This window comes from Dyella sp. ASV21 (assembly GCF_016428975.1).
Lineage (GTDB): Bacteria > Pseudomonadota > Gammaproteobacteria > Xanthomonadales > Rhodanobacteraceae > Dyella.
On the sequence record NZ_JAELTT010000003.1, the window covers coordinates 1 to 57671 of the forward strand.

Consider the following 57671-nt stretch of genomic DNA (forward strand, 5'->3'; position numbering starts at 1 on the left):
TTGGGTCGCACCGCGCCGGGCAGGCGAATGTCGCTGCCGCTACGCCGCCGCTTGGGCCGACGTCGCGGAATGTTCAAGCCAAGCGAACGCCACAGCCGCCGTACGCGCGCCTCACCCACATTCAACCATGCCGCCATGCGCCGGTAGCCGAAGCGAGGCACCTGGGGCGAACTGGCCATCAGTCGCGCTGCTAGCGCTTGATCCTTGCCTGACTGCGTGGGTGTGTAATGCGCCACGCGTCGACTCAAGGCAAGGTACAAACACGCCTTGCGCCGCGATATTCCCCGGCCAACCAGTACGCCCAATGCATTGCGCCGTGCCGCCGGGGTGGTCATTTTTTTCGGACGATTTCCTTCATCCCGTCGATGACCAGCAACTGCTCGGCCACCATCCGCTTGAGCTTGGCGTTCTCTGCTTCCAGGTCTTTCAGCCGCCGTGCGTCGGGCACATCCATGCCACCAAACTTGTTGCGCCAGCGGAAGAATGTCTGCTCGCTGATGTTATGACGCTTGCACAGTGCCTTGACCGGCACGGCGCCGCGCTCTGCCTCCCGCAGGATCGTGATGATCTGCTCTTCGGTGTGTCGCTTCTTCATGGGTTCTCCTTGCCTGTTTAGGGTAGAGAACTCACCTTCAAAGTGGCTACACGTTTCGTCTCAGGTCAGTGACGCAGAGGGACTTCCAACAGTGCTTGTGGAGGCGCAGTCCTGCGGCGTACCTGTCATTACGTCCGCTAGAGGCGCATGCGGGGAGGCCATGATTGAGGGCACCACAGGCTGGGCCTTCAAGGAACGCGATGTCGCAACACTAGCCGAGCTTCTCGCTATATCACTCTCAGATGATACCCACATAGACGAAATCGGGTACGCGGCACGGTCGTTTGCAAAAAAGCGATTTTCCATATCGGAATGCACTCGCGCTCTTGAGCAGCATTACGACCATATAGTTGCTCACGCAACGAGCGCATGCCTGAGGAATACGACGAAGCATCGCTAGGACTGACATCCCCAGCGCGCTCGGAACGAGGGCGCGCTTGGAGAAGCGGTTGCCGCTTGGTAGGACTAAGTAGCAAGAAATACTGCACGGACGCCTTGCCAGTTGCCCACCAGGCCCGGCCGACTTATCTATAGAAAGGCATTCTGCAATCTACCCCGCCATCCCGCTGCGACCTACTAAAGGAACATACAACGTAGCTCGCCGTGCCCTGGAAGAGTCAGGTTCAAATTTTCTCATCACCGCCCGCTAGCACTGACACATAAAGTCATGTACCCAGAGAATCTCCTTGCGCACAATTGGCTTGCCAAAAAGCTGATCAACCGTTTCGTAGCGGGCCGGCTTCCCTCTCTTCGCGGCATCGTAATTGACTTAGGCTGCGGTACCCGCCCCTTTGAGCGAGATATCCTGCGATATGCAGACCACTACATGGGGGTTGACTGGGCCAACTCCATGCACGGTTTGAAGGCGGACGTTTTGGCAAATCTCAACATGCCACTCCCACTCGCGGATGATGTAGCCGATCACGTTATATCTCTCGAAGTCATGGAGCATCTTTCCGAGCCCGACGTAATGCTCGCAGAGGCGTTTCGTGTCTTGCGCAGAGGCGGCGAACTAACTATCTCCACACCGTTCCAGTGGTGGATTCATGAGGCACCCTGGGACTTTCAGCGATTTACCCGATTCGGTCTTGAACATCACCTCACGAAGGCGGGCTTCACAGATATTATTGTTCGCCCCACATCCGGCTTTTGGGCTATGTGGGTGCTCAAGTTCAACTATCAACTCCATCGATTGGTTCGTGGCCCCCGATTGATGCGGACGGTTGTTCGCGCCATCCTGAGCCCGTTCTGGCTCACAAATCAGATTATTGCCCTGAATTTAGATCATGTCTGGCCAGAAGATCGCGAGACGGTTGGTTATTTCACAATCGCGCGCAAGCCCTAAGCTAGCCATCACCTCCGCTCCTCCAACGACTAACGAAATACGACTATGTGCGGTATCGCTGGCTATTCCTTGTCCCAACCCGAGGCTCGCCCCGCATCTGAGCTCGTCGCCATGTGCCGAATCATGGCTCATAGAGGTCCAGACGACGAAGGCTTGAGTTTTTTCAATAGTAACGCGCCGCTCCACGGGAAGGCCGACGCAAGCAACCCACAGGCGGACCATGTCGAATCAGTCGTCCACGACACGGCCCTTGGCCACCGTCGCTTTTCGATCATTGACCCTACTAAGGGGGCGCATCAGCCATTCTGGTCCACCGATAACGCCGTCTGCGTCGTATTCAACGGAGAGATCTATAACTACCTTGAACTACGACCCGCACTGGAGAAACTGGGCCATAGTTTCAGAACAACATCCGATACGGAGGTTCTGGTAGCAGCGTATCAGGCATGGGGCACAAACATGTTCTCACGCCTGCGGGGCTTTTGGGCCATCGCGCTGTATGACCTGCAAAAGGGGGCTGTATTGCTAGCACGCGACCCTTTGGGAAAAGCACCGCTATATATCGCGCCCACACGCAGCGGCATAGCTTGGGCATCGGAGATCAAAGCGCTTCGCCTAGTGGCGAGCAGTGCAGCTAGCACTCCTCGCGCACAAGCCATTCGCGATTTCGTTGATCATGGATGGCGCGATATAAACAACCTTACCTGCTATGAAGGCATAACGACGTTCCCTGCTGCATCTTTTGCCTGGGTTAGGCAAGGTCAAGCACAAGAGCCTCAACGCTACTGGCAACTCCGTTCCACCCGCTTAACCGAACGCGAGCTTTCTCCGCGTCAAGCTGTTGATGGGTTCCGCGAAATATTCTACCGGTCAGTTACGCGTCGACTTCACGCTGACGTTCCATGGGGCGCGGAACTTTCCGGAGGCATGGACTCATCGAGTATCGTTGCCGTTGCAGCAAGCCTTGGGCATCGTATTTCGACGTTCACCGTGAAGTTTGACGAAGCACATTCAGATGAGGAGCCCATCGCCCGCACCCTTGCGGAAAGATTCGGCAACAACATTGATTATCGAGTTCTACGTGCGCCAAAGGACGATTTTTGGCGTTCCGCAGATGACTATGTCGCACTCATGGATGAACCGTTTCACGCACCCAATATGCTTACCCATTTCACCCTGTGGCGGCTGATGGCCGCACAAGGGTTACGGGTGAGCCTCAACGGTGCGGGTGGAGATGAACTACTTGCGGGCTACTCCTCCGATTACATAGGGCCGTTTCTTCTCGATCTAGTCAGGAAAGGTCACCCACTCCAAGCACTACGAGAGGTCGCGAGATACAAGGAACTTCCATACGGCCGCGTGGTGTTGCGCGAACTCAAACGCGCCTTATGGAGAGCCTCCTACACTCCAGAATTCGACCTGGTGCGCACCAACGGCGTATCTCATAGCGCCAAAGGACCCCGGAGAAATATTGATGAGCTGCTAGTTGACCTCATGGGAAACTGGCGCATGAACTATTGGTTGCGCTCCAGCCACCAATCCTGGATGGGTGTGCCAATGGAAGTTCGCGCACCATTTCTGGATGTTGACCTAGTGGAATTCGCGTTTCAGCTCCCCACCACCTACCTGATACGCGACGGCTGGCATAAATGGATCCTCCGACAGGCCATGCAAGACGTACTGCCAAAAGCCATCGTTGCACGAAAGAGGAAAATGGGGTTTCCGTTCCCTATCAAGGAATGGCTTCGCGGCTCCAAAAATACCTATTTCGCCTTCACGTCAGGCCTAGACTGCCCGTACATTGACATGGGCGCCCTGCACAAAGGGTACGACGTACTGTCGGATCGAAACCCATACTACTTATGGCGCGCCATGTCGGTGACGCTTTGGTGGAAGCGCTGTGTGCTAGGCCAGGCCCTGACATGAGCCCGGCTCCTCCCTCCGACTTGGCCAGCAGTGCACGAAGTGGTGCTCGACACGCATCACTTGCCAGTGCGACAACTGCCGTGCTGCAAGTACTGCAGATCGCCCTGCTCGCCCGTATCCTCACGCCTACGGATTTTGCCGTGGCGGCAGTCGCGTCAGTGGCGGCGAGTTTGCTTGCCTTCTACGCTGACTTTGGCCTGTCCGGTGCCATTGTTCATTACCATCAGGCTAGCGCCTCTCAACTATCGACCCTGTACTGGCTTAATCTTGGCGTGGGTTTTGCCCTAGCAATAGGGCTCTTCGCGGCGGCCCCACTGGCAGCACACTTCTATGGCAATGCAGAGCTGGAAGGCACCCTAAAGCTACTTTCCCTGTCAATTGTAATGGCTGCATTCGCGGGCCAGTATCGGGCCATTCTGCAAAAACGATTCGCGTTTGGAGTGCTTGCATTGGCCAACGCGTCCAGTGCTGTTATCACCTGTACCGTATCAGTTGTTGCTGCACTACTGGGACTCGGTGTCTATTCGATTGCTTTGGGCGTAGTCGCTGGAGGAGTCACATCGGCCGCCATCGTGGTCGTCGCAGGAAGCCGGGTCTATCGTCCCGAGCGCTACTTCCGACTTGCCGAAGTGGGACCATTTCTTCGCTTTGGTCTCTATCAGGTGGCTGAGCGCACGCTCGATTTTCTCAATACGCAAATCGATTCGCTCATCCTAGGCAAACTGGTTGGCATGACCGATCTCGGTCGCTACGCCCCTATCAAGGCGCTTTGCACCAAACCGGTCGCCCTCATCAACCCTGTTCTTACTGGTGTAGCCTTTCCTATAATGAGCGCCACGCAACAAGACAGGGTGCGAGTAGCACGCATCTACTTGCTGCAGGTCCGAGCCGTGGCCAGCCTAACGGCGCCGATCTACTTCTTCGGCATATTGCAGGCGCCGGCTATCATTGGCCTATTGCTAGGCAATCAATGGTCATCCAGCGCAGACGTATTTCGCTTATTGGCGCTATATGGACTGCTGGTGTCGATCGGAAATCCGGTGGGCTCACTCCTACTAGCGACCGGCCGCGCAAAACGCAGCTTCTATTGGAACCTCGCCTCCGCACTTCTGGTGCCACTGGCCACCATTTGCGTCGCCCCTTTTGGCATCGCCCACATCGCGGCAACGATGACTGCCCTGCAGCTCGTCCTTCTGATCCCCGGATGGCGCTACTTGATTTGGCCATCTTGCGGAGCATCCTTGAAGAGCTATTTATGGTCATTCACTCGACCGGTGAGCATTGCCGCAGTCGCCACACTGCTGGCATGGCCTGTCACAATGGCCATGAGCTCACCGTGGGGAAGCCTGCTTGTCACGGGGGTCCTCGGGCTTGCGCTCTACGTCACGCTTTCCTGGATATTCAATCGAACCATTGTCACGCTGATTTACCATACCGTAGCGCGCCGCCCCTTCGCCTTGTACGACTCGCCCCATGCCGACACCGCTGATTAGCGCGATCATTCCAACCTATGGGCGCCCTCGCTTTTTACAGCGAGCGATCGGTAGCGCTCTCGAAGGCTGGACTGACGAGATAGAGGTGATTGTCGTCCCCAACGGCCCGGACAACTCCTGGCGAAACACCCTGGCGCCATTTGCCCAAGATTCACGGGTACGCGTATCCATCGTATCGCCGGCCAATGCGAACTTGGCGCGCAACCATGGCGCCAGCCTTGCCCGCGGCAAGTACATACGGTTTCTCGATGACGACGATTTCATCTATGCAGAAGCGGTTCGAGAGCAACTGACAATGCTTGAGCAGACCGGCGCGGATGTCTGCTCTGGCTCGATGGATGTCTTATATGAAGGCATCGATACCAAGCAATGCGTTACGCAGCCCGATACAGAAGACTTTACGACAGCAATTTTGATGCCCGAGAGGCTCACCAATCCGCCAGCGCACATCTTTCGACGCGACATCCTGCCCGATACTCCATGGACCAGCACTACCCCTGCGCGACAAGATATCGAGTTTATGATCCGTCTTGTGGGCACGCGCGAATTGTCGTGGTGCCGATTGTCCCGCTCGGTAGGCGCGTGGGTACAGCACGCATCTCCTCGTGTGTCTCAACCTTTTACTCGAAACAGTGACCATGTCCGCATGTACGGCTGGCTTATGGAGGCTCACCAAGCGCTAAGCGTCCAAGGTCGTCTCACATTCGATCGCCAGCTAGCGATTGCGAACGCATTGGCCGATTCCGCACACAAAGCATTTCCATTCGCACCATTCCATTGGAGCCGCGTTCTGGCAGAGTCCAAAGCCATGAATGCCTCCGCCAGACCTCGCGCGCGCATTCTTGATGTCGACATTTTTTCAGGCGGTAACATCATTGCGACTGAATGGGCGTTATGCATCCCTCGCTGGTTGGCCATAAGCTTTCGCCGCACCAAAGCGCGACTGGGCTACGCCTCGTGGAAGCGGAGTATTTGATATGACTCCCCTCGTCTCCTTCATACTTCCTTGCTACAACGCATCTCAATGGCTGGAACAGGCACTGGATAGTCTCTTCCGTCAAACCTATGCGAATGTCGAAGTCATCGCGGTAGATGATGGCTCCACCGACGACACCGCATACCTTCTAGAGACTTATCGTCAAAAGGAACACCGTCTTTTCGTTGAGAGAAACCAGCGCAATGAAGGTATCGTAGTTTCACTCAACCGCGGGCTGGATCTCGCCAACGGAGCCTATATTGGTCGGATGGACGCGGACGATATCTCTCATCCGGAACGCACGGCGCGCCAGTTAGCTTATCTAACGGAACGCAAGATCGACTTTTGTGGAAGCTGGTTCAGGGAGGTCGGGCAAGGCATTTCTCGTACCTGTAGATGGCCTTCAAGTGAAGCTGCCTTGCGGGCAGCCATGATCTTCCAGAACACCATATGCCACCCAACTTTGATGGCTCGAAGAGAAGTTTTTGAAAGGTTCCAATATCGCCAATCCCATCGCCTGGCAGAGGACTATGACCTATACGTCCGGGCCAGCACGCATTTTCGAATGGCGAACGTGCCTGAAGTACTTCTTGACTATCGGCGTCACCCACAGCAATCCACCCAGGCGCAACGAGCCGCCATGGAACGCGTCACCGAAGGCATTCGTGAGAACTCACTTAAGCAGCAAGGTTTTCTTCCTACGAAAGATGAACTCCGGGTTCACAATCTCATAAGAGCGCCGCAATCGATTCACTCGATAGAGGATCTACAGGCCATCGAGGCTTGGCTCAATAAGATTCTCGCGGCTTATTCGGATGATGAGGCTCGAAAGGTCGTCGCCTCACAGTGGATTCGTGCATGCGTAAGAGCAGCCCCTTTGGGCAGAGCAATGTGGCAGGCCCTGCGCCGCTCTCCTCTCGCCAAGATCAGCGGCATCAACAGCTTGACTCAGCTAGACTTAAAAGTGCTGTCAGTACTCAAGCTCGACTATCACTCATCGCCATTTCAAGCACTTAGACGGCTCGGCCTTAGCGCCTGACGATACATGACTAACAATAAACTACTGGTCGTTGGAGCAGGTTTTGCGGGAGCCGTCGTGGCACGAGAGCTGGCTGAATCCGGGCGACCCGTCTACATCATCGATCGACGCCGGCATATCGCCGGCAATGCCTATGACGAACTAGATGCGCATGGTGTACTTATCCATCGCTATGGCCCTCATATATTCCATACGAATGGCGAGCGGATCTTCGAGTATCTGTCGCAGTTCACAGAATGGCTCCCCTACGAGCACCGCGTGCGTGGGGTGGTTGATGGTGAGGATTACCCGTTCCCCATCAATCGGGATACGCTTAATCAACTCTACGGGCTAGATCTGGATGAATCCGGAGCACAAGCGTTCTTCGAGAGCGTGCGCGAACCGCGAGAGCCCGTACTGACCAGCGAAGATGTCGTACTCAATAGTGTCGGGCGCGACTTGTACGAAAAGTTCTTTCTCAACTACACCCGCAAGCAATGGGGGCTTGATCCTTCGGAACTTAAAGCGGGCGTAGCTGCACGTATTCCCGTGCGCACGAACAGTGATGATCGCTATTTCACGGACACGTTCCAGGCCATGCCCAAGCACGGCTATACAAAGATGTTTGAGAAGATGCTGGATCATCCAAACATCACCGTGGAACTCGGCGTCGACTTTGCCGACGTGCGGTCTTCACTGGACGCGGACCATGTCGTCTACACCGGCCCCATCGACGCCTACTTCGATTATTGCTACGGGCGCCTTCCCTATCGCTCGCTGCGCTTCGAGCACGAGCATCTCGCGGGCTTAGCGCGTTACCAGTCCACCGGTACAGTGAATTACCCCAACGACCACGCCTATACCCGTATTACGGAGTTCAAGCACCTGACGGGTCAGGAGCATTCGGGCACATCGATCGTCCGCGAGTATCCGCAGGCAGATGGGGATCCTTACTACCCCATTCCCAGGGCTGAGAACGAGGCGCTATTCAAGCGCTACGAAGAGCTGGCAAAGAGCGAAACTGACGTTACCTTCGTCGGCAGGCTCGCGCAGTACCGCTACTACAACATGGACCAGGTGGTTGGCGCTGCGCTCGCCGCGGCCAAGCGCTTGATCGGCTGACTATGCGTATCGCATTTCTTTGCAAGCGCCGCTACATGGGCAAGGACGTGATTCTTGACCGCTACGCGCGGCTCTACGAAATCCCCTATCAGCTCGCCTGTCTCGGCCACGACGTGCAAGGGTACTGCCTCAGTTACCAGAACCAGGACGAAGGATCGTGGATGCACGACGCCGCTCCTGGACGGCTGACGTGGACGTCGGTCTCTGCAGGTGCGCCGTTTTTTGGCAAGTTGGCGAGCTACCCATTGCACCTGCTCGGCGAGCTTAGAAAATTCTCGCCCGACGTTATTGTCGGCGCTTCAGATATCCCTCACGTAGCTCTTGCCGGATGGTTGGCGCGTCGACTGCGCATTCCTTATGCCGCAGACCTCTACGACAACTTTGAGGGCTTCGGCCAGGCAAAAATCCCAGGTTTTGTTTCCGCGCTTCGCCGCTCGGTTCGCAAGGCTGACTTGGTCACTACCACCAGCGAGCCCCTGCGCAAGCTTGTGCTCGATGAGTACGGCGCTGGCGGGACCGTGCTCGCCATGCCGAGCACCGTGGACAAGGCTATCTTTAGGCCTGATGACAAAATCTCGGCTCGACTAGAGCTTGGCCTCCCAGCAACTGCCTTGTTGATTGGCACCGCAGGTGGCCTCTATAGAGATAAAGGGGTGACCACCCTTTATGACGCCTGGCCAAGCATTGCTGAGGCCCATCCTGATGCGCACCTTGTCATCGCGGGCCCCTATGATCAGCCGCCGCCCGAAGGGCCCAAGGTCCACTACCTCGGCCAACTGCCACATGCGCAGACGGCCAAGCTTTTCAATGCGCTGAATCTGGGCGTGATCTATCTGCGCGACACTCCGTTTGGCCGTTACTGCTTCCCGCAGAAGGCTTATGAAATGATGGCTTGCGGCCTTCCTTTGGTCGCAGCACGCATCGGGGTGATGCCAGACTTACTCGCAGGCTCGCCTGAGGGACTCTATTGCGCTGACGATCCGGCCAGCCTTGCTCGAGCCGTTGATGCGCAACTGCGCAACTCCTCGTCGCATCTGGCGCAGATCGAGGATTGGGCGCAGATCATTGCTCGCATGAATGAGCATCTCCTGACCATTGCAGGTCAGGGTTGAGCTATCCGCTTGGTACCGATCGCCACGTAGCCATCGCCGAGATCAAAGCGATAGAACCAACGCTGCATGATGATGAACGGCAACATCCATTGGTCACCGAACAGCGCCAGCACCTTGCTGATGGATTTGGGCTTTGCCTGAGCGCTGCGGATGCTGCGTTGCTCAGGCGATAGTTCCTCATAACTGCGATCCCCCCGGATCAGCCAGTTCGAAAGCCTTCGCGTGAGTTCCGTGATGGGGAATCCGTAGTTGACAATGCGTATACCCTCAACGCCCGCAGCATCAAGTAACTGGCGAAGTTGTGCCTTTTCATAGCGACGAACGTGACCGACGATCTCATCGGAGCGACCGTACTTCCGCGCATGAGCCGGCACCGAAACGAGAATACGGCCACCGGGTTTCACGTACGCCATCCATTGGCGCAGCACCTCGAGGTCAGCCTCAATGTGCTCAAGCACCTCGAACGCCAAAAGGTATTCAAAGCTCTCCGGGGCCAGTTCGGATAACTGATCGGGCACACGAATTCGATCGGCGGCGTCAGCCAAATTCGCGCGAATCATCTGCCGACTGTCGTCGCCCAAGTCATGGCAAGCGCCCTCGAATCCGCGATCCAGGAACAGCCGGGTCATATATCCCGTACCTGCACCCATTTCCACGAATGATCCGGCAGTCCAATCACGGCTCAAGTCATGAACGCAGCTCTCGCGTAACCAGAGCTTAGGTTGCTTCTTCATCGCGGACAGTCCTTCTCACCGATGAGCAATGGGCACGTCATCCTTGTAACTCCTGCGCGAGCAAATCGCCGTAGGCTTTGGCAATGTGATCCCATCCAATCCTCTCCTCTGCATCGGCGCGAATCGCCAGAGCACGCACCGCAGCGGCAGGGACATCTGAAAGCGCATGGAGAATTGCCATGGCCAGCGCATCCACATTCCGGGAGTCAACCGTAAGTTGCTCCGCGTAGCGGCCCAGCAGATCTTCAATACCAGCGACATTGCCCACGACGACAGGACAGCCGCAGCCGATGGCTTCCATCAGCGCAACCGGTAACCCCTCCTGGTTGCCGCTATCGTCTCTCACAAAGGGCGCAATCAGAACGCTGGCGCGGCGATAGAGATCGGGTAGCCGATCCTGGGGAAGCGCCCCCAGAAACATCACGTGCTCTTCGATGTTAAGTGCTTTCGCCTGCTTGCGAAGTGCCGCATCGTCGGGTCCGAAACCGGCTATCTTGAGGACGACGCCGGGCCGCTGATCAATGATCCGCGGCATGGCGTCAAGCAGGTATCTCAGCCCTTTCTTTGGCACCAGGCGACCAACGAATAACAGCTCATCCTGATGTCTGGTTACGGCGGAATCCGGCACGAAGCGAGTCGTCAGGTCCACCCCCATCGGAAGCACGGAAAGCTTGCGCGGCTGAAGTCCGAGACGTTGACATTCAGTGACCATGGCGCTGCTCACCACGCTCATTGCACTCGAAGCCGCCGCCACCTTTTGCTTCCAAAAGTTCAGCGCTGGGCTTCTCAGCCCAAACAGGTCGCCGCCGTGCGAGGTCACCACAAAGGGAATGCGGTTCTTTCCAGCGATCCGTGCGGCAATGATGCCTTGCGGAATCAGCCAATGTGCGTGAATGAGATCCACACGCTGCGACCGAACTAGCGCTCGGGTGCGCAGGTATTGCGCCAGCAGGAACCCGGGAACCAGCAGGTACTTCCAGGGGGAACGCTGCAGATTGGATGCGATGCCACCGCCGTAGACCATGGTCTCCAGAAAGGCTGGTGCATAGCGATAACGGACAACACGCACCCCATCCATGGTTTCTTCTGCGGCAGCTCCGCGGGCGTGGGATGTGAGCACGATGACATCGAAGCGCTGGACCAGCCGTCGACATAGCTCATGAACAAAGCCGGGCTCGTGATCGCCCTGCCAACGCGGATAAGTCGAAGCCAGTACCAGCAGGGTTCGGCGTACGTTTTTCACAACCGGTCTCATATCAAGCATAAATACACGCCGACAGTCGGCAGCGCCCCGACAGATACCGATGTTTACTCGCTCTTGCGATACGTCAACGCGGTGATCTGCTCGGATACCAAGCCGATGAGGAAAACGATCACCGCGGCACTCCACAATAGCGTGCTCATGTTGGTCAGGCGGCCCTCGTGAATGAAGGTCATCGCATAGTTCAGGCAGCCCAACACGAAGAACAGCACGCTCGCCGGCACAAACAGCTTCAACGGCGAATAAAGCGTGGCGATCTTGAAGATGATCAGCAGGAAGCGGATGCCGTCCTTGAGTGGCTTGATATGGCTCTTACCTACGCGCTGCGCGGCCTTGATGGGCACATAGGCCACCGGGTAGGCGCTGCGGAAAAAGGCCATGGTGCTGGTGGTCGGATAGGAAAACCCATTCGGCAGCAGGTGCAGGAACTCGCGGAATTTATCCGCCCGCACCGCACGAAAGCCCGATGTGAGATCGGCCACGACATGCCCGGTCATACGGGTGGCCAGCCAGTTGTAGATGGTGTTGGCCACACCGCGTCCCACGCCGGCCTGGCTGCCCCAATCGCGGGCTCCCACCACCATGTCGTAGCCCTGCGCCAGCTTATCCAGCAGGCGGGCGATGTCGGCCGGATCATGCTGGCCATCACCGTCCATGAACACCAGGAGGTCGCCGGAGGCTGCACGAGCACCGCGCTTGATGGCCGCGCCGTTACCCATGGAATAAGGCGAAGACAGGCACTGCACGCCACTGTCGGCACAGATCGCACGCGTGTCGTCCGTGGAACCATCGTCCACCACGATAATCTCCGCCTCCGGCTGGGCGGCACGCAGGCGCGGCAACAGATTCTTCAGTGCCGGCCCTTCGTTTTTGGCGGGCAGGACGATGCTAAGGCGGTTCAAGAGAGCTCCCCCGGTCGTGACGGGGCATCATACCTTGCGGGCGGTGCACCGGCTGTGGCGAACTCGGCGTTTATCGATTCGCCCAAATGGAGGTTAACCGCCAAGCAAGCCACGAACCGTGTTGATCACCCGCCCCGCGTCCTCATCGGACATGGCCGGGGACAGCGGCAGGCTCACGGTCTGGCGCCCCAGGCGCATGGCATGCGGCCATTGCTCCGGTCGCCAGCCAAAGCGCTCCTGGTAATACGGATGCTCGGGAACCGACAGATAGTGCACGCCGGTGCCGATGCGCGCGGCATTCATGGCCTCCAGAAACTCGTCGCGATGCATGCCGCTGCGCGCCGGATCGACCAGGAGCGTGTACAGGTGATAGCCGTGGCGCGTATCGGCCTCGGGCACCGACGGCAGGGTCACCGGCAAGCCGGCCAAACCCTCGTCGTAACGCTGCCAAAGCTCACGACGTCGCTGCCAGTTCTGTTCCACGCGGGCTAGTTGATGGATGCCAAGCGCGGCCTGCAGATCCATCATGTTGTACTTAAAGCCACACTCCACCACCTGATAGTGACGGTACCCCTGGTCACTGAAGCGATGCCAGGCGTCCTTGCTCATGCCGTGCAGGGCCAGGATGCGCGCCCGTGCGATGTGTTCCTCATCGCGCCCCAGGATCATGCCGCCCTCGCCCGTCACCACGTTCTTGGTGACGTAGAAACTGAAGCAGCCGAAGTCGCCGAACGTGCCTGCCGGGCGGCCGCGGTATTCGGTCTCGATGGCATGGGCGCAGTCCTCGATCACTACCAGTCCGTACCGCTCGGCGATATCCATGATGCGATCCATGGCACAAGGGCGACCGGCGAAATGCACAGGCAGGATCGCCCGGGTGCGCGGCGTGATCGCCGCCTCGATAGCATCCGGGTCGATGTTCTGGCTGTGTGGGTCCACGTCCGCCAGCACCGGGGTCAGACCTGCGTGCAAAATGGCGTTCACAGTGGCGCAAAACGTCAGTGGCGTGGTGATAACCTCGCTGCCCGGCTCCAGTCCCGCGGCGACCATGCTGACGTGCAAGGCGGCCGTGCAGGAATTCACCGCGGCCACCTGGGATAGCTGAACGCCGCGCCAGGCGGCAAAGTCGCGCTCAAATTGCGCCACCCGCGGACCGGTACCCAACCAGCCGGAACGCAGGCAGGCTTCCACTTCGGCGATCTCAGGCTCCTCGATACGAGGGGCACCGAAAACGAGAAAGGGCGGCAGATCGGGCTCGGACACGGCAGGTACTTCTGGACGAAAGCGGTATTTCTACCCTACCCCACGGGTGACGTCCACGCTGCAAGGCATGCCTGTTGCATGTCTTTTTGGCGACCGGCGGTCGTCGATCTGTGCATCGCATCACCCCGGCAGCCATCCGCCGCACCACAGCGGGTGACCTACCCGCCCAACTGGGGTAAATTCCCAGTCAATCAGGGGGCTGAGCCAGTATCGCTATGTCAACGCTAATGCAACCCTCGCTGGCCGGCCTGTCGGGCATGGCTCGCAGGTTGGTATCGGAAGATGTGCTGCCCGAGGCCGACGTGCGTAAAGCCGTGGCTGACTCGCTGCAGCACAAGGTCACGCTCACCGCCTGGCTGCTCGAACACAATCTGGTCGACAGCGCCCGCCTCACCCGTATCGCCTCCGACGAGTTCGGCATGCCGATGATGGATGTGGGCTCGCTGCTGCCCGCCATGATGCCCACTAACCTGATCAGCGAAGCGCTGATCAACAAGCATCACGCCCTGCCGCTGTTCAAGCGGGGCAAGCGCCTGTTCGTGGGCATCTACGACCCCATGCAGTCGCATGCGCTGGATGAGATCAAATTCCACTCCAATTGCATGGTGGAGCCGATCCTGGTGGAGCGCAGTCAGTTGCTGCGCTTTATCGAAACAGCCCTCAATGCCCTCAGCAACACCGTCCCCGACCTGGGTGGCGGCGACCTGGATGATTTGGTGCTGGAAGGCGGTGACGAAGAAGCCGAGAGCACCGGCATCGACGCCAACGCCAACGACGACGCACCGGTGGTCAAGTTCGTCAATAAGATCCTGGTGGACGCCATCAAGCGCGGCGCCTCGGATATCCATTTCGAACCTTTCGAAACGCAGTATCGCGTGCGCCTGCGCATGGACGGCATGTTGCGCGCCGTGGCCAGTCCACCGATGAAACTGGCCTCGCGCATCTCTTCGCGCCTGAAGGTGATGTCAGGCCTGGATATCGCCGAGCGCCGCGTGCCGCAGGACGGGCGAATCAAGCTCAACCTGTCCAAGAGCCGCGCCGTCGACTTCCGTGTCAGCACGCTGCCAACGCTGTTCGGCGAGAAGATCGTGCTGCGTATTCTCGACGGCTCGGCGGCCAAGCTGGGCATCGATGCGCTGGGCTACGAGGATGTACAGAAGCAGCTGTATCTGGACGCCATCCACAAGCCCTACGGCATGGTGCTGGTCACCGGCCCCACCGGTTCGGGTAAGACGGTGTCGCTGTATACCGCGCTCAATATCCTCAACACCGCCGAACGCAACATCTCCACCGTCGAAGACCCGGTGGAAATCCGCGTGGAAGGTATCAACCAGGTCCAGCAGAACACCAAGCGCGGCATGACCTTCGCGGCCGCCCTGCGTTCGTTCCTGCGACAGGATCCGGACGTGATCATGGTGGGCGAAATCCGCGACCTGGAAACCGCCGAGATCGCCATCAAGGCGGCGCAGACAGGCCACATGGTGCTGTCCACCCTGCACACCAACGACGCGCCGCAAACCATTTCCCGTCTGATGAACATGGGCATTGCGCCCTACAACATCACCTCCTCGGTCACCCTGGTTATCGCCCAGCGCCTGGCGCGCCGCCTGCACGACTGCAAGCGCCCCATGGAGCTGCCGCCACAGACCCTGCTGGCAGCCGGCTTCACACAGGAAGATATCGATGCCGGGCTCACCCTCTATGAAGCCGTCGGCTGCGACAGCTGCAACGAGGGTTACAAGGGGCGCGTGGGCATCTATCAGGTCATGCCCATGCTGGAAGATATCCAGAAGATCGTCCTCCAAGGCGGCAACGCGCTGCAGATTGCCGAAGTAGCCCGCAAGGCCGGGGTAAACGATCTGCGCGCATCGGCGCTGCTCAAGGCCAAGAAGGGCGTCACCAGTCTGGCCGAGATCGATCGCGTCACCAAGGACTGAGGGCACCGGCCAGTGGCCGGTATCCGCCCACAGGGCAGCCCGTCACACCGAAGTTGCGCTAGGTGCCACGGATTGGCGGCCTGAAATCGCTTAAGCTGCAAAGATATAAGGACGGTCGCCCTCCTGAGGCGGCCCGACCGGACCAGCAGGGGGAATCGCAATGGCCACGGCCACCGCTACCGCTAAAAATGCCAGCCGACTCGCCAGTCAGCGATCGGAGGTCAGCAAGCTGACCATGTACGACTGGGTCGCGCTCGACAAACGCGGCAAGCGCATGAAGGGCGAAATGCCCGCCAAGAACGCCTCGCTGGTCAAGGCCGAGCTACGTCGCCAGGGCATGAACCCGCAGACCGTGCGCGAGCGCTCCAAGCCACTTTTCGGCGCCAGCGGCAGCACGGTCAAGCCGCGTGATGTGGCCATTTTCAGTCGCCAGATCGCCACCATGATGGCCTCCGGCGTACCCATGGTGCAGTCCTTCGAAATCATCGCGGACGGCCAGAAGAATGTCCGCTTCAAGAACATCCTCACCGATGTGAAGCAGAGCATCGAGGGCGGCTCGACGCTGCACGAGGCCCTGGGCAAGTACCCGGTTCAATTTGACGAGCTCTACTGCAATCTGGTGCAGGCCGGCGAATCAGCCGGTGTACTCGACACGGTGCTCGACACCGTGGCGACCTACAAGGAGCGCATGGAAGGCATCAAGAGCAAGATCAAGAAGGCGCTGTTCTATCCGGTAATGGTGCTCGCCGTCGCCATCCTGGTCAGCATGATCTTGCTGTTGTTCGTGGTGCCGGTGTTCGCCCAGACCTTCAAGGACGCCGGCGCGGAGTTGCCGGCGCCGACGCAGTTCGTTATCAACGCCTCGGACTTCATGAAGTCCTATTGGTGGGTGGTCCTTGGCGGCATCGTGGGCAGCATCGTAGCCATCGTCATGGCCAAGAAGCGCTCGACCAAGTTCGCCCATTTCCTGGATCGCGTGATGCTGCGCCTGCCGGTGATGGGTGCCATCCTGCGTGAGTCGGCCATTGCGCGCTTCGCACGTACGCTGGGCGTTACCTTCAAGGCCGGTGTGCCGCTGGTCGAGGCGATGGAGGCCGTGGCTGGCGCCACGGGCAGCATCGTCTACGGTGAAGCGGTCATGCAGATGCGCGACGACGTCGCTGTCGGTCACCAGCTTCAGCTGTCCATGCGCCAAACCGGACTGTTTCCCAACATGGTGGTGCAGATGACCGCCATCGGCGAAGAATCCGGCGCACTGGACCACATGCTGTTCAAGGTCGCCGAGTTCTACGAGGAAGAGGTGAACAACAAGGTCGACACCCTCTCCACCCTGCTCGAACCGTTGATCATGGTGATCCTCGGCGTGCTGGTCGGCGGCATGGTGATCTCCCTGTATCTGCCCATCTTCAAGCTCGCCGGCACGGTGTAAGCTCGGAGAATCCAGGCCCCTCTCCCGGCGGGAGGGGGGCCTTTTTTATCGCTTCGGAACCGACATGCTCGAACTCCCGCTCTGGGCCTGGGTACTGGCCGCCGGTGTGCTTGGCCTTTTGGTAGGCAGTTTTCTCAATGTGGTGATCCTGCGCCTGCCCGAACGCATGAAGGCCGCCTGGCGGCTGGATGCGCTCGACACCTTGGGCATGGAATCGGACAACCAGCCACTGCCACCCGGCATCGTGCGCGAACCGTCGCACTGCCCGCATTGCCGCCATCCGCTGGCGGCACACGACAACATCCCCTTGCTTGGCTGGTTGCTGCTGGGTGGCCGCTGCCGTTACTGCAAAGCGCCCATTTCCATCCAATATCCGCTGGTGGAACTGCTCGGCGGCCTGTTGAGCGCGGCCGTGGTATGGAAGCTTGGCCCGACCTGGCCCGCGCTCGCTGGCCTGGTCTTTACCTGGATGCTGATCGCACTGGCCGGTATCGACTTCCGTACACAGTACCTGCCGGACCAGCTCAACTACCCGCTGCTGTGGATGGGCCTGCTGCTTGCGCTACTCCCGATGTTTGTCACGCCTGCCGCCGCCATCGTTGGCGCGGCCATCGGTTACCTCAGCCTATGGAGCGTCTATTGGCTCTTCAAGCTGCTGACCGGCAAGGAAGGCATGGGCTATGGTGACTTCAAGCTGCTGGCTGCGTTGGGTGCATGGATGGGGCCTGCCGCGCTGCTGCCGGTGATCCTGCTGTCCTCGCTGATCGGCGCACTGCTGGGTGGTGCGATGATCATGCTGCGCAAGCACGAGCGCGATATTCCCATGCCGTTTGGTCCGTTCATCGCCGCCGCCGGCTGGGTCTGGTTCATGGCCGGCGATTGGCTGCTGCTGCACTACATGCAGCTCACCGGCATGCGATGAGCTGCTCTCCACGCAGCTATGTCGTGGCCCTCACTGGCGGGATTGCCGCCGGCAAGAGTGCCGTATCGCGTCGCTTCGAAGCGCTGGGCATCCATGTCTACGATGCCGATGTCGCCGCACGCGATGTCATCGCGCCCGGCAGCGATGGATTGCGGGAGGTAGTGGCGCATTTCGGCAGCGACGTACTCGACGATCAAGGCGCCCTCGATCGTGCCGCCATGCGTAAACGCGTGTTCGGTAATGATCCGGAGCGACGCGCACTTGAGGCCATCATTCATCCACGGGTGCGCGCCTGGTTGCACGACCGCGCGTTAACGGACAGCGGGCCGTATTGCCTGCTCGCCATCCCCCTGCTGGCGGAAAACCTGGCGCACTACGGCTGGGTGGATCGCATTCTGGTGGTGGATGCATCGGAAGCCGTGCAGCTTGACCGGCTCGTACGGCGGGACGGCATTGATGAAACGCTAGCGCGGCAGATGATTGCCCGCCAGGCCACGCGCACGGATCGACTGGCGCTGGCTCACGACATCATCGAGAACAGTGGCGATGAAACGCGACTGGACCATGCCGTGTCGAGCTTGCATGCACGCTACCTCACGCTGGCTCAAGCCGCGCGCTGAAGCGCTCACCAAAAGCCGCGGATACCTGCAACGCCCTGCCCGCCAGCCTGGCGCGCCGCTTCCTTGTCGGCCGGTGACATGCCGCCCAAGGCATACACGGGTAACGATGCCTGCGCCACCAGCGACTGAAAGCGCGGCCACCCCAGCGGCGTCGCCCCGGGATGGGTGGCCGTGGGCGCGACCGGCGACAACGTGGCGAAGTCCGCCAGTTGGTGCGCATGAGCCAACTCCGTCGCGTCATGGCAACTGGCACCTACCCACTGGGTGAATGGCAACGGCCGTTCGCACAGCGGCATCAATTGCTGCGCCTTGAGCTGTACACCCACGCCCTCGCCAAGCTCGCGGGCTCCGTCCACATCGCCACTCAACAACAATTGGGCGCCGTACTTGCGCGCCATCGGCTGCAAGGCCGCCGCCAATTCACGCACACGTTCGGCGGGCCATAAAGGAAAGCGCAACAGGAGCAAACGTTCCCCTGCCACCATCGCCTGCATCAGTCGTTCGCGCCACGCAGCAAAGGATTCCGGAGGCACATCTGCCGGTGTGATCGAACAACATGGCGGCAACTGCAGCGCACGCAGGATCGGGCGATCGGCCGGTGCGAGCTGGGTCAGGTCCACCTGCACGGGCATGCACCATTGCAACGCCTGCCCCTCCAGTGAGGCGGGCTGGCCCTGCCAATGGCGAACCATCCAGGCATCCAAGCGCAGATCGCGATCACCGTAGCGCCAGCGCACCTGGATCAGCGGATCGGCCACGCTGGCCTCGATGCCAAGCTCTTCGTGCAACTCACGCATGAGGCCGTCGAGAGGCGCTTCAGCGGCCTCCAGCTTGCCGCCCGGGAACTCCCAAAGTCCGGCCAGATGCTTACCGGGAGGCCGCTGCGCCAGCAGCACGCGGCCCTGCTCGTCCACCAGCACGCCCGCCATGACATGCATGGCCTCAGTCAGCTTGGAAGACAACGCGACCGCCCTGCTCAGTCGTTGCGAATGTACTCGACCATGTCGAAGTCGTAAGCATGCTCGGCGTCCTTCTTGTGATGAACGCGCGAGACTTCGGTCCAGTCGCTGAAATGCACCCCGGGGAAGAACGTGTCGGCGCCATCCACGGCGGCGTTGACCCAGGTGAGGTACAGGCGCTTTGCCTGCGGCAGCGCCTCGGCATACACCTCACCGCCACCGATCACCATCAGGCCGGTACCACCCGCCCGTGCCAAGCCATCGGGCAACGAACGCACGGTCACCTGACCCGGGAACGGCGCCTCGTGCTTGCGGCTGAGTACCAGATTGGTCCGTTCGGGCAAGGCACGGCCCACGGCCACGGCGGTCTTGTAGCCCATCAGCACGTACTTGCCGAGGGTGAGCTGCTTGAACCAGCGCAGGTCGTCGGGCAAGTGCCAGGGAAGCTGTCCCTTGCGACCGATGGCGAAGTTCTCGTCCAGCGCGGCAATCAGCGAAATAGCCATGGGAATCCTTGGGTCATCGACAGTGTGGACAGCTCGCGCCGCTGGCCGCTGGCGCCGCGCGGGCCGATCTTAGCAGGATGCGACAGCGCATCCATGGGTAACAAGCCATCGCCCCAGCGGCTATACCGCCACCGGCGCCTTGATAGCCGGGTGCGGTGCGTAATCGGTGATCGCGATGTCCTCATAGCGGAAATCGAAGATCGAGTGCACGTCCGGATTCAGCACCAGCTTGGGCAGCGCACGCGGCTCGCGGCTGAGCTGTAGCCGCGCCTGCTCCAGGTGATTGCTGTACAAGTGCGCGTCGCCCAGGGTATGCACGAAATCGCCCACGCCCAGGCCGCATACCTGCGCGATCATATGGGTGAGCAGCGCGTAGCTGGCGATGTTGAACGGCACGCCCAGGAAAATATCGCCCGAACGCTGATACAGCTGGCAGCTGAGCTTGCCATCCGCCACGTAGAACTGGAACAGCGCGTGGCAGGGCATCAATGCCATTTTCGGCAGTTCGCCGACGTTCCACGCACTGACCACCAAACGGCGCGAATCAGGGTTGCGCTTGATCTCGTCCACCACCCAGCGAATCTGGTCCACCGTGCCGCCATCAGCCGTAGGCCATGCACGCCACTGCTGGCCGTACACGGGACCCAGCTCGCCATTGGCGTCAGCCCACTCGTCCCAGATGCTGACGCCGTGCTCCTTGAGATACGCGGTATTCGTATCGCCCTGCAGGAACCAGATCAGCTCGTGGATGATCGACTTCAGGTGCAGTTTCTTGGTGGTGACCAGCGGAAAGCCTTCCGCCAGATTGAAGCGCATCTGCCAGCCAAACACGCTGCGCGTGCCCGTGCCGGTGCGATCGGCCTTGACGGTGCCGTGGTCGAGTACGTGCTGCAGCAAATCCAGATAGGCGCGCATGGCATCAATCCTTGGCCGGCAACGCGGCCGGATCGGGGCGCAGGGTGGGCGCCTTGCGCGAAAGGATCAGTAGTACCACGCCAATCACCACCAGCGGCAGCGACTGGATCTGCCCCATGGTGAGCCAGCCCCAGGCCAGGTAGCCAAGCTGCGGGTCGGGCACACGCACAAACTCCACGGCAAAGCGGAAGCAACCGTACATCAGCGCGAACAGGCCCGACACGAGGTAGCGTGGGCGCGGCTTGATGGAGACCAGGAACAACACGGTGAACATCACCACGCCCTCCAGCAGCATTTCATACAGCTGCGAGGGATGACGCGGCAGGCGATCGGGGGCATTGGGAAAGATCATGGCCCAGGGCACGTCCGAGGGCTTGCCCCACAGCTCGCCGTTGATGAAATTGCCCAACCGGCCCAGGCCCAGGCCAATCGGCACCAGCGGTGCCACGAAGTCCACGGTATCGAAGAAATGCATGCCGTGCCGACGCGACCACCACCAGCCGGCGGTGAGCACGCCCAGCAAACCGCCGTGGAAGCTCATGCCGCCGTCCCATACGCGCAGCAGCGCCAACGGATCGGTCCATATCCAGTGGATATCCGCGTAGAACAGCATGTACCAGACGCGCCCGCCCACGATCACGCCCATCATCACGTAGAACGCCAGGTCGCCCAGGGCATCGTGCGACACCGGCAGCCGCCCGAGGCGACGGCGGTACTCGGCCACCAACCAGGCGCCCAGAAAGCCGCACAGGTACATCAGGCCATACCAGTGAATCTGTAGCGGCCCGAGATGGAAGGCGACGGGATCGAAAGCGACGATAAAAGGCTGCGTCATGGGACCAGGAGCGGGCGGCAAAAGCCAAGTTTAGCTGGCTTGCGCCCTGGCGCGGGCATCCCCTCCCCCGCGCCTTCCCGGCCATCGCCGCCGCCCGCTACACTCGGGACGCTGCACGGGCCCGTAAAGGGACGCGCGGCGGCCATGCGCGCCTAGAGGGGGGCGATGGATGGCCACATGCCAAAGGACTGGCCCGGCTCGCTCCGGACGGGCCGTTCTGCTTGGAGCCGGAGCGCTCAGGGGGAACATCGATGCTTCACCGACTGGCACGGACCGCGCTGTCCGTCAGCTTGCTATTGCCTGCCGCCACCCTGGCGGCCGACCTCATCCCAACCGAAGACTTTGCGCGGCATGCGCCCATCTCGCATCCGCAGCTCTCGCCGGACGGCAAATACGTCGCCGTCCGCATGGACGACAACGAGGGCAACATGCATGCCCTGATGATCTACGCGGTCACCGACATGCAAAAGCCGGTGTCCATGCTGCGCATGCCCAAGTACGACATGCCGCTGGGCATTACCTGGGTCAGCCCCACTCGCCTGGTGATCGCCAAGGGCCGCCAGCAAGGCTCGCTGGACAAACCGTCCTACTACGGCGAACTGCTGGCCACCGACTACGACGGCAAGCACCAGGATTACATCTTCGGCTTCGACGTGGCCGGCAGCCGCGCCGGCACGCGAGCCACCGACAAAGGCTGGGGCTACGTGGTGGGCACGCCGGAGCAAGCGAACGGCCACTTCTACATGGCGGCCGAATCCTGGGACAGCCGCGGCAAGTACTCGCTCTATGACGTCGACGCGGTAAAGAACACGCGCCGCCTGATCGGCCAGATCAGCGAGACCGGCATGAGCTTCATGATCGGCGCGGATGGACAGGCCCACTACGCCTACGGCAGCAACGAGGACGACGACTACGTCGTATATCACCGCGAGGACAACGGCTGGGCCAAGCTGCCTGCCACGCAAATCGGTGCCACCTTCGCCCCTATCACCTACACGCCGGACAAGCAGCGCATCTACGCCTACTACAACGCAGGCAACGGTCCGTCGATGCTGGTGGAGCAGGATGAAAACGGTGGCAACCGCAAGGTGCTGGCCAAGAACAGCTTCGACAGCGTAGGCGACATCCAGTGGACGCCAGCGCCCAGCCAGCCGTTTGCGGTCGTGCCAGCCACCGGACTGCCCAAGCCCACTTATCTGGACGCCAACCTGCCCACCGCCAAGTTGCACATGGCGATCTCGCAGAAGTTTCCCGGCAGCTACGTCAACTTCGTCAATTTCAGCGAGGACGGCAGCACCTTGATGTTCCAGGTGTCCAGCGACCGCGATCCGGGCACGTATTACCTGATCGACACGCACAACTACAAAGTGCACAAGCTCTTCAACGTGCACCCGTGGATGGACCCGGCCAAACTGTCCGAACGCCGCCCCCTGCACTTCACCGCCAGTGACGGCACCGAACTGGAAGCCATCCTCACCGTGCCGCGCGACCGCGGCGAAAACATGCTGCCGATGGTGCTGCTACCGCACGGCGGTCCTCACGGCGTGAGCGACGACTGGTTCTATGACCAGGATGCGCAATTTCTTGCTAGCCGCGGCTACCTCGTGCTGCAGGTGAATTACCGCGGATCGAGTGGCCGGGGCCGCGACTTCAAGGAGGCGGGCTACCTCAAATGGGGCACAGCCATCCAGCAGGACCTGATTGACGGCGTGAAATGGGCCATCAAGGAGCAGTACGCCGACCCGCAACGCATCTGCGTCTACGGAGCCAGCTTTGGCGGCTACTCAGCCATGATGACTACGGTTCGCGCACCCGGCCTGTTCAAGTGCGCAGTGGGTTACGCCGGCATCTACGACCTCGCCATGATGTACAAGAAAGGCGATATCAAGGAGGAAAAGTCCGGGCGCAGTTACTTGCGCAACGTGATTGGCAAGGACGATGCCGCCCTCGCCGCCAACTCGCCCACGCATCTGGCCGACCAGATCAGCGTGCCGGTGCTGCTAGTGCATGGCGAAGACGACCAGCGCGCACCGTTCGCCCAGGCCAAGGCCATGCGCGCTGCCCTGGACGCCGCTCACAAACCCTATGAGTGGCTGAGCAAACCAGGCGAAGGCCACGGCTTCTATAGCGAAAAAAACACCGTCGAGTTTTACAACACGCTTGCCGGATTTCTCGATCGTTACATCGGCGCGGGAGCGCCCGTCTCACCGGCGGTTGCGCCGTGAGAGTTCAAGGAGGGCGCTTCGGCGCCCTCTTTTTTGCACTGCGCCAATAATCTCAGCGGTAAACGATATACGTGACAGCTAGGTTGCACCTTGCCGTCACTTTGTTTTAACTTCGGGATTACATCGCCTGTCCCCCAAGCCTGGCGATGCCGTGGCGCGTAGGCCCCTTCCCCAGGGCGTGACGTGCCTTCCCCAATACCCAGAGGCCCAGCCGCTAGCGCGCTGGCTGATGGCTATTTTTTGTTCGGAGTTCCAACAATGAAGCAAAAGACACTGCTGGCTACTGCCATCGCCGCAGCGCTCGTGCTGCAGACGTGGTCGGTGGCCGCACAGGATGCTGCCCCCGCTCAGGCTGACCAGGGCGCGGCCAAGAGCCTCGAAACCGTTACCGTCACGGGCTCGCGCATCCGCAGCGTAGACGTTGAAACCTCGCAGCCGATCTTTACCATGGATCGCGCCGCCATCCAGGCCACCGGCCTGACCAACGTCAACGACATCATCGCCCGCATGCCGTCGGCCGGTACTCCGGACATCACCCCCCAGGACACGCTGTCCTCGGGCGCCGATGTGGGTGGCCGTTACGTCAACATCCGCAATCTCGGTTCCAACCGCACCCTGGTGCTGGTCAATGGCCGTCGCTGGAGCACCAGCCTGTCGGGCCTGACCGACCTGTCGACCATTCCGGTGTCGATGATCGACCGCATTGACATCCTCAAGGATGGCGCCTCCTCGATCTATGGCTCCGACGCCATCGGCGGCGTGGTCAACATCATCACCAAGGAAAAGTTCGACGGCGCGGAAGCCAACGTCTACTTCGGCCAGAACGGCAAGGGCGACGGCACCACCACGAACTACGACTTCACCTGGGGCCACAGCACCGAGAAGAACTCGCTGATCGTCGGCGCGTCGTACCAGAACACCGACCCGATGTGGAACAGCGAGCGTAGCGAAACCGACTACGCCAATGGTCCGCGCCATCCGGAAGACGGCTGGAGCGCGACCGCTCCCTACGGTCGCATCATCGACCCGCGCGCCGCTGGCACCGCAGGCGCCGGCTCGTACAACGCCAATGGCAAGTGGGTACCGAACCAGTACGTGATCAATCACGGCTCGACCGGCACCAACGACCTCGCCAACTACCACCTGTACGACGGCACCAGCAACGCCGACAAGTACAACACGCAGAACGACATGACGTTCCGCGCCGGCTCCAAGCTGAAGAACCTGTTCCTGCAGGAACGCTACAAGCTCACCGACAACATCACGCTGCACGGCATGGCCAGCTACAGCACGCGCGATACGTCGAGCCAGCTGTCGGGCTACCCGTTCTCCAGCGGCGGCACCGGCGTGGTGCTCAGCGGTGCGAACGCCTATAACCCGTTCCCGGGTCAGGACGTCAACTTCTACCGCCGCACGACCGAGCTGCCGCGCGTCACCTGGGGCAACTCCAAGCTGGCGCACATCGACATCGGTGCGGAAGGCTACTTCCAGTTCCTGGGCCATGATTGGAGCTGGGACGCGAACTACACCTACTCGCAGAACAAGATCCGCCAGATCGGTTCGGGCAACCTGAACCTCGCCAACGCGCAGAACGCGCTTGGCCCGACGGAAATGCTCAATGGCCAGCTGGTCTGCGCCAGCGCCACCGCGCGTGCCGCAGGTTGCGTGCCGTGGAACATCCTGGCTGGTCCGGGTGCCACGCCGCAGTCGGTGCTCAATTACATCAACTACATCGAGACCAACCGCCAGAAGAGCACGACCGACGACTGGACCGCCAACGTGTCCGGCGGCCTGTTCGATCTGCCGGCCGGTACGGTGAACCTGGCCGTGGGCGTCGAGCACCGTGGCGAAAAGGGCAGCTTCAACCCGGATGCGAACGTCGCCGCCGGCTTGACCACCGACCTGGCGGCTGCGCCGACCAGCGGTGCGTACAACACCAACGAAGCGTACGCCGAGCTGGACGTGCCGCTGTTGCGTGACCTGCCGGGCGCCCAGGAACTGGGTGTCAACATTGCCAGCCGCTACTCGCACTACAGCAACTTCGGCAGCACCACCAACAACAAGTACAGCTTCCGCTACCGTCCGTTCGCCGACCTGCTGTTCCGCGGCACGTTCGCGCACGGCTTCCGCGCGCCGACGATCGACAACCTGTACGCCGGCGATGCGCAGAGCTTCGAGACCTTCCTCGACCCGTGCGACTCGGTGTACGGCGCCGCCGCCACCAGCAGCACCGTGGCTGCCCGTTGCGCCAGCATCGGCCATGGTGTGCCGGCCGGTTACCAGCAGGTGAACAACACCTCGGGCAAGCCGATCACCAACAACAACGGCAGCCAGACCCCGGTGCCGTTTATCTCCGGCTCGAACGTGAACCTGAAGCCGGAGCAGTCGATCACCCGTACCCTGGGTCTGGTCTACAGCCCGCATCAGGTCGAAGGCCTGGACTTCACGATCGACTACTACAACGTCTACGTGAAGAACATCATCACTGCGGTTGACGCGCAGGACACGCTGAACTACTGCTACATCCAGAACGACCCGTCGTTCTGCGGCAACTTCCAGCGCGCCACGGTCGCCAACGCTGCCACCGGCGTAGCCGTGGGCACCGTCGACCAGCTGAACGAGAGCCTTTACAACCTCGGCACGCTGAAGACCGAAGGCTACGACGTCGGTATCCACTACCGTCTGCCGGACACCGCGATCGGCCGCTTCCGCATCGCTTCGGACAGCACCTACCTCAGCAAGTACGAGATGGTGAGCGGCCCGGGCGCCACCGCCAAGACCCCGGTCGGCTTCATGTCCGGCGAAAGCGGTATGTACCGTGTGCGTTCGAACCTGCAGGTGGATTGGGATTACCGTGAGTTCGGTGCAAGCTGGACGGTCCGTTACTACTCGGGCCTGAAGGACATCTGCTACGACAACACCCCAGGTTCGGAAGTCGAGTGCAGCTCGCCGAACTACACCAACCCCTGGTGGGGCACCTATGGCATGAGCCAGAAGGGTTCGGTGGCGTTCAACGACGCACAGTTCCGCTACACGGCACCGTGGAAGGGCGTGTTCACCGTGGGCGTGAACAACATCTTCAACAAGAAGGGTCCGTTCTACTACTCGGTGACCACCTCGGGTACCGGCAGCTCGCCGTACAACCCGTCGTTCGACATCGACCGTTACTTCTACGTGTCGTACAACCAGAAGTTCTAAGCTCGCAAGAGTCGATGACTTCGGAAAAGGCGGGCCTCCGGGCCCGCCTTTTTTTATGCGCCATCTATCTCGAAGATAGCGAGGCGCCAGCCCGCAACGGTGCGGTTAACTACAGCAACACCGGTCGGTCGGGCAGTTCGTCCGGCTTCGCCTTGTCGTTGCCTGGGAAATGGCGCTTGAGCAGCCCGTGCGCTTCGGCAATGCCTTCCATGCAGCCTTGGCGCCACTCGCCACGCGAGAAATGCGCCAGCATGTGGTCGCGCACTGCATCCCACTCGGCCTGCGTCACCGCCTTGGCAATGCCGCGATCAGCGATGATCACCACACGGTGCTCCGCCATCAGCAGGTAGAACAGCACACCGCTGTTGTGCTCGGTGTCCCACACGTGCAGCTGCGCAAACACCTGGCGTGCGCGGTGATGCGCATCCATACCCCGCCATACCGCATCGAGCGACAATCGCGATTCCAGGGCGAAACAAATCTCGCCGCGATGCTCGCGCTCCCCTTGGGCAATGGCGTGAGTCATGTCGTCCAGCAACGCCTTGGGAAAGCGGCGGTGCATCTGGAACCAGCCATCGAATAGATTCATCAGCAGACGTTGCATGCGCGCCATGTCACCAGCTCCCCGAGGAACCACCGCCACCGAAGCTGCCACCACCGCCGCTGAAGCCACCGCCGCCACCGAAGCCACCACCGCTACCGCCGCCCCAGCCGCCAAAGCCGCCACCGCCGAAGCCGCCCCATCCACCGCCACCGATCGAGCGCCCCGCCCCACCGGGCAACAACATCAACACACCACCGATAACGGCGCCAAAGATGCCAGCGCCCAGCGACGTCGCGAGCAACCAGACCAGACCGCCGGTGATCGCCGCTCCCACTGGCGTACGCAGCCACACCGTGGTGCTGCCGAACAGGCTACGCAGGAAGAAGCCGACGAACACCGCAATCAGCAGCACGTGGCCGACATTGGAACCCGAACGTTCACGATGGCCGCTTTCCACCGGTGGTGGCAACGCTTCACCGTTCACCAGCAGGGTGAGCGCGCCGACCGCATCGGAGACGCCGCCGAAATAGTCGTTGGTACGGAATTTGGGCGCGATGTATTCGCGAATGATGCGGGCGGTGGCAGCGTCGGGAATGGCGCCCTCCAGTCCGTAGCCGACTTCGATGCGTACGCGTCGATCGTTCTTCGCCACCAGCAGCAACAGACCGTCGTCTGTGCCTTTGCGGCCAATCTTGTTGGCTTCGGCCACCGCCAGCGAATACTCGGCGATGTCCTGCGGCTGCGTGGTCGGCACCATCAACACGACAAGCTGGGCGCCCTTGGTCTTCTCCAGCGACACCAGTTGCGCGTCAAGCTGGTCGACCTGCTGTGGCGTAAACGTGCCGGTAAGGTCGGTCACGTGGCGTGCCAGCGTGGGCACGGCGGGCGTGTCGTCCGCCGCATGCAGCCATGCTGGCGATAGCAAGGCTATCGCCAGCACCAGCCACAGGCGCAGCAAGCGCCGGGTCATATCAGTGCGCCGAGGCAGGTGCGGCAGGCGCGCCGCCGAAATCCACCGTCGGCGCCGTGGAGATGGCCTTTTCATTCTCTACCGTGAAGTTGGGCTTGACCTGGTAGCCGAAGATCTTCGCGGTGAGGTTGTTCGGGAAGGTGCGGATCATCGAGTTGTATTCCTGCACCGACTGCACGTAACGGTTGCGCGCCACGGTGATACGGTTCTCGGTGCCTTCCAGCTGTGCCTGCAGATTCTGAAATAGGCCATCGGCCTTGAGCTGCGGGTAGTTTTCACTCACCACCATCAGGCGCGACAGCGCACTGGACAGCTGGCCCTGCGCCTGCTGAAACTCCTGCAGCTTCTGCGGATCGTTCAACGCATCCGGCGACAACTGCATGGTGCCGACCTTGGCGCGGGCATTGGTCACTTCCGTCAGCACTTTTTCCTCGTGCTGCGCATAACCCTTCACCGTGTTGACCAGATTGGGCACCAGGTCGGCACGACGCTGGTACTGATTGATCACCTCGGACCAGGCCGCCTTGACCGCCTCGTCCTGGCGCTGAATGGCGTTGTAGCCACAACCGGAGAGGGCCGCGACAACCAGCAGCAATGCGAGGGTACGAAGAAGTTTCATGGTGGTGCTCCGATCCAGTGGAGGCACCATTGCAGCATCCCGCCGCTACCGGCGCAATCTTGCTGATCCTGGGACGCTTAGAACCAGCGTGGCCACAGAATCAGGCCCCAGCTCAGGGCGGTGAGCACGAGCAGCAGGAAAACCGCCGCCGACCCCATATCCTTGGCGCGCCCCGCCAGCTCATGGAACTCGGGACTGACCTTGTCCACCACCGCCTCCACGGCGGAATTGAGCAACTCCGCCGAGAGCACCAGCACCGGCGGCAGCAGCAGCGCAATTTTTTCCAGTGGGCCGTTGCCCAGCCAAAGCCCCAGAGGCACCAACACCACGGCGAGGCAAACCTCCAGCCGGAACGAGGCCTCATGGCGCCAGCCCGCATGCAGTCCTTTCATGGACCACTTGAAGGCATTCCAGATCTGTCGGGGTCCACGGAAACCGGTGGCGGCCATGTGTCGTCGTCCTCGTGAGCATGCGGCATGGCCGCGGCCCGCAAGGCGCGGGCACAAGCCCGTGATGATGCCACAGGCCATGTAGGCGCAGGATCCTGCGTGCGGCACCGCAACGTCACCTGAATGACGGATAGGTTACGCTTGCCCCCTTTGTGACCCCGTTCCGGGTTACGCAAGCCGGCCGCCGCGCGGCCACTGTTTGAACTGCAGTACGGACTATCGAATGGCAATCCAGAATCCACCGGTCTCCCAGACCCGCTCGTTCAGCACCGTGTTCCTGATCGAGATGTGGGAGCGCTTCGGCTTCTACGGCATGCAGGTGCTCATGGTCACCTACATGATGAAGAAGCTCGGCTTCGTCGACAGCAAAGCCAACCTGGTATGGGGCGCGGCCGCCGCCCTGATCTATGCCACGCCAGCCATCGGCGGCTGGGTCGGCGACAAGCTCATCGGCACCCGCCGCACCATGCTCACTGGCGCCGTGGTGCTGGCGCTGGGCTATGTGATGCTTTGGATTCCCTCGAACAATCCGACCCTGCTTTACACCGCACTGGGCGTCATCATCGTCGGCAACGGTTTCTTCAAGCCCAACGCCGGCAATCTGGTGCGCAAGATCTATGAGGGCGACGACACCCGCATCGATAGCGCGTTCACCATCTACTACATGGCGGTGAATATCGGCTCGATGGTCTCGATGATCGCCACGCCGGCCATTCGTGACTACGTGGGTAACCACTACGGCGACGCCATGGGCTGGCATACCGCCTTCGGAGCCTGCGCGGTCGGACTGTTCCTGGGCTTGTTCAATTACTCGCTGATGAGCCGCACGCTTGCCCATATCGGCTCGCCCGCGGATACCCAGCCAGTGCAAGCCAAGCGCGTAGCGGGCCTGCTGGTCGCCTCGTTGGTGCTCGTAGCCATCGCGGCCTTCATTCTGCAAAGCCTGCTGGCGGCGAAGATCTGCGTGTACCTGGCTGGCGTGGTGATCCTGGGCATTTTCGTGCACCTGATCCGCAGCGCGCAGAAAAGTGAGCGCGCCGGACTCATCGCCGCACTGGTGCTCACCGTACAGACCATCTTCTTTTTCATCTTCTACGCGCAGATGGCAACCTCGCTCAACCTGTTCGCGCAGAAGAACGTGGACTTGTCCTGGAACCTGCTGGGCCTGCACCTCTATACCTGGATTCCCGAGCAGTACCAGAGCCTCAACGCCATCTGGATCGTGATCCTCAGCCCCGTGCTGGTGCTCATCTACAACACGCTCGGACGCGCGGGCAAAGATCCATCGGTGGCAGTGAAGTTCGCGCTGGGCTTCGCCGCCGTAGCACTGGGCTTCTTCATGTACGGCTTCGGCGCACTGGGTGCCACCGACGGCCAAGTCTCGTCCTGGACCATGATCTGGGGCTACGGCCTGTACTCGCTTGGCGAACTGCTGGTGAGCGGCCTGGGCCTGGCTATGATCGCCCGCTATGTGCCGGCCCGCATGGGCGGCTTCATGATGGGCGCCTACTACGTGGCCGTGGGTATTTCGCAGTACCTGGGCAGCGTGGTGGCCAACTTCGCCGCCATGCCCGAGCACATCAGCAACCCGGTGGAATCGCTCAACATCTATGTCGGCCTGTTCAACAAGCTCGGCTTCGTGGGCATTGCCTGCACAGTGGTTGCCGTGGTGATGCTGCCGGTGATGAACCGCCTGTCGCGCAGCCATGCCGAGTCGCATACACCGCTGCCGGCCGTGCGTAGCGAAGAAGCCTGATCGATCACCCCTTCCCCGCCCATCCGGGCGGGGAAACCGCGGGCCGGGCCATGCTTCAGAATGCCCGGCCCGCTTCGTTTCGGCCGCGCGGTGCAAATCCGCTAGCATCGCGTCCATGAAGCATTCGACCAGCCGCCAGCGCATCGGCCCGCGCACCCTCTTCCGCAGCCTCGCCTGGCTGCGCATTTGCGCCATCGCCGGGCAAAGCACCGCCGTACTGGTCTGTGCGCTATGGATGCAGCTCAATATTCCGCTGCTACCGTTGTTGGTTGGCATTGGCCTGCTGGCCGTGTTCGCGGTGTTTGCCGCATGGCGCCTCACCCAGCCCTGGCCGATCAAGCAATGGGAAACCATCCTGCACGTCGGTGTGGATACGTTGGTACTGGGCTATCTGCTGCACTTCACTGGCGGCGCCAGCAATCCATTCATTACCTTGCTGCTCATTCCCATCGCACTGAGCGCGGCGGCCTTGTCGGTAGGCGCGGTACTCGCTGTGGCCGCGTTGGTGGGCCTGGCCTATCTCGTGCTGTTGTTCTGGTATGTGCCACTGCCAGTGACCCCCGCGCCCGAGGCTGTCACCGGCGGCTTCTCGCTGCATGTACTGGGCATGGGCGTGAACTTCGTGATCATGGCCGTGCTGCTGGGCTTCTTCATCAACCGCCTCGCCCGTGCCGTGCGGCTGCAGCAGTTGGAAGTGCAGCGCGTGCGCGAACGCGCCCTGCGCGATGAGGGCATTCTGGCCATCGCCACCCAGGCGGCCGGCGCCGCGCACGAGCTCAATACCCCCTTGGCAACCATGCGCACCCTGTTGCCGGAGCTGCGCCGCGAACATGCCAGTGACGCGCCGTTGGCCGAGGATCTGGCCCTGCTCGAAGACCAGGTAGATCGCTGCCGCACCATCCTGCGCGAGATGGTCGCCTTCGGCAAAGCGCAACTGTCGCAGGTGCCTGAGCAGATCACCCTTGCCAGCTTTATCCACGGCTGCCTGGAGCGCTTTCAGCTGCTGCGCCCGGAGGCCGACCTGGAACTGATCATGTCCGAAGCCGACGCACGCACTCAGCTGCGTACGCCTCGCGGGCTGCGCCATGCGTTGATCAATCTGCTCAACAATGCGGTGGATGCGTCCGCCCTCAACGGCTCGCAGGCGGTATCGCTCACCGCGCGCTGCGATCAAGGCTGGCTGGAACTGATCGTGCGTGATTTCGGCCCGGGCTTTACGCCCACCGGTGAACTCGCCGTGCTAGGTCAATCGCAAAAGCAGACCGGCCTGGGCATTGGCCTGGCGCTGGCCGAGGCCACCGCCGAGCGACTGGAGGGTGAACTCACCACCGACAATACCGACAACGGTGCCCTGATGGCACTGCGCCTGCCATTAGCCGTGGTTGCCGCATCGTAGACCGCCTGCGGCAGATAGCCACAGTGGCACAAGGCCACATGTGCATGCTTTGTCGCACCAAGCGACAATAGTGGCATTCGGCCTCGCGCCGTTGGAGAACCCCATGAGCGACCAGCAACTCCTGATCATCGACGACGACGCCACCTTTGCGCGCGTCCTCGCCCGAGCCATGAGCTCACGCGGCTTTGAGGTGATCACCGCCAGCAATGCCGACGAGGCCCGTGCGCTCACCCGCCGCCACCAGCCGCGCTACTGCGTGCTCGATCTCAAGCTCGGCGAAGAGAACGGTCTGCGCCTGATCCCGGAACTCCAGGCCTTGGTGCCGGAGATCCGCGTACTCCTACTCACCGGCTACGCCTCCATCGCCACCGCCGTGGAAGCGATCAAGCGCGGCGCCCACGATTATCTGGCCAAGCCGGTCGATGCCGATGCGGTGGTTCGCGCCCTGCTAGACGGCGACACCCACGCCGGTGAGGACGACGTGGTCGACGCGCCGGAAGCGCCGCTTGCACTGCGTCGCCTGGAATGGGAGCACATTCAGCGCGTGCTGACCGAGTGCGACGGCAACATTTCCGAAACGGCCCGCCGACTGGGCATGCATCGCCGTACGCTGCAGCGCAAGCTGAGCAAGCATCCGGTGCGCGAGCGCCCGGACGGGGACGACTGACCCCCGCTCACCGGGTCGGCCACGCCGGCCCGGTACACCCTGTTACGGCTGCGCGGTGCTATCGGCCGCGGCCGGCAAAGGCTCACCCGCACCGTCGTTCTCATCGCCGTAGATCGCCACGTGCGGCACACCGTCGGCGCCGATCCAGCCCCGGTACATGCCGTCGGTATTGAATGGCATGGTCACGTTACCATCGCTGTCCAGCGCAATGGCGCCGCCATTGCCGCCCATCGACGGGATTTCCTGATTGATCACCTCGGCCGCCGCGCGGCGCAGCGGCACGCGCATCTGCGTCACGCGCATGCAGATCTCATGCGCGGCAACGGTGCGCATATAGAACTCGCCCCAGCCCGTGCCGGATACGGCACAGCCCGAATTGGCGTAGGTGCCCGCACCAATGATCGGCGAGTCACCCACGCGGCCCCAGCGCTTGTCGTTCATGCCACCGGTGGACGTACCGGCAGCCAGATGACCTTGTGCATCCAACGCCACCGCACCGACCGTGCCAAAGTGTTTGGCCGTCTCCACATCCGAATGCCTGGCGTGCTCGGCATCTTCCTTGAGCGCCTTCTGTAGCTGCTGCCAGCGTTCTTCGGTGCGGAAATAAGCCGGATCGACCAGTTCGATACCCACCGACTTGGCGAACTCCTCCGCGCCCTCGCCCACCAACATGACATGCGAGGATTTCTCCATCACCGCACGCGCCAGCAGGATCGGGTTCTTCACTCGGTGCACGCCGGCCACGGAGCCAGCCTCGAGCGTCGAACCATCCATGATGGCCGCATCCAGCTCGTTCTTTCCGTCGTGCGTAAATACCGAGCCCTTGCCCGCGTTGAAGTTGGGATCGTCCTCCAGCACCGTGATCGCCGCCGCCACCGCATCCACCGCGGTCTTGCCGGCCTTGAGCTGGGCATAGCCGTCCTTCAACGCCTGGGTCAACGCGGCACGCACGGCCTTTTCCCTGGCCGGGCTCATCTCGCGCTTGATGACCCCGGCACCGCCATGGATCACCAGCACAGGCGAAGCCGCATGACTCATCGACACGATCCCCAGCGCCGCCACGGCGGCGACAAGACGGCAATACTTCACGGACAGGCTTCCCTCGGCGCAGTGAGGGCAGTATATCCGGGCCACTTGGGCAAGAAGCGCAGCTGGTTGCCCAAGTGGTGCAGCCTCACGCCCACGACATGGGCAACCTGACGCAGGGCCTCGCCGGCCCCAGAGCCCGCTCGAAACTCAGGCTGACGAAACCATTCCCGCGCGTATTGGGATCGACGAGGGTCAAGCCGGCCTTGCTGGCCATGCGCTGCGCCATATCGCGAGCCGGTTTACCTTCCGCATGCTCGTCGATTGCAGCGCTAACCCTAAGGCGCAGCCCGGCTGGCGGATTCCCTGGCCGGGCAGCCCATGCGCGGGGTGAGATCAAGCACGTAATTATCCTGTGCACCGCTGGTAGTCCCAGTGACACGCATGGACTTACCCAGCGCGCCAATGACCCTCGGCTGCGCCAGCGGGGCACCGTCCTGCCGTAGCGACAACTGCACCTGCAATTGGCCTGCCGCGACCGGGGTCGGCGTGGCCACGATGGACCATGTACCGACGCGTACCACCCCCTGTTCACCCTCCATCGTGCAGATTGCCAGCGCGGAGCGCTCGGCGTGACGATGACCCGATGCAGCAGGCGCGGTCTCGAACACCATGTCCAATTGGTATTCGTGCCCGTTGGGTGATGCAGACTTGCCGAGCTCCAATGGTGTCGTGGCGGCGTATGCCCAACCGGCACCGGCAACCAATGTGGCAAAAACCACGCCTGCACCGATTCGGCGCGTCAGCGAGCTTGGGGTAGGCGATTTCAACATGGTGATTCGCTCCATCAGTGGATGTCGGGACGACCAACAGCAACCCGCCGGCAGCGCGAACGGCGCCGGCTGTGACTTGAGCAGTGCCTGTGCATACAGGCGAGGCGAGGGAGCCTGCTGCCTTAGTACTGCGGCGTCGCAGGCTAGCTCAAGGTCTCTTCGAAGCATGCTCAGCGCCCACCACGCCAACGGGTGGAACCAAAACGTAAGCGTGATGATGCGTGCAAGCAGCAGCCACAACCCGTCACGCCGCTCGGCATGCATGCTCTCGTGCGCGAGCACGATGGCCTGCTCCGCGTAGGCAAAGCGCTGCTCGAAGTCACTGGGCAACAGAACAACCTTGCGCCAGACACCAACCACCGCCGGCCCCGCATCGGGACGCTGGGCGAGGCGCACGTGCACGGGAACCATGGGCGCCTCGTAGGACTGAGCGTTGCGCACCATGGCCGTATAGCGTCGCTGCGCCGTGACGTCGCGCAACACCAGCACGAACAGCAGCGCACTCCAAACAAGGAGAATTGTGAAAGCCCAGGGCACGCCACCCTCGTCGCTTGCCGCGCGGGACAAACCCGCTGTCACCGATCGGATGACCATAAAGGTGGGAAGCCGCGCGTGCCCGTCCAGCAGCAATGCGGGATGCGGCAGCACACTCGCCACCAATCCAACGGCCGGAAGCCACCATAACCATGCGGCACGTTCGGCGCCAAACCAGCGACGCATCGCCGGTCGTGCCAGCAGGACCCATCCCAGCATCACGGTGAGTGCAAGGGCGCCCTGGCCCAACAGCATCAGCCACGCGCGACACACCCCCTCAAGGCTGCTCATCATCGAGCTCCTGCAGCAGCTTCTTGAGCTCGGCAATATCCCGCTTACTGAGCTTGCGTTGCTCGGAGAAATGCGCCACCAACGGCGCTACGCGCCCGCCGAACAGGCGATCCAGCAGACCTTTGCTTTCCTGCGACACATACTGTTCACGCAGCAAGCGCGGCGAGTACAGGTAACGACGGCCGTCGCGCTCGACCTTCACCGCTTTCTTCTTCAACAAGCGGTTCAGAAGCGACTTGACCGTGCCCTCCTGCCAACGCTGCTGGGGCCCGACTTCGGTGAGGATGTCCTCGGCGCTACGCGGCGACGTACGCCACAGCACCTCCATGATTACGGCCTCTGCATCACTGATCATTGCGCTCAACGTTTACACTTGTAATTGAATTTAATGATTACGCACGTAATCGAAAGATGTCAAGCCCGATTCAGGGCCCTGCCTTTGCATGGGCGGCGGCGGGCGATTGCGATCAGACCGCGCTTCGGGCCCATTGCGACCTTCGTACAGCATGAGCGGTCACCAATCCGTCGTATGCTTGGCAGCTGGCTCTCCCTGCAAGAAGGCATCGCAATGGACAAGGTTTATGCAAGCGCGGCGCAGGCCCTGGACGGGTTGCTGTTCGACGACATGACCATCGCCGCCGGCGGCTTCGGCCTGTGCGGCATTCCCGAGAACCTGATCGCCGCGCTGCTGGCGGCCGGCACCAAGGGGCTTACCATCGTCGGCAACAATGCCGGTGTGGATGACTTTGGCATGGGCCCGCTGCTCAAGACCCGCCAGGTAAAGCGCGTATACGCCTCCTACGTGGGAGAGAACAAGGAATTCGAGCGCCAGGTGCTGGCCGGTGAACTGGAGCTGCATCTGGTGCCGCAGGGCACCCTGGCCGAGCGGCTGCGCGCCGGCGGCGCGGGTATTCCCGGCTTCTACACCCGCACGGCGTTTGGCACCAAGTTGGCCGAGGGCAAGGAAACCAAGGTGTTCGACGGCAAGGAATACGTGCTGGAAGAGGCCATCCACGCTGACGTCTCCATCGTCAAGGCATGGAAGGGCGATCGCCTCGGCAACCTCGTGTTCCGCGAAACCGCGCGCAACTTCAACCCGATGATCGCCACCTGCGGCAAGGTCTGCGTGGCGGAGGTGGAAGAACTGGTCGAAGTCGGCACGCTCGATCCGAACAACATCCACGTGCCCGGCATCTACGTGGACCGTATCATCCAGGGCCCCTCGTACGAGAAGCGCATCGAGTTCCGTACCGTCGCCGGTGCCAACACCGGCAAGGAAAGCCCCATCCGCACCGCGATGGCGCAGCGTGCCGCCAAGGAGTTGCAGGACGGCTTCTACGTGAACCTTGGCATTGGCATCCCCACCCTGGTCGCCAATTACATTCCGCCGGGCATGGACGTGACGCTTCAGTCGGAGAATGGTCTGCTCGGCATTGGCCCGTTCCCGGATGATGCGCATGTGGACCCGGACCTGATCAACGCCGGCAAGCAGACCATCACCACCCTCCCCGGCTCCAGCTTCTTCTCCAGCGCCGAATCGTTCGCGATGATTCGCGGCGGCCATATCGACTTGTCGATCCTTGGCGGCCTGGAAGTGTCCTGCACCGGTGACCTCGCCAACTGGATGGTGCCGGGCAAAATGGTGAAGGGTCCTGGCGGCGCGATGGACCTGGTCAGCGGCGTCCAGCGCGTGGTGGTGCTGATGGAGCACACCGCGAAGGATGGCTCGCCCAAGATCAAGAACACCTGCGATCTGCCCATCACCGGCAAGGAATGCGTGGATCTGATCATCACCGACCTGTGCGTGTTCGCGGTCGAAAAGGGCAAGGGCCTCACGCTTATCGAGCTGCACGACGGCGTGACACTGGACGAAGTGAAGAGCAAGACCGGCTGTGCCTTCAGCGTGAGCGATACGCTGAAGGCATAAGTAGAGAGCTCCAACAAGCCGCCATTCCCGCCAAGCGGGGATGGCGGTCTCATCCGATCGCCCGTCCGTCCACGCTTGCCAGCCAACCGCCCCGGCTTTCGCGGGGCAGTAACGCACATTCGTGCTCAGACCGAGACGAGGTGTGATTCGGGAAACCGAATGCGTGCGATATGTCGATCGCCATCGCGCGTCTGCAGCTCCAGCGGCCACTGAAAGCGCTCGCTAATACGCTGTGCAATCGCCAGCTCAAAGCCATGTCGATTGGCCGCGCCCGACGCTGGCGCTTCGGCACGGTGGGTCACCGTAACCATGCCCGGCATGACCGTCACCACCACCGTACCGTTCTCCGCCTGCTGACAGGCGTTGCGAATCAACTGCCAGCACAGCACCGCGAACACACGCGGGGAGCCATGCAGCGTAAACCGGGCAGGCTCCTCCAGCGTCAGGGTGATGGGGCGCCCTTCGAGCATATCCAGCACGTCGGGCAACTCGTGCCGCAGTACGTCGTTAACGACGAAATCTTCCTCGGTAAGGCCGTTGTCGGACTCGCGCGCGAGGATCAGTAGCGCCTCGACCAAGGCCTCCATCTCACGCGTGGAGCGCTTGATGCGCTGGACGGAGCGCTGCCCGAATTCGCTCAGCGACGCGTCATCGACCAACATGTCGGCCGACATCTTGATGACGGTGAGCGGGCTGCGCAGCTCGTGGCTGGCGTCGCGCGTGAAGTTGCGTTCGCGCAGGTTGTAGCCGGCAATACGATTGGCAAAGCCGTAGAGGCTGCTGGCGAGCATGGCGACGTCGGCATCGGTGCGGCGCGACAACTGCTCCGGCCGCCAGCCCTGCAGATCGGTCGATTGTTCATCCCAATCGCTGACCGCGCGCGCCAGCCGGCTCACCGGTGCCCATTGCTGGCGCGCCGCCAGCCATGCCAGTGCACTGATGATGACGATCAACAGCAGCACGGCGCCCACGGGCGCGATGTCATACAAACCCATCAGGCACACAACCACCATGGCCGTCAGTTGCAGGCCAAATATGATTGCCAAGCGACGATGAAACAGCCCGCGCCGAAACACCTGCGCGGACTGCGCACTACCCCTGCTAGACATATTCAACTCATCACGTACGCCATTACGCCGGTTGCGAGGCCGAAGCCACCTCCGATTCGAGATCGGCAAGACGATAACCAGCGGAATGAATGGTATGGAGCAACGGACGATCGAAGGGTTTATCGATCACCCGGCGCAAGTTGTACAGATGCGAACGCAGCGTGTCCGAGTCGGGCAGCGTGTCGCCCCAGATTTCGCGCTCGATGTCGCGGCGGCTTACCACTCGCGGCGACTCGCGCATGAGGATCGCCAGCAGCTTCAGGCCGATCGGCGAAACGGTAAGCTCGTGACCACCACGCACCAGTCGCAGCGTGGCCGTGTCGAGGGTCATGTCGCCCACGGTGAGCACTTCGGTGGAGACCTGACGGCGATCACGCCGGATCAGCGCTCGCAGGCGCGCTTCCAGCTCGCGCACTTCGAAGGGCTTCACCAGGTAATCGTCCGCGCCGGCTTCCAGACCCACCAGCTTGTCTTCCAGCGTGTCGCGGGCGGTCAGCATGAGTACCGGGGTGGATTTCTTGGCGTCGCGTCGCAACTTGCGGCAGACATCCAGGCCATCCATGCCTGGCAGCATGAGATCCAGCACCACCACGTCGTAGCTGTTGGAAACGGCCAGGTGCAGCCCACTCACCCCATCGGCGGCGTAATCGACCGAGTAGCCACGCCGCTCAAGGAACTCGCCCACCATCTCTGCAATCTGGCGGTTGTCCTCGACTAGTAGAATCAATCCTGCCTGTTCATCGCGAGAGCTCATCCTTACCTCCAGAAGCTGACTTCACAAAGGTGAACAGCTAACGATCCGCATCGTGAGTGTCGCGTGAAATTAACGGGTTCGGTTCACGATGGGTTGTGGCGATATTCACGCTAGCGCAACAGCGGCTGCAAGCCCTTCCAGACATTGTCCAGTACCTGCGGCTGGGCCGATGCCACCGGGTGCAACCCGTCCTCTTGCATCAGCTCAGGCCTGAGGGCCACGCCATCGAGCAGGAACGGCACCAGACCGGTGTGCTTGTTCCGGGCCAGGTCGGCGTAGACGGCGCGCAGACCATCGCGGTATTGCGGGCCGTAGTTCACCGGCAATTCGATGCCGATCAGCAGCACCCGCACCTTGCGTTGCTGGGCGGCATCGATCATCGCCGCCAGGTTTTCGCGCAACGCCCCCAGCGGCAGGCCACGCAGGCCGTCGTTGGCGCCCAGTTCGACCACCAGGATGGCCGGCTGTGTCTTGTCCAGCAGCTCTGGCAGGCGATGGCGCCCGCTCAGCGAGGTCTCGCCGCTGATGCTGGCATTGACCACCGCCCATGCCGGCTCCATCTTGGCAAGACGTGCCCCGAGCAGTTGCACCCAACCGGATGCGACCGGGATGTTGTGCGCGGCGGAGAGCGAGTCGCCCAGCACCAGCACGGTTTTCGGCGAAGCCGCCTGGGCGGTGCCGAGGGCGCCCCACAGGATCCAGGCCATCAGAACCGGCCAGCACAGGAAACGACGCATGAGTGGCAATGCCTCCGCTTTATCCAGCAACGTTCTATTGAACGCGGTCGATGTTAGCAAGTCGGTGCAAGGTCCTGAGGGACGGCTGGACATTCTCAGCCGCGTTTCCCTGCAAGTACGCGAAGGCGAAAGCTTTGCCATCGTGGGCGCATCAGGTTCGGGCAAAACCACCCTGCTCGGCCTGCTGGCCGGTCTGGATACGCCTACCCATGGCCATATCGCACTGGATGGGCATGCGCTGGAAAGCCTGGACGAAGAGGCGCGCGCCGATCTGCGGCGCCGCCTGGTCGGCTTCGTATTCCAGTCCTTCCATCTGCTGCCCGCGCTGACCGCCGAGGAAAACGTGATGCTGCCGCTGGAGCTGGAGGGTCGCGACGACGCCCGCGCCCGTGCCCGCGATGCATTGGAAGCGGTGGCGCTGTCGCCGCGCCGACGTCACTATCCCGCGCAGCTATCCGGCGGCGAGCAGCAACGCGTAGCGATTGCGCGGGCCTTCGTGCACAGCCCGCGCCTGCTGTTCGCCGATGAACCCACCGGCAACCTCGATCAGCGCACCGGCCACCACATCAGCGACCTGATGTTCGCGCTCAATCACGATCACCGCACCACGCTGATCCTGGTCACCCACGACCCCCGGCTGGCCGCTCGCTGCACACGCCAGGTGGAGTTGGACAACGGACGGGTGATCGCCTCATCGCAGCCCTCCGCCGCCGTACTGCCGTGACGGAGCCGCTGCGATGAAACTGTTGCGATTGTCCCTGCGCAGCCTGCGTCGTGAATGGCACCTGCCCGAGCTGCGCACGCTGGCCGCCTCGCTGGTGCTGGCCGTGGTGGCGCTGGGCGTGGTGGCCACGCTGGCCGCGCGCATGGAGCGCGGCGTGCTCGCCAGCGCGGCCGAATTGATTGGGGGCGACCTCGGCATCGGCTCGCCCCAGGCGTTGCCGGCCAGCTACGCCCAGCAAGCGGCCTCGCGCGGCTTGCACATGACCCGCGGCGCCAGCTTTCCCAGCGTGGCATTCGCCCATGAACAAAGTCAGCTGCTCGATGTGCTGGCGACTGATAACAGCTACCCCCTGCGCGGCACGCTGGAATTACGCGATGCACAGCACCCCAGCGCGATCGGCCACGGACCGCCAGCCGGCGAGGTCTATCTGGACCACCGTGCCCTGGTCGCGCTGGGCCTGCACCTGGGCGATCACCTTCAGCTGGGTGGACGCGATCTACGCGTGGGCGCGGAGCTGGTACGTCTGCCCGACGGTGGCGAATTGGTGGCGATGGCACCGCGCGCGCTGATGAACATCGCCGACGCCGAACAGGCGGGCTTGCTGGGCGTCGGCAGCCGCGCACGCCATCGCCTGCTCGTTGCGGGTGAACCTGCCGCCGTGCAGGACTGGCGCGACTGGCTGCAGGGGCAAACCCTGCCGCAAGGTGCCGAGCTGATCACCCCGGAGCAGACGCAGGAGCGCATGCGCAGCGCCTTTGATCGCGCCAGCGCCTTCCTGCGCCTCACGGCACTGCTGTCCGCCCTGTTGGCCGGCGTGGCGATAGCCCTGGCGGCGCAACGCTATGCGCGACGCAAGACCCACGAAGTGGCGTTGTTGCGTGCGCTGGGCACGCCGCGCCGGCAGGTACTGGGTTTGCTGGTGAACACCCTGGGTCTGCTCGCCGTGCCAGCGGTGACCCTAGGCGCTGTGCTCGCACTGGGCCTGGCGCAGCTCACCTGGAGCTTTGCCAGCCAACTGTTCAGCGCCATACCGACTCAACTGCCGCTGGGCCCGGCAGTCGCCGCGGCGGCGATGGGGCTGGCTGTGCTGGCGGGCTTTGCCCTGCCGCCGTTGGCGCGATTGTCCGAGGTACCGCCCGTTGCGGTGTTCCGCGAAAGCGCCGCGCGCCGCGTACGCCGCTTCGACGTGCTCTATCTGGTGCCTGCACTGGTGGCCTTGCTGTTGATCTGGAGCCAGAGCGGTTCGGCCAAGCTGGCCGGCATCCTGGCCGCCAGCTTGATCGGCGTCGCCGTGGTGGCCGCGCTGCTTTCCGCACTGCTGTTGTGGACGGCCCGCCGCGTGGCGCCGGGCGCGCATCCGGCGCTGCGGCTTGGGTTGGCTGCGCTGGCGCGCCGTCGCGGCATGAGCCTGATCCAGGCCACCGCCTTGAGCCTGGGCCTGGTGGCGCTGCTCCTGCTCGCCATCGTGGCGCCGGCGCTGCTGGAGGGCTGGCGTCGCGAACTGCCGGCGGATACGCCGAACTGGTTCGTGCTCAACCTGCAGGATGATCAACGCGCCGGCTTCGAACAGGCGCTGGTAGGCATGGGTGGTCAGAAGCTCAACATGTTGCCGCTGGCCGTGGGCAAGCTCACCGCCATCAATGGCCAGCCCATCGACCAGATGCGCTTCAAGGACGAGCGCGCCAAGGAGTGGGGCGATCGCCAGCTTCGCCTGTCATGGGCCGATGATCTGCCACCAAGCAACCAGGTGATCGCCGGACGCTGGTCAGGCGCGCATCCACCACAGGCCGAAGTGTCGATCGACTCCATGTGGCGCGACATGTTTGCGCTGAAGGTAGGCGACACCCTGAGCTTCAACGTGGGCGAAGGGCGTATCGATGCACGTGTAGGCAGCATCCGCAAAGTGGACTGGACCTCGTTCCGCGTGAACTTCTTCCTGCTGTTCGACCCCGCCCATGCCAGCAGCCTGCCACATACCTGGATCGCCAGCTTCTATCTGCCACGCGGCCACACCGAAGCACTGGCGCAGCTCTCGCGCGACTACAGCAACCTCAGCCTCATCGATGTGGATGCCATGCTCGATCGCGTGCGCGAGATCGTGAACCAGGTCAGTGGCGCCGTGCGCTGGGTGCTGGGTTTCAGCCTGCTCGCCGGTGCGTTGGTGCTGGCGGCCGCGCTGGCCGCCAGCGCGCAGGAGCGCCGCCACGAAGCGGCCCTGCTGCGCACACTGGGCGCACGTCGCAGCCAGCTGCGTGCGGCCGCCGCGTGCGAGTTCGCCCTGCTCGGGCTGGTCGCCGGCCTCACGGCCGCCCTCGGTGCGGCGGGCACCGGCATGTGGCTGGGACACAGTATCTTCCACATCGAGCACTTCGTGCCGCCCATACTGCCCTTGCTGTCGGGAGCCCTGATTGCCGCTATCGTGGTGATGTTGCTGGGGCTGGCAGGCACACGACGGGTCAGTCACACCTCGCCGATGCAACTCTTGCGGGAGAACTGAGTTTTGTCGATGCGCGCATGGATCATCCGCCTGGGCCAGGAGCGCCTGCTGATCGGCTTTGGCCTGCTGGCCATCGTGCTGGCCATCGCCGACCCGCATGCCTGGAACGATCATCAGCGCTGGTTGCAGTTGCCGACACTGGCAGGGCTGCTGGGCCTGATGATCTGCATCCAGGGCATCCGCGAAAGCGGGCTGGTCCAGCACGCGGCCGGCGCCCTGGTGGAACGCGCGCACTCGCTGCGGGGGCTGGGCTTGCTGCTGGTCAGCGTCACCGCCGTGCTGTCGATGGTGCTCACCAACGATGTGAGCCTGTTTCTGATGGTGCCGCTCACGCTCGCCATCGGCGGCATGTCCAACCTGCCGATCATGCGCATGGTGATCCTGGAGGCACTGGCAGTGAACGCGGGTTCGACGCTGAGCCCCATTGGCAATCCGCAGAACCTGCTGCTCTGGCAATACGACCATCTGCCGTTCCTTGGCTTCGTGCGCGCGCTACTGCCCACTTTCGCCACCATGTTCGTGCTGGTGGCGCTGCTGACCCTGCTATGGATGCCGCGCGGACGCGTGGTGTTGCATGCACAGGACATCGACGGACATCCGGTATCCACGTCGCAGGCGCTACTGTCGATCGGCGCCCTGGTCAGCATGGTGCTGATGATGGAACACGGCCACGCGGTGCTGAGCGCCGGGCTGTTGCTGGTGCCGCTGGCGCTGCTGGACTGGCGCCTGCTGGCGCGACTGGACTGGCTGTTGCTGCTCACCTTCGCGGCGATCTTCCTGGGCCTGGGGCACTTCGCCGAGCTTGTCCCGGTGCAGCATGCATTGGATCGCCTGAGCCTGGAGCAGCCACTTACCCTCTACCTGACCGGCATCCTCACCTCGCAGGTGATCAGCAATGTACCGGCCACGGTGCTGCTGCTGCGCCATGCGCCCGATGCCACCGCGCTTGCGGTGGCGGTGAATGTGGGCGGTTTCGGCATTGCCATCGGCTCGCTCGCCAACCTGATTGCGCTGCGCCTGGCCAAGCAACCGCACGGCATGCGCCAGTTGCATGCCGTGTCGATTCCGTTCCTGCTGGTGTGCGCCCCGCTGGTCTACCTGGTCTGGCGCTGGCTGGGTTGAACGTGACGGTCAGTCGTCGTCGTGGTCGCGCGGCACGCTGACCTTGCCCTGCACGCCCGAGTGGCTGATATCGCCGCTACCCTTGGCGCCGACGGTAAAGTCGCCGCGTACATCACGCACGCGCAGGTCGCCCGAGCCCACCGTATCCACACGCACGTTGCCGCCGACCTGGGCAATGGTGACGTCGCCCGAGCCGATGCTGCCTACCCGCGCATCGCCGCTCACGCCATGTGCCTTGATGTCGCCCGAACCGATGGCGCCGATGCTGAGGCTGCCCACATCGTCCACATCCAGATCGCCCGAGCCCATGCTGGCGGTAAAGGCGCCGCTGATCTTGCTCACGTGCACATCGCCCGAACCAATCTGGCTCTGTAAGGTAGTCAGGCCTGAGGCCCAGGCGTCGCCGGAACCGACATTGAGTTCCACCGGGATGTTCGCGGGAATCCGCATGTCGAGCTTGAGGTCAGTATAGGTGTGACCGAAGAAACTGACCGACACGCGATTCCTGGCGCCCGCTTCCACGATGAGCCGATCGCCCTCGCGGCGCTGGGTCACCACCAGATCGTCCAGCAACTTGGGATCGGAGGCGCAGGCGCGACCCGTGACGCTGCCGCCGGTACCGCCCTGGACGCCGGCGAGGTGCAGGTCGTGACTGTGCAGCTCCACCTGCACCGTACGGACTCCGGCCAAATCGAGCGTGAGGTTGCGCGGCGCCTCGTACTTACAGTCATCGGCAAAGGCAGACAGGGGCAGTAGCAACAGGCTGGCAAGCAGGATACGGCGCATAGGGTTCACTCCTTGGGTCAACAGATACTCATGAGATGAGTCGTGTCGCGAAAAGGTTGAAAGGCTTCCGCATGACTTTCGCCACGGTCAACGGGGACCCAAGCGCCACGTTTGAGATAGCACGACCATCGTGGAGATGTCTCACCATGCAACGCAAGACCCTGCTCGCCACGGCGTTCGCCGTGCTCGTCGCCGGCTCGGCCTCGTTCGCCATCGCCCAGAGCGCCGCGCCAGACGCGCCGCCCCCGGCGCCCAAGGGTGCGCCAGCAGGCAAGGCCCCGCCGATGATGGAGCGCGACGGCGACCGTGGCGGCCCAGGCTTTGGCCGGCCAGGCTTGGGTGGCCCTGGCGCCGCCGTGATCTCCGACCTGCACGCGCTGGAACGCCTCTACCTGATCAGCGGTCGCGCCAAGGAGCTGCCGACGCTCTACAACGACGTGCTGGCCAAGTCGCAAGACCCGCAAGTGCGTACCTACGTTTACCACCGGCTGGCCCGCGCCCAGGCCGCGCCAGCCAATCCGGATCAGGCGATTGCCACGCTGCGCAAGAGCCTGGACGAGAACCTCGCCCATGAGGCCAGCCAACGCGCCGATATCGAAAAGATGCGCGGCGAATGGGAACAACGCCGCAACCAAACCCGGCCCACCGCAGCACCCGCTCCGGCCAGCAAGCCATAACCATAAGAAATGAATGGTGTCACCGCCCGCGGTGACACCCCCGCTGAGGCACGGGAACCCCAGAGCCCGTGCCTCCTTTTTTTGGGAGGGCAACGAGGTTTACAGCGCGGAGGGTTCTGCGCGCTTGGCTTGCTGCCACAGCGCTTCCTGATCGGTGAGATCCCGCTCGGACAACGGTGTGCCCTGCGCCTTGGCGAGTTGCTCCATATGGCGGAAACGACGCTCGAACTTCGCATTGGCATGCCGCATCGCCTGCGAGAAATCCACCTTCGCATGACGCGCCAGGTTTACCAGCACGAACAGCACGTCGCCGATTTCGTCCTGCAACCGCTGCGGGTCGCGCCCGTTGGCGAACTCGTCGCGTACCTCGTCCACCTCTTCCAGCACCTTATCGAGCACCGGCCGCTCGTCCGGCCAGTCAAAGCCGACACGAGCAGCGCGCTCCTGCAGCTTCATGGCGCGCTTCCATTCCGGCAGGCCGCGCGATACACCGGCCAGCGCACTGTCGTCAGGCGGCTCGCCCTTGGCCGCGCGTTCGGCGGCTTTGATGTCTTCCCACGCGCGCGTCTGCGCATCGGCGGTGTCGTAGCTCTCTTCGCCAAACACATGAGGATGACGGCGCACCATCTTGTCGCTAATGGCGTGGGCCACATCGGCAAAGTCGAACAAACCGGCTTCCTTCGCCATCTGCGCATGGAACACCACCTGCAACAGCAGGTCGCCGAGTTCGTCGCGCAGATCGTGCCAATCCTGGCGATCGATCGCATCGGCGACCTCGTAGGCCTCCTCGATGGTGTAGGGCGCAATGGTGGCGAAGTTCTGCTGCACGTCCCACGGGCAACCGCCGGCGGGATCGCGCAATCGCGCCATGATGGCGAGCAGGTCATCCAGGCTGTGGCGCGTGGTCGTGCTCATGCAGCGTCCAGATCGGCCGCCAGCAAACGGGCTTTCCAGTCCACCGAGGCATCGCCCACGGCGAGAAACTCGGGATTGAGCAGCGACTCACCTCGGTTGTAGCGCAGCGGCTCACCCGCCAGATCGAGCACGGCGCCGCCGGCTTCCTCCAATACGCTTTGCGCGGCGGCCGTATCCCACTCACTGGTGGCACCACGACGCAGATAGACGTCCGCCGCACCACGCGCCAACAGGCAGAACTTGAGCGATGAGCCCAGCGGCACGGCCGCATAGTCGTCGCCGATAAGTTGTTGCAGCAGCGCCGTACCGGCACCACCATGCGAGCGGCTGCCCGCCACCGCGGCCGGTTGCGCCAGCGCACGGGTGCCAATGCGCTGCCACGCGGCCCCGGGCTGTACCTGCATCCACGCGCCTTGCCCGCGCGCGGCGGCATAGAGCTCGCCCGTCACCGGGGCCAGCACCACGCCGAGCACAGGCTGATGCTGCTCGACCAAGGCGATGTTGACGGTGAACTCGCCGTTGCGCTTGACGAATTCGCGCGTGCCATCGAGCGGGTCCACCAGCCAGTAGCGCGGCCACTCGCTGCGCTGCGACCACGGCGCGGCGCGCGCTTCTTCGGAAATCACCGGCAGGACCGGATCAAGCGTGGCCAGCCCCGCGGCAATCACCCGCTGCGCGGCCAGGTCGGCAGCGGTAAGCGGCGAATGATCGTCCTTGCGCTGGACTTCGAAATCCTCGCCATAGATGGCCAGAATGGCCTCGCCGGCATCGCGCGCGATGCTCGCCACCTGCGCCAGCAGGGAAGAAAACGGAATGTGGTTCATGTGGGAGAAAACCGGCCCGCGAGGTATTCGCGCGCCATGAAGAGGGCGGCGATGGAACGCCCTTCGGTGACATCGTCGCGGGCGATCAGCAGGTGCAGATCGGCCAGCTTCCAGGGAACCACTTCGAGCTCTTCCGGCTCATCGCCTTCCAGACGCTCTGGGTACAAATCCTGCGCCAACACCACGTGCGCCATATGCGTCATGTAAGACGGCGACAGCGAGAGGTTGTGGAGGATCTTCAAGCGGCGCGCGCCGTAGCCGACCTCTTCCTTGAGCTCGCGATCGGCGCCCTGCTCGACGGTTTCGTCGCGGTCCAGGCGCCCCTTGGGCAAGCTCAATTCGTAACGGCCCACGCCGGCACCGTATTCGCGAATGAGCAGCACGGTTTCATCGTCCAGCATCGGCACGATAATCACGGCGCCGAGCCCGCTGCCCTTCAGGCGCTCGTACGTGCGCCGTTCGCCGTTGGAAAACTCCAGGTCCAACTGCTCGACACGCAGAAAGCTGCTGTCGTGCACGTCACGGGTGGCATGGATGATGGGTGGCTTATGCATCGCTCGATTCTACCCCTTCAGGGCGGCGTCGAGCCGCGACAAGGCCAGCGCATGCACCGCCGGCACGCCCGCCAGCACGCCGCGCGTGTCGAGCGTGAGCGGCTGGCCTTCCAAGTCGGTGAATACGCCGCCGGCCTCACGCACGATCACCGCCAGGGCGGCGATATCGAGGATGTTCACGTCCGACTCCAGCACCAGATCCAGGCCGCCGCGCGCCAGCAGGTGGTAATGACAGAAGTCGCCATAGCCTCGGATGCGGTTGCTGTCGCGGATCAGCGCGCCCCAAGCGGCCCAGCGCGCATCCATGGTCAGCGACTTGATGTTACCGGCGGACAGCGAGGCTTGCGCGAGTTCGCGGGTAGCCGCCACCTGCACGCGCTCGCCTTCAAACCAGGCGCCGCCGCGGGCACTGGCCCACATCGTTTCGCCGTAGATCGGCGCGCAGGATACACCCACCACCAGCTCGCCCCGATACATCAGCGCGATCTGGGTGGAGAAGAACGGCGTGCGCCGCACGAAGCTCTTGGTGCCATCCAGCGGATCGACCATCCACAGCAGTTCGTGCTCCTGTTCGTCGCGACCGAACTCTTCACCGTAGATCGATGCCTCGGGCAAGGCCTTTTGCAGAATGGCCCGAATGGCGAGCTCTGCCTCGCGATCGGCCACCGTGACGGGTGTGTCGTCGCTCTTGAGTTCCACTTCCACGCCGCGACGCCAGTAATGCTGTAGCACTTCCGCTGCCGCCTGCGCCGCTTCGCGCGCGGCGTGCAAGGCCTGCGACCAATCTCCCTGGCTCATCGTGTCCCTCCCGGCAGCGCGGCCGCCAAACCGCCGCTGTAGTTGATATGGGTGATGCCCTGCGCATCGGTGCTGCCCAGGCTTTGCAGCCAACGTTGTACCTGCGAATCAGGCGCGCGCGCCTGCGCCTGGGCGGTAAAGCGACGTGCGAGCGGGCTCAACTGCAATTGCCCGTCGATGCGCAACGGGCCGGTGCCGTCGTCCAGCAGATGCCCTTCGATCACGCCATTGCCCGCACGAAGCTGCATCTGCAGGTTACCGAGCGTCAGTTCACCGCGATGCGGCGCGCGCAAGGCCGCGTCCTGCCACGTGAGGTGGGCATCGAGGTTCAGCGGCCAACCGCCGTGCAATTGCACATCGTTGGCCACCAGTTGTACGACGCCGAGCGGCTGCCCCATGGGCAACGCAAGGCCGTTGCCGAACAAGGCCAGGTCAGCGCGCATTTGGACGTCCGTCCAGCGGGCATCGGCGCTACTGCGTCCACGCATGCGCCCGGCGAAGTCCACGCGCGGCCCCTGCAGGTTTAGTTCCAGCTGCGGGTCGCCCCATAGCGCACTGCGCGACAGTTGCCAGTGCAAGTGCCCCAGGTTCTCACCGCGCGACGACAGCACTTGCGCGGCCTGTCCGTCCCACAGAGACCCACTCACTTCCTGCAGACGCAGGCCATTCAGGCGCGGCGCCAACCAAGGCATGGCCCACCGCGCGGGCAGGAAACACACCACGGCCAGACCTATCGCCAATAAGGCCGACACGCCGCCCAGTGCAATACGCCAATGCTTCAAACCGACTCCCGGAGTGGCCGCAAGACTTGAGCGAATACGCTCGAAACACCGATCATAGCCGGATGAACACCTCCCCCGCTGCCGACGCGCTGGTGCGTCGCGACCTGAGCCATCTGTGGCACCCCTGCACACAGATGCACGATCACGAAACCGTACCGATGGTGCCGATCGCCCGTGGCGAAGGCGCCTGGCTGATCGGCACGGATGGCCGCCGCTACCTGGACGGCATCAGCTCGTGGTGGACCAACCTGTTCGGCCACGCCAATTCACGCATCGCGGCGGCGCTGGCCGAGCAGGCACGTACGCTGGAGCACGTGATTTTTGCCGGCTTCACCCACGAACCGGCGGTGGCGCTGGCCGAGGCGCTGGTGAAGGCCACGCCGCCGGGGCTGGAACGCGTGTTCTACGCGGACAACGGTTCGGCGGCGATCGAAGTGGCTCTGAAAATGAGCTTCCACTACTGGCTCAACCAGGGGCACGGCGAAAAAACGCGGTTCATCGCGCTCACCGGCAGTTATCACGGTGAAACGCTGGGTGCGCTGTCGGTCAGCGATGTGGCGCTGTATCGCAAGACCTATGCCCCCCTGCTGCTCACCCCGATTCTGGCGCCCTCACCGGACACCTACGAAGCCGAACCCGGCGAAAGCGCCACCGAAGTCGCCCGCCGCCGCCTGGGCGATCTGCGCGCGATGCTGGAACGGCACGCGCATGAGGTTTGCGCGGTGATCGTGGAGCCGTTGGTACAGTGCGCGGGTGGCATGCGCATGTATCACCCCGATTACCTCGCCGGGCTGCGCGCGCTGTGCGATGAGTTCCAGGTGCATTTCATCGCCGATGAGATCGCCGTCGGCTTTGGCCGCACCGGCACCTTGTTCGCCTGCGAGAAGGCCCAGGTAACGCCCGACTTCATGTGCCTGTCCAAGGGACTCACGGGCGGCTTCCTGCCGCTGTCGGCCGTGTTGACTACATCGGCGGTGTACGAGGCCTTCTACGCCGAGTACAGCGCGGGCAAGGCCTTTCTCCACTCCCATAGTTACACCGGCAATCCGCTGGCCTGCCGGGTAGCGCTGGAAACCCTGGGCATCTTCCGCGATGAGCCGGTGCTGGAACGCAACCGGGAACTTTCGGCACACCTGGCGCGGCGCCTGGCGCCGCTGCGTGACCACCCGCACGTGGCGGACGTACGCCAGACAGGCATGATCGCCGCCGTGGAACTGGTGGCGGACAAAGCGACCCGGCGCCCCTTCCCCGCCGCCGACCGGCGCGGCCTGCGTGTTTACCTGCATGGCCTGGCGAATGAAGCGCTACTGCGCCCGCTGGGGGACATCATCTACTTCATGCCGCCCTACGTGATCACCACGGCGGAACTCGATCACTTGGTGGACACCGCCATCCAGGGTATCGAGCGCGCCGTGGCACCGTAATCGCGGTCGCTTAGTGGCCGCCGGAAACCGTCATGCTGGGGTCGAGCTGACGCAGCGCGGGCCCGAGGGTGGGTGAACCGGTGCGCTGGAGGTCATCGCGACTGTAGCTGCGGCCTGGCACCGGCAGGCAACTGCCGGATTTGGCGGGAATCAGGCTGCCCGTGCTCTGGATGCAGTTGCGATCGCCCGGCTTGGGACCACTGGATGGCTTACTCTGCGCGGCCGGCGCATTGGCCTGCGGGTCCTGGAAGGCATGCATGCTGCTGTCGCTCTGCGCGGCCGGCGGCGTGGTCTGCGCCATGGCGAGCGGGCTTGCGCCCAGCGCGAGGAGTAGAACCAGCAGGGATGTTTTGTAGGAGCTGACCATGTTCCACCTCCGGGGATGAGTGGGATAGCTTCATCATGCTGCGCCCACGCCGAACGCCAGGCAAATGCACCGGTCAAGCCGCGTTTTGCCCGTTCAGCGGGGCCAGGCCCCCGTGGGGACGCTCTTGCCACGGTCGGCTATGCTTGCTGTTTTCACTGGTATAGAACGCTTTATGCGCACGATCCGCATACACGTGGAGCAGCCCCTTGCCATGAACCTTGAGCTGGCGTTGCCAGCGCAGGCGGGCGAACACGTGGCGCGCGTGCTGCGCCTGAATGCCGGGGATCCGATCACCCTGTTCAACGGTGACGGCCACGACTACCCGGCACTCATCCAGGCCGTGGGCAAGCGCGAGGTCGTCGTTCAGGTACAAGCCGCCCAGCCGGTGGACAACGAATCGCCCCTGCCGCTGACGCTGGCCCAGGGCGTGGCGCGTGGCGAGAAGATGGATCTGATCGTGCAGAAGGCCACCGAACTGGGCGTGGTCCGCATCGTGCCGCTGCTTACCGAACGCTCCGAGGTGAAGCTGGATGCCACCCGGGCGGAGAAGCGGCTGGCGCACTGGCGCGCCGTGGCCGCCAGTGCCTGCGAACAGAGCGGCCGAGCCCGGGTTCCGGAGATTGCCCCGGCCATCGCCCTGGAGGCCTGGCTACGCGGGCTGGCGGATGACGGCAGCCTGCGCTTGGCGCTACTGCCCGAGGGCACGCAACGCGCCAGCGCAGTGCGCTTTGGCCCAGCGGGTGGCGTATTGGTGGTGGGTCCGGAGGGCGGACTGGGTACGCGTGATACCTCGGCCTTGGCCGACGCGGGTTTTGCAGGCTTACAACTGGGACCGCGCATCCTGCGCACAGAGACGGCGGGCCTGGCGGCACTGGCTGCCTTGCAGGCCCTGCACGGCGACCTGTGATCGCCGTGCGGGCTTGGCGGCTTGTCAGCTGGCCAGTTCGAGCAGGTCGACCAACTCCGCCTCAATGCCTTCCAAGTCGGGGATCACCGCCACGTCGTCGCGCACCAGCACCTGGGCGCGCACACCCGGCGGCAGCGGCGCGCCATCGTGCGTGGGAATGATCAGCTCTGCGTTGAGCGTGGTCAGGCGCGGGAACCCTTGCGTGATCACCGCGATAAACGGCAGGTCCGCGTGACCGCTCAGCGCCTTCAGCACGGCGACGCGCACGGCCTGTTCGCTGTCGCCGTCATCACCCCCCGCCAGCGCGCTGAACGAGAGCAAGGGCACGCGCCAGCCACGCCAGGCGATACGACCCAACAACCAGTGCGGCGCGCCCTCCACCGGCTCGGGCGTAGGCAGCGTGATCACTTCGGCTACGGTGGCGTTGGGCAGCAGCAAGCGCAGGTTGCCCACCGGCACCAGCACGCAACGGATTTCACGGGGTAGCGGTAGCTCGCTCATCGCCGACGTTCCATGGACATCTCCTCAACCAGGCGCGCCGCCAGTTCTGCGGGCGTGCCGGAATAGCTATGCAGGTGTTCGGCTTCGATGCCGTTCACCATATCGGCAAAATGCCCTTCGCTGGATGCTTCCACCCACACCTGGCCGCCGCGGTCATAAATCGCCTGGCAGCCACCCACCGCGTCGTTGGCATGGCCCGCGAACACGATGGCCTGGGCCGAGCGCCCATATACATTGGCGGCCATGGTGAAGCTGGCATCGATGGGCGAGCTCTGTACGTCCATTCCTTCCAGCGCTTGCAACTCGATGCGTCCGTCGCGATGCACGCGCGCCTGCTGACCATCGGGCACCACCAGCACTTCACCGTGGCGTGCGCGGCCGCCATGCTCGGCGACGCGAACGGGTAGCGGACTGTGTTCGCCCAGTACGTCGGCCAAGGCTTCGGCCGAGGTGCCACGCAAATGCTGGACGTGCAGCACCGTCATGCGCAAGTCGGTGGGCAGATGCGAGAGGAAGGCACACACCGCATCGGCGCTGCCCGCCGCGGCGCCAAGCACCAGCAGGCGGCCGATGACGGTATCCAGATTCTCCAGCAACATCTCGTGGCCGCCTTCGTAGGCAACCGGTGCGATGGCTTCTTCTATCGACACCAGCTCCAGGCTCATGCCCGGCTGGAGTTCGTGCTCCTCACCGCCTTCGGGTGCCAGGAAATCCGATGCACTCAGCTTTTCGATACCGAATTCCGCCGCATGCACAGGCGGGGCTGGCACTGCGGCAGAGGCCGGTGCATCGTCCGTGTCCACCAGTGCCCAGTGGGATGCCTGGTCCAGCAGGCTGGGTTCCACCTTGCCGACCGCCGCCGTTGCGGGCATGAACGAGTCGTCCAGCGGCGCCAGCGAAAGGTGATCCAGCTGGAAGGACGGCATCACGCGCGCCGCCTCCGTGATCAGCGGCTCGTCGACTTGCGGCGCCAGCTCGAACGGCGCCGGCCCCTGCGTGTCGAGCAGATCCACCGCCATGGGTTCGTCGTGGAAGGGTTGCGCTGTGGCGTGCTCCGCCTCGGCGACAGCACCGAAATGGCCGTCGTGCAGCGGCGGCAGATCATCGTCGACACTGAACTTGAGGCCGGAACCGAATTCGTCGTGCTCAGGCGCGTCCTCATCAGCCGCGAGCAGCGCTTCCAGCTCCGCCGCCAGCGACTCCGACTCGGCCGCCGTTTCCAAGGGTTCGTCGACGGCATGGGCGTGATGAAAGCTGCCTGCAACCAGGGAATCGTCGCCCTCGAAGAAACCCTCGGGCGCCGCAGTGGCTTCAGCGACATACATGGTCGCTACGGCCGGAGCCTCGGGCAGAACGTCGACCACCCCAGGCGCGTGTTGCGGGCGCGGCGGATCGAGATCGCCCTGCGCCAACACCTTCACCGCCAGATGGCGGGCCCAGCGCGCACGATCCCAGCCGTCCAACTCGCGGCTGGCCTGTGCGTCGTTGAAGACCACCCGCGGATGGTCCCCATCGATGACGTCGTAAAGGCGATCGAGATCATCCTCGACCTCCTCGTCCAGATTCACTACCAGCACCTGCGCACCGGTACCAGCGAGCATGTCCCTGCTCAAGGTGGACAAGGCCCCCTCGTGGACGATGCGCGCGCCTCGTTCCTTCAGTGCTTCGCGCAACTGGCTGCCCAGCTCCTGGTCATCGAACAGCAGTGCAACCGCGGTAGCCGATTCAGCCATTGAGTGACTCCAGGGCACGCTGTTCGAGCACTTCGCTGATCTGCACCAGCAAATCCGCTTCCTGGTAAGGCTTGCCGAGGTAGCGATCCACGCCGATGTCAAACGCGCGCTGGCGGTGTTTGTCGCCGGTACGCGAGGTGATCATGATGATCGGCACGTCGCGCAGACGCGCATCGGCCTTCATATGCGTGGCCAGCTCGTAGCCATCCATGCGCGGCATTTCAATGTCGAGAAGCATCAGGTCGGGCACGCGCTCATGCAGCTTTTCGAGGGCGTCCACACCGTCCTTGGCCGTACTGACCTCGTACTCGTGGCGCTCCAGCACGCGGCCGGTGACCTTGCGCATGGTGATGGAATCGTCGACCACCATCACCAGCGGGCGCACGCGGGTTTCTTCCACCACCGGCACCTGTACCGCCGAGAGACCCTCCTCCAGGCGCTGCAGACGACGCGTGATGCCATGACGCACGAGCGGCGCCAGGTCCAGAATGATCAGCACCGAGCCATCGCCCATGATGGTGGCGCCGAGGATGCCAGGCACCGAACTGATCTGCGGGCCGACCGATTTCACCACGATCTCGCGCGAGCCGATTACGGCATCGATGCGGATGGCGGCACGCAGATCACCCGAGCGCGTGAGCAGCAACGGCAGCTGTTCTTCATCGTTGGCGTGGCTGCTCGGCAGGCCGAGCAATTCCGACAGATCGTGGATGCTGTAGTCGTCGCCACCATAGGGGAACGACGGCTCCGCATCAGCCATGCGCTCGATCAGCTCCGCCGGGCTGATGCGGGCAACGCCCTGCACCGAGGTCATCGGAATGGCGAAGGAAGATTCACCCATCCGCACCAGGATGGCCTGTGTCACCGCCAACGTGAACGGCAGGCGCAGCACGAAAGTGGTGCCTTCGCCGGCCTTCGATTCGATGGAGAGGGCGCCACCGAGCTGCTTGATCTCGTTGGCCACCACGTCCATGCCCACGCCGCGACCGGCCAACTGGGTCACCGTGCTGGCGGTGGAGAAGCCGGGTTGGGTGATCAGCGCGAGCACTTGGTCGTCGCTGAGCTTGGCGTCGGTACGAATCAGACCGCGCTCGACACCGCGCTTGCGGATGGCTTCGCGATCCAGGCCACGACCGTCATCGGTCACGCGCACCACTACTTCGGTGGCTTCGCGGGCCACACGGATACGCACCACGCCCTCATCCGGCTTGCCCGCCTTGCGGCGATCGGCCGGCGATTCGATACCGTGTGCCACCGCGTTGCGCAGCATGTGCTCAAACGGCGCCTTGATGCGGTCGAGCAGGTTGCGATCCATTTCGCCGTGCGCGCCTTCTACGAACAGCTGCGCGTTCTTGCCCTCTTCCTGGGCGGCCTGGCGCAATGTGCGACGCAGGTTCGGCACCATGGTGTCGAACGGCAGCATGCGCGTACGCAGCAAGCCGTCCTGCAGTTCAGAAGACACGCGCGACTGCTGGATCAGCAGCGTTTCGGCCTGGCGGGTCAACTCATCCAGCATGCCCTGAATGGACACAAGGTCGGATACCGACTCGGCCAGCGCACGCGAGTACTGCTGCAACTGGGAGAAGCGATCCAGCTCGAGCGGATCGAACACCGAGATGCCCGCTTCGCGGTGCTCACGCTGGAAGCGCGCGATGATCTGCGCTTCGGTTTCGATTTCCATCATGCGCAGCTGGCTACGCAGACGTTGCACGGTCTGATCGAGTTCGACCAGGTTGAAGCGGTAGCCAGCCACCTGCTGTTCGAGGCGCGAACGGTAGATCGCCACCTCGCCCGCGTGGTTTACCAGCGTGTCGAGCAGTTCGGCGCGAACGCGGATCTGTTCCTGCGGCGCGCTGAGCGGTTCGTCGCGTTCCTCGGGCAATAGCTCCGGCAGCTTCACGCGCTCGGGGAACGGCACCACCGTGGCCGATACCGGCTCGGCCGACGGCGTGGCGGTGCTCTCGCCCGCCATCGCGGTGAAGCGATCGATCATGGCCTGCGGATACGGCACGCCGTGGCCCTGCGACACGCGCTGGATCAGGCCATGCAACGTATCGAAACCCGCTTCCAACGCGGCGATGAGCTCGCCCACATGGGGAGAGTCGGCATGCAGCGGCTTCTCCAGCGCGGTTTCGATGGCGTGGGTGAGGTCACC

51 protein-coding genes and 1 pseudogene (1 of these 52 running past the window's edge) are annotated in these 57671 nt (G+C 62.8%); 23 read left to right on the forward strand and 29 right to left on the reverse strand.

Annotated elements, in window-relative coordinates; translation table 11 throughout:
- Positions 1-595 (reverse strand): annotated as a pseudogene (locus JHD67_RS01545) (transposase); the annotation flags it as partial.
- Between the two features lie 667 nt (positions 596-1262).
- Between JHD67_RS01545 and JHD67_RS01555 the strand changes: the two are divergent.
- The 7 genes from JHD67_RS01555 to JHD67_RS01585 are packed head-to-tail and all read left to right on the forward strand — an operon-like array spanning position 1263 to position 9587.
- Positions 1263-1940 (forward strand): class I SAM-dependent methyltransferase, encoded by a 678-nt coding sequence (locus JHD67_RS01555; RefSeq protein ID WP_199096642.1) that lies wholly within the window; start codon positions 1263-1265, stop codon positions 1938-1940.
- Between the two features lie 45 nt (positions 1941-1985).
- Positions 1986-3866, forward strand: a complete 1881-nt coding sequence (gene asnB, locus JHD67_RS01560) for an asparagine synthase (glutamine-hydrolyzing) (protein WP_199096644.1) — start codon at positions 1986-1988, stop codon at positions 3864-3866.
- The gene (locus JHD67_RS01565) at positions 3863-5359 is read left to right on the forward strand and encodes an MOP flippase family protein (RefSeq protein ID WP_199096646.1); all 1497 of its coding nucleotides are present in this window, start codon (positions 3863-3865) and stop codon (positions 5357-5359) included. The genes asnB and JHD67_RS01565 overlap by 4 nt, the downstream gene beginning before the upstream one ends.
- The gene (locus JHD67_RS01570) at positions 5340-6335 is read left to right on the forward strand and encodes a glycosyltransferase family 2 protein (protein ID WP_199096648.1); all 996 of its coding nucleotides are present in this window, start codon (positions 5340-5342) and stop codon (positions 6333-6335) included. The genes JHD67_RS01565 and JHD67_RS01570 overlap by 20 nt, the downstream gene beginning before the upstream one ends.
- A gap of 1 nt (position 6336) precedes the next feature.
- Positions 6337-7374 carry a glycosyltransferase gene (locus JHD67_RS01575; protein ID WP_199096650.1) on the forward strand — a complete coding sequence of 346 codons (1038 nt, stop codon included), beginning with the start codon at positions 6337-6339 and terminating at the stop codon, positions 7372-7374.
- A gap of 6 nt (positions 7375-7380) precedes the next feature.
- Positions 7381-8475 (forward strand): UDP-galactopyranose mutase, encoded by a 1095-nt coding sequence (gene glf / locus JHD67_RS01580; RefSeq protein WP_199096652.1) that lies wholly within the window; start codon positions 7381-7383, stop codon positions 8473-8475.
- A gap of 2 nt (positions 8476-8477) precedes the next feature.
- Complete coding sequence (locus JHD67_RS01585; RefSeq protein WP_199096654.1) at positions 8478-9587, forward strand: glycosyltransferase family 4 protein; 1110 nt, start codon at positions 8478-8480, stop codon at positions 9585-9587.
- Here the strand turns inward: JHD67_RS01585 and JHD67_RS01590 are convergent.
- The 4 genes from JHD67_RS01590 to JHD67_RS01605 all read right to left on the reverse strand — a co-directional run bounded on the left by JHD67_RS01590 (position 9578) and on the right by JHD67_RS01605 (position 13747).
- Entirely contained in the window at positions 9578-10321 is a 744-nt protein-coding gene (locus tag JHD67_RS01590) for a methyltransferase domain-containing protein (RefSeq protein ID WP_199096656.1), read from the reverse strand. The genes JHD67_RS01585 and JHD67_RS01590 overlap by 10 nt on opposite strands.
- A 37-nt stretch (positions 10322-10358) precedes the next feature.
- A complete protein-coding gene (locus JHD67_RS01595) occupies positions 10359-11564 on the reverse strand; it encodes a glycosyltransferase (protein WP_343214282.1) in 1206 nt (401 codons plus the stop codon).
- A 65-nt stretch (positions 11565-11629) separates the two neighbouring features.
- Positions 11630-12484, reverse strand: a complete 855-nt coding sequence (locus JHD67_RS01600) for a glycosyltransferase family 2 protein (RefSeq protein WP_199096658.1) — start codon at positions 12482-12484, stop codon at positions 11630-11632.
- A gap of 93 nt (positions 12485-12577) precedes the next feature.
- Positions 12578-13747 carry a DegT/DnrJ/EryC1/StrS family aminotransferase gene (locus tag JHD67_RS01605; protein WP_343214283.1) on the reverse strand — a complete coding sequence of 390 codons (1170 nt, stop codon included), beginning with the start codon at positions 13745-13747 and terminating at the stop codon, positions 12578-12580.
- Between the two features lie 215 nt (positions 13748-13962).
- Here JHD67_RS01605 and pilB point away from each other — a divergent pair, with 215 nt between their 5' ends.
- The 4 genes from pilB to coaE all read left to right on the forward strand — a co-directional run bounded on the left by pilB (position 13963) and on the right by coaE (position 18655).
- A complete protein-coding gene (gene pilB, locus JHD67_RS01610) occupies positions 13963-15684 on the forward strand; it encodes a type IV-A pilus assembly ATPase PilB (RefSeq protein WP_199096660.1) in 1722 nt (573 codons plus the stop codon).
- Between the two features lie 160 nt (positions 15685-15844).
- Entirely contained in the window at positions 15845-17113 is a 1269-nt protein-coding gene (locus tag JHD67_RS01615; protein ID WP_199096662.1) for a type II secretion system F family protein, read from the forward strand.
- Between the two features lie 64 nt (positions 17114-17177).
- Positions 17178-18035, forward strand: a complete 858-nt coding sequence (locus tag JHD67_RS01620; protein ID WP_199096664.1) for an A24 family peptidase — start codon at positions 17178-17180, stop codon at positions 18033-18035.
- Entirely contained in the window at positions 18032-18655 is a 624-nt protein-coding gene (gene coaE / locus JHD67_RS01625; protein WP_199096666.1) for a dephospho-CoA kinase, read from the forward strand. The genes JHD67_RS01620 and coaE overlap by 4 nt, the downstream gene beginning before the upstream one ends.
- Positions 18656-18660: 5 nt before the next feature.
- On the opposite strand, the gene JHD67_RS01630 is transcribed toward coaE, so the two are convergent.
- From JHD67_RS01630 to lgt, 4 genes are all read right to left on the reverse strand, one after another.
- Positions 18661-19617, reverse strand: coding sequence for a Nudix family hydrolase (locus JHD67_RS01630; protein ID WP_233171575.1), 957 nt, complete (start codon positions 19615-19617; stop codon positions 18661-18663).
- Positions 19618-19631: 14 nt separating this feature from the next.
- On the reverse strand, positions 19632-20120 hold the full coding sequence (locus tag JHD67_RS01635; RefSeq protein ID WP_199096668.1) for a dihydrofolate reductase: 489 nt from the start codon (positions 20118-20120) through the stop codon (positions 19632-19634).
- A 120-nt stretch (positions 20121-20240) separates the two neighbouring features.
- Positions 20241-21035, reverse strand: coding sequence for a thymidylate synthase (locus tag JHD67_RS01640; RefSeq protein ID WP_199096670.1), 795 nt, complete (start codon positions 21033-21035; stop codon positions 20241-20243).
- 4 nt (positions 21036-21039) lie between these two features.
- Positions 21040-21870 carry a prolipoprotein diacylglyceryl transferase gene (gene lgt, locus JHD67_RS01645; protein WP_199096672.1) on the reverse strand — a complete coding sequence of 277 codons (831 nt, stop codon included), beginning with the start codon at positions 21868-21870 and terminating at the stop codon, positions 21040-21042.
- A 251-nt stretch (positions 21871-22121) separates the two neighbouring features.
- On the opposite strand from lgt, the gene JHD67_RS01650 reads away from it, so the two are divergent.
- Together JHD67_RS01650 and JHD67_RS01655 are read left to right on the forward strand one after the other, a co-directional pair.
- Positions 22122-24095, forward strand: coding sequence for a prolyl oligopeptidase family serine peptidase (locus JHD67_RS01650; RefSeq protein WP_199096674.1), 1974 nt, complete (start codon positions 22122-22124; stop codon positions 24093-24095).
- Between the two features lie 258 nt (positions 24096-24353).
- On the forward strand, positions 24354-27293 hold the full coding sequence (locus tag JHD67_RS01655; protein WP_199096676.1) for a TonB-dependent receptor: 2940 nt from the start codon (positions 24354-24356) through the stop codon (positions 27291-27293).
- Between the two features lie 109 nt (positions 27294-27402).
- Here the strand turns inward: JHD67_RS01655 and JHD67_RS01660 are convergent, their stop codons facing one another.
- From JHD67_RS01660 to JHD67_RS01675, 4 genes are all read right to left on the reverse strand, one after another.
- Complete coding sequence (locus tag JHD67_RS01660; protein ID WP_199096678.1) at positions 27403-27906, reverse strand: TPM domain-containing protein; 504 nt, start codon at positions 27904-27906, stop codon at positions 27403-27405.
- Between the two features lies 1 nt (position 27907).
- Positions 27908-28807: a TPM domain-containing protein gene (locus JHD67_RS01665; RefSeq protein ID WP_199096680.1), complete on the reverse strand. Its 900-nt coding sequence runs from the start codon at positions 28805-28807 to the stop codon at positions 27908-27910.
- Between the two features lies 1 nt (position 28808).
- Entirely contained in the window at positions 28809-29426 is a 618-nt protein-coding gene (locus JHD67_RS01670; protein WP_199096682.1) for a LemA family protein, read from the reverse strand.
- Between the two features lie 77 nt (positions 29427-29503).
- The gene (locus JHD67_RS01675; RefSeq protein ID WP_199096684.1) at positions 29504-29875 is read right to left on the reverse strand and encodes a diacylglycerol kinase; all 372 of its coding nucleotides are present in this window, start codon (positions 29873-29875) and stop codon (positions 29504-29506) included.
- 223 nt (positions 29876-30098) lie between these two features.
- On the opposite strand from JHD67_RS01675, the gene JHD67_RS01680 reads away from it, so the two are divergent.
- The 3 genes from JHD67_RS01680 (at position 30099) to JHD67_RS01690 (ending at position 33694) form a co-directional block, all read left to right on the forward strand.
- Positions 30099-31631, forward strand: a complete 1533-nt coding sequence (locus tag JHD67_RS01680) for an oligopeptide:H+ symporter (protein WP_199096686.1) — start codon at positions 30099-30101, stop codon at positions 31629-31631.
- A gap of 115 nt (positions 31632-31746) precedes the next feature.
- A complete protein-coding gene (locus JHD67_RS01685) occupies positions 31747-33027 on the forward strand; it encodes an ATP-binding protein (protein ID WP_199096688.1) in 1281 nt (426 codons plus the stop codon).
- Positions 33028-33130: 103 nt separating this feature from the next.
- Positions 33131-33694 (forward strand): response regulator transcription factor, encoded by a 564-nt coding sequence (locus tag JHD67_RS01690; protein ID WP_199096690.1) that lies wholly within the window; start codon positions 33131-33133, stop codon positions 33692-33694.
- A gap of 42 nt (positions 33695-33736) precedes the next feature.
- Here JHD67_RS01690 and JHD67_RS01695 read toward each other — a convergent pair whose 3' ends face one another.
- The 3 genes from JHD67_RS01695 to JHD67_RS01705 all read right to left on the reverse strand — a co-directional run bounded on the left by JHD67_RS01695 (position 33737) and on the right by JHD67_RS01705 (position 36733).
- Positions 33737-34732 carry an isoaspartyl peptidase/L-asparaginase gene (locus tag JHD67_RS01695; protein WP_199096829.1) on the reverse strand — a complete coding sequence of 332 codons (996 nt, stop codon included), beginning with the start codon at positions 34730-34732 and terminating at the stop codon, positions 33737-33739.
- Positions 34733-35058: 326 nt separating this feature from the next.
- Complete coding sequence (locus tag JHD67_RS01700; protein WP_199096692.1) at positions 35059-36378, reverse strand: M56 family metallopeptidase; 1320 nt, start codon at positions 36376-36378, stop codon at positions 35059-35061.
- Positions 36365-36733 (reverse strand): BlaI/MecI/CopY family transcriptional regulator, encoded by a 369-nt coding sequence (locus JHD67_RS01705; RefSeq protein ID WP_199096695.1) that lies wholly within the window; start codon positions 36731-36733, stop codon positions 36365-36367. The genes JHD67_RS01700 and JHD67_RS01705 overlap by 14 nt, the downstream gene beginning before the upstream one ends.
- A 213-nt stretch (positions 36734-36946) precedes the next feature.
- Here JHD67_RS01705 and JHD67_RS22580 point away from each other — a divergent pair, with 213 nt between their 5' ends.
- Positions 36947-38305 carry a 3-oxoacid CoA-transferase gene (locus JHD67_RS22580; protein WP_199096697.1) on the forward strand — a complete coding sequence of 453 codons (1359 nt, stop codon included), beginning with the start codon at positions 36947-36949 and terminating at the stop codon, positions 38303-38305.
- A 125-nt stretch (positions 38306-38430) separates the two neighbouring features.
- On the opposite strand, the gene JHD67_RS01715 is transcribed toward JHD67_RS22580, so the two are convergent.
- The 3 genes from JHD67_RS01715 to JHD67_RS01725 all read right to left on the reverse strand — a co-directional run bounded on the left by JHD67_RS01715 (position 38431) and on the right by JHD67_RS01725 (position 40905).
- Complete coding sequence (locus JHD67_RS01715) at positions 38431-39414, reverse strand: HAMP domain-containing sensor histidine kinase (RefSeq protein ID WP_199096699.1); 984 nt, start codon at positions 39412-39414, stop codon at positions 38431-38433.
- A gap of 22 nt (positions 39415-39436) precedes the next feature.
- Entirely contained in the window at positions 39437-40168 is a 732-nt protein-coding gene (locus JHD67_RS01720; RefSeq protein ID WP_199096701.1) for a response regulator transcription factor, read from the reverse strand.
- Positions 40169-40278: 110 nt separating this feature from the next.
- The gene (locus JHD67_RS01725; RefSeq protein WP_199096703.1) at positions 40279-40905 is read right to left on the reverse strand and encodes an arylesterase; all 627 of its coding nucleotides are present in this window, start codon (positions 40903-40905) and stop codon (positions 40279-40281) included.
- Here JHD67_RS01725 and JHD67_RS01730 point away from each other — a divergent pair.
- The 3 genes from JHD67_RS01730 to JHD67_RS01740 are packed head-to-tail and all read left to right on the forward strand — an operon-like array spanning position 40904 to position 45248.
- Positions 40904-41629, forward strand: a complete 726-nt coding sequence (locus JHD67_RS01730; RefSeq protein WP_199096705.1) for an ATP-binding cassette domain-containing protein — start codon at positions 40904-40906, stop codon at positions 41627-41629. The two genes, JHD67_RS01725 and JHD67_RS01730, sit on opposite strands and share 2 nt — an antisense overlap.
- A gap of 13 nt (positions 41630-41642) precedes the next feature.
- On the forward strand, positions 41643-44126 hold the full coding sequence (locus JHD67_RS01735) for an FtsX-like permease family protein (protein WP_199096707.1): 2484 nt from the start codon (positions 41643-41645) through the stop codon (positions 44124-44126).
- A gap of 9 nt (positions 44127-44135) precedes the next feature.
- Entirely contained in the window at positions 44136-45248 is a 1113-nt protein-coding gene (locus JHD67_RS01740) for an SLC13 family permease (protein WP_199096708.1), read from the forward strand.
- Positions 45249-45257: 9 nt separating this feature from the next.
- Here the strand turns inward: JHD67_RS01740 and JHD67_RS01745 are convergent, their stop codons facing one another.
- Complete coding sequence (locus JHD67_RS01745; RefSeq protein WP_199096709.1) at positions 45258-46034, reverse strand: DUF4097 family beta strand repeat-containing protein; 777 nt, start codon at positions 46032-46034, stop codon at positions 45258-45260.
- Between the two features lie 146 nt (positions 46035-46180).
- Between JHD67_RS01745 and JHD67_RS01750 the strand changes: the two genes are divergently transcribed.
- Positions 46181-46711, forward strand: coding sequence for a hypothetical protein (locus tag JHD67_RS01750; protein ID WP_199096710.1), 531 nt, complete (start codon positions 46181-46183; stop codon positions 46709-46711).
- A gap of 99 nt (positions 46712-46810) precedes the next feature.
- On the opposite strand, the gene mazG is transcribed toward JHD67_RS01750, so the two are convergent.
- From mazG to gspN, 5 genes are read right to left on the reverse strand one after another with little or no spacing between them, the layout of a single operon-like run.
- The gene (gene mazG / locus JHD67_RS01755) at positions 46811-47626 is read right to left on the reverse strand and encodes a nucleoside triphosphate pyrophosphohydrolase (RefSeq protein ID WP_199096711.1); all 816 of its coding nucleotides are present in this window, start codon (positions 47624-47626) and stop codon (positions 46811-46813) included.
- Complete coding sequence (cysQ, locus tag JHD67_RS01760) at positions 47623-48450, reverse strand: 3'(2'),5'-bisphosphate nucleotidase CysQ (RefSeq protein ID WP_199096712.1); 828 nt, start codon at positions 48448-48450, stop codon at positions 47623-47625. The genes mazG and cysQ overlap by 4 nt, the downstream gene beginning before the upstream one ends.
- Positions 48447-49004 (reverse strand): ADP compounds hydrolase NudE, encoded by a 558-nt coding sequence (gene nudE, locus JHD67_RS01765; protein WP_199096713.1) that lies wholly within the window; start codon positions 49002-49004, stop codon positions 48447-48449. Before nudE ends, cysQ begins: the two co-directional genes overlap by 4 nt.
- Before the next feature lie 9 nt (positions 49005-49013).
- Entirely contained in the window at positions 49014-49802 is a 789-nt protein-coding gene (locus tag JHD67_RS01770) for an inositol monophosphatase family protein (RefSeq protein ID WP_199096715.1), read from the reverse strand.
- Positions 49799-50584 (reverse strand): type II secretion system protein N, encoded by a 786-nt coding sequence (gspN, locus tag JHD67_RS01775; RefSeq protein ID WP_199096717.1) that lies wholly within the window; start codon positions 50582-50584, stop codon positions 49799-49801. Before gspN ends, JHD67_RS01770 begins: the two co-directional genes overlap by 4 nt.
- Positions 50585-50646: 62 nt before the next feature.
- Between gspN and JHD67_RS01780 the strand changes: the two genes are divergently transcribed.
- Positions 50647-52008 carry an adenosylmethionine--8-amino-7-oxononanoate transaminase gene (locus JHD67_RS01780; protein WP_199096719.1) on the forward strand — a complete coding sequence of 454 codons (1362 nt, stop codon included), beginning with the start codon at positions 50647-50649 and terminating at the stop codon, positions 52006-52008.
- Positions 52009-52018: 10 nt separating this feature from the next.
- Here the strand turns inward: JHD67_RS01780 and JHD67_RS01785 are convergent, their stop codons facing one another.
- The gene (locus JHD67_RS01785; RefSeq protein WP_199096721.1) at positions 52019-52375 is read right to left on the reverse strand and encodes a hypothetical protein; all 357 of its coding nucleotides are present in this window, start codon (positions 52373-52375) and stop codon (positions 52019-52021) included.
- A gap of 172 nt (positions 52376-52547) precedes the next feature.
- Between JHD67_RS01785 and JHD67_RS01790 the strand changes: the two genes are divergently transcribed.
- On the forward strand, positions 52548-53282 hold the full coding sequence (locus tag JHD67_RS01790; protein WP_199096723.1) for a 16S rRNA (uracil(1498)-N(3))-methyltransferase: 735 nt from the start codon (positions 52548-52550) through the stop codon (positions 53280-53282).
- 24 nt (positions 53283-53306) lie between these two features.
- Here the strand turns inward: JHD67_RS01790 and JHD67_RS01795 are convergent, their stop codons facing one another.
- The 3 genes in view from JHD67_RS01795 to JHD67_RS01805 are tightly spaced (each overlapping or abutting the next) and all read right to left on the reverse strand, a layout consistent with a single transcriptional unit that may run on beyond the window.
- A complete protein-coding gene (locus JHD67_RS01795; protein WP_199096725.1) occupies positions 53307-53783 on the reverse strand; it encodes a chemotaxis protein CheW in 477 nt (158 codons plus the stop codon).
- A complete protein-coding gene (locus JHD67_RS01800) occupies positions 53780-55516 on the reverse strand; it encodes a chemotaxis protein CheB (protein ID WP_199096726.1) in 1737 nt (578 codons plus the stop codon). The genes JHD67_RS01795 and JHD67_RS01800 overlap by 4 nt, the downstream gene beginning before the upstream one ends.
- Positions 55509-57671, reverse strand: partial view of an Hpt domain-containing protein gene (locus JHD67_RS01805; protein WP_199096727.1) — the final stretch only. Its footprint extends 4035 nt past the window's final position; 2163 of the gene's 6198 nt are visible here — the last part of the coding sequence; its start codon lies off the right edge, out of view; the stop codon is at positions 55509-55511. The genes JHD67_RS01800 and JHD67_RS01805 overlap by 8 nt, the downstream gene beginning before the upstream one ends.

Bases quoted from the DNA above. Each gene is read 5' to 3' on its own strand.
- pilB (WP_199096660.1), top strand. From the start codon at position 13,963: ATGTCAACGCTAATGCAACCCTCGCTGGCCGGCCTGTCGGGCATGGCT.
- JHD67_RS01690 (WP_199096690.1), top strand. From the start codon at position 33,131: ATGAGCGACCAGCAACTCCTGATCATCGACGACGACGCCACCTTTGCG.
- JHD67_RS01735 (WP_199096707.1), top strand. From the start codon at position 41,643: ATGAAACTGTTGCGATTGTCCCTGCGCAGCCTGCGTCGTGAATGGCAC.
- JHD67_RS01785 (WP_199096721.1), bottom strand. From the start codon at position 52,375: ATGGTCAGCTCCTACAAAACATCCCTGCTGGTTCTACTCCTCGCGCTG.
- JHD67_RS01555 (WP_199096642.1), top strand. From the start codon at position 1,263: ATGTACCCAGAGAATCTCCTTGCGCACAATTGGCTTGCCAAAAAGCTG.
- nudE (WP_199096713.1), bottom strand. From the start codon at position 49,004: ATGCATAAGCCACCCATCATCCATGCCACCCGTGACGTGCACGACAGC.
- JHD67_RS01720 (WP_199096701.1), bottom strand. From the start codon at position 40,168: ATGAGCTCTCGCGATGAACAGGCAGGATTGATTCTACTAGTCGAGGAC.
- JHD67_RS01570 (WP_199096648.1), top strand. From the start codon at position 5,340: ATGCCGACACCGCTGATTAGCGCGATCATTCCAACCTATGGGCGCCCT.
- JHD67_RS01770 (WP_199096715.1), bottom strand. From the start codon at position 49,802: ATGAGCCAGGGAGATTGGTCGCAGGCCTTGCACGCCGCGCGCGAAGCG.
- coaE (WP_199096666.1), top strand. From the start codon at position 18,032: ATGAGCTGCTCTCCACGCAGCTATGTCGTGGCCCTCACTGGCGGGATT.
- JHD67_RS01685 (WP_199096688.1), top strand. From the start codon at position 31,747: ATGAAGCATTCGACCAGCCGCCAGCGCATCGGCCCGCGCACCCTCTTC.
- glf (WP_199096652.1), top strand. From the start codon at position 7,381: ATGACTAACAATAAACTACTGGTCGTTGGAGCAGGTTTTGCGGGAGCC.
- JHD67_RS01705 (WP_199096695.1), bottom strand. From the start codon at position 36,733: ATGATCAGTGATGCAGAGGCCGTAATCATGGAGGTGCTGTGGCGTACG.
- JHD67_RS01585 (WP_199096654.1), top strand. From the start codon at position 8,478: ATGCGTATCGCATTTCTTTGCAAGCGCCGCTACATGGGCAAGGACGTG.
- JHD67_RS01670 (WP_199096682.1), bottom strand. From the start codon at position 29,426: ATGAAACTTCTTCGTACCCTCGCATTGCTGCTGGTTGTCGCGGCCCTC.
- JHD67_RS01715 (WP_199096699.1), bottom strand. From the start codon at position 39,414: ATGTCTAGCAGGGGTAGTGCGCAGTCCGCGCAGGTGTTTCGGCGCGGG.
- JHD67_RS01680 (WP_199096686.1), top strand. From the start codon at position 30,099: ATGGCAATCCAGAATCCACCGGTCTCCCAGACCCGCTCGTTCAGCACC.
- JHD67_RS01565 (WP_199096646.1), top strand. From the start codon at position 3,863: ATGAGCCCGGCTCCTCCCTCCGACTTGGCCAGCAGTGCACGAAGTGGT.
- JHD67_RS01745 (WP_199096709.1), bottom strand. From the start codon at position 46,034: ATGCGCCGTATCCTGCTTGCCAGCCTGTTGCTACTGCCCCTGTCTGCC.
- JHD67_RS01665 (WP_199096680.1), bottom strand. From the start codon at position 28,807: ATGACCCGGCGCTTGCTGCGCCTGTGGCTGGTGCTGGCGATAGCCTTG.
- JHD67_RS01795 (WP_199096725.1), bottom strand. From the start codon at position 53,783: ATGAGCGAGCTACCGCTACCCCGTGAAATCCGTTGCGTGCTGGTGCCG.
- JHD67_RS01750 (WP_199096710.1), top strand. From the start codon at position 46,181: ATGCAACGCAAGACCCTGCTCGCCACGGCGTTCGCCGTGCTCGTCGCC.
- JHD67_RS01615 (WP_199096662.1), top strand. From the start codon at position 15,845: ATGGCCACGGCCACCGCTACCGCTAAAAATGCCAGCCGACTCGCCAGT.
- JHD67_RS01655 (WP_199096676.1), top strand. From the start codon at position 24,354: ATGAAGCAAAAGACACTGCTGGCTACTGCCATCGCCGCAGCGCTCGTG.
- JHD67_RS01650 (WP_199096674.1), top strand. From the start codon at position 22,122: ATGCTTCACCGACTGGCACGGACCGCGCTGTCCGTCAGCTTGCTATTG.
- mazG (WP_199096711.1), bottom strand. From the start codon at position 47,626: ATGAGCACGACCACGCGCCACAGCCTGGATGACCTGCTCGCCATCATG.
- JHD67_RS01700 (WP_199096692.1), bottom strand. From the start codon at position 36,378: ATGAGCAGCCTTGAGGGGGTGTGTCGCGCGTGGCTGATGCTGTTGGGC.
- JHD67_RS01575 (WP_199096650.1), top strand. From the start codon at position 6,337: ATGACTCCCCTCGTCTCCTTCATACTTCCTTGCTACAACGCATCTCAA.
- JHD67_RS01730 (WP_199096705.1), top strand. From the start codon at position 40,904: ATGAGTGGCAATGCCTCCGCTTTATCCAGCAACGTTCTATTGAACGCG.
- cysQ (WP_199096712.1), bottom strand. From the start codon at position 48,450: ATGAACCACATTCCGTTTTCTTCCCTGCTGGCGCAGGTGGCGAGCATC.
- JHD67_RS01740 (WP_199096708.1), top strand. From the start codon at position 44,136: ATGCGCGCATGGATCATCCGCCTGGGCCAGGAGCGCCTGCTGATCGGC.
- JHD67_RS01790 (WP_199096723.1), top strand. From the start codon at position 52,548: ATGCGCACGATCCGCATACACGTGGAGCAGCCCCTTGCCATGAACCTT.
- JHD67_RS22580 (WP_199096697.1), top strand. From the start codon at position 36,947: ATGGACAAGGTTTATGCAAGCGCGGCGCAGGCCCTGGACGGGTTGCTG.
- JHD67_RS01640 (WP_199096670.1), bottom strand. From the start codon at position 21,035: ATGCGCGCCTATCTGGATTTGCTGCAGCACGTACTCGACCACGGCACC.
- JHD67_RS01660 (WP_199096678.1), bottom strand. From the start codon at position 27,906: ATGGCGCGCATGCAACGTCTGCTGATGAATCTATTCGATGGCTGGTTC.
- JHD67_RS01675 (WP_199096684.1), bottom strand. From the start codon at position 29,875: ATGGCCGCCACCGGTTTCCGTGGACCCCGACAGATCTGGAATGCCTTC.
- JHD67_RS01590 (WP_199096656.1), bottom strand. From the start codon at position 10,321: ATGAAGAAGCAACCTAAGCTCTGGTTACGCGAGAGCTGCGTTCATGAC.
- JHD67_RS01725 (WP_199096703.1), bottom strand. From the start codon at position 40,905: ATGCGTCGTTTCCTGTGCTGGCCGGTTCTGATGGCCTGGATCCTGTGG.
- JHD67_RS01620 (WP_199096664.1), top strand. From the start codon at position 17,178: ATGCTCGAACTCCCGCTCTGGGCCTGGGTACTGGCCGCCGGTGTGCTT.
- asnB (WP_199096644.1), top strand. From the start codon at position 1,986: ATGTGCGGTATCGCTGGCTATTCCTTGTCCCAACCCGAGGCTCGCCCC.
- JHD67_RS01780 (WP_199096719.1), top strand. From the start codon at position 50,647: ATGAACACCTCCCCCGCTGCCGACGCGCTGGTGCGTCGCGACCTGAGC.
- JHD67_RS01635 (WP_199096668.1), bottom strand. From the start codon at position 20,120: ATGGCTATTTCGCTGATTGCCGCGCTGGACGAGAACTTCGCCATCGGT.
- JHD67_RS01800 (WP_199096726.1), bottom strand. From the start codon at position 55,516: ATGGCTGAATCGGCTACCGCGGTTGCACTGCTGTTCGATGACCAGGAG.
- JHD67_RS01695 (WP_199096829.1), bottom strand. From the start codon at position 34,732: ATGAGTCATGCGGCTTCGCCTGTGCTGGTGATCCATGGCGGTGCCGGG.
- lgt (WP_199096672.1), bottom strand. From the start codon at position 21,870: ATGACGCAGCCTTTTATCGTCGCTTTCGATCCCGTCGCCTTCCATCTC.